Here is a 57,671-nt window from a genome sequence, read left to right as displayed (position 1 = left end):
CCAAGGGCGCGGCGATGAGCGACAAGACCGAGGAGCAGGACGAGGTCCCCACGGAAGTCGCACTCGCCGCGCGCCTGTGGGTGTCCGACAAGAAGATCAGCGAACCCGAGCACGCCGCCTGGTACAGCCACTTCACGTGGATGGTGTTGCGCCGCATCGTGGTGGTGGGGGCCCTCACCGCACTTGGGGTGCTGATGGTGCTGCAGTTGCGGCACCTGCTGGGAATCCTCGTGATCTCGACGTTCTTTGCGCTCGCCATCGTGCCCGGCGTGAACTCGCTGCACCGCAAGTACGGGATGCGGCGCGGGGCCGCGGTGGGGATCGTGTATCTCATGGCCGCGGTGACCGTGATTCTGCTTGTGGCGGTGCTGATCCCCGCCATCGTGGAGTTCGCTGACCAGGTCCAAGAGAGTATGTCCGGGTGGATAGCGGATCTCAACGCCTGGACAACGGACACCTTTGGCGGTGCGGTCATCACCAGCCCCGGCGTGCAAGACAGCGCGGACGAGTTCCTCGCCCACCTTGGCTCGTGGGCTGGCAACGCCTTTGGGCTGGTGACGAGCGGCATCGGCTTCATCTTTGACGTCTTCACCATTGCCGCGTTCACCTTCTACATTGCGGCGGACTTCCCCCGCATTCGCGCAGCGCTCGCGTCTCGCATGACGCCGGAACGCCAGCGCGTGTTCGGCTGGATCACCGACCAATCCATCGAGCAGACCGGCGGCTACTTCTACTCGCGCTTGTTGCTCATGATCGTCAACGGCAGCCTCGGCTTCGTCGTCATGGTGATCCTCGGAATGCCGCTCGTGTATGCGATTCCCATGGCGCTGTTCATGGGCTTCGTGAGCGAGTTCATCCCGTTCATCGGCACCTACATCGGCGCCGCGATCCCCATCTTGTTGATGCTCGCCGTGCAGGGCCTCGTACCCGCGGTGCTGTTCTTGGTATGGGTGCTGATCTACCAGCAGATCGAGAACTACTGGCTCAGCCCGCGCTTCTCCTCACAGACGATGGAGCTCAACGGCGCCGTCGCATTCGGCGGCGCTATGGCCGGCGGCGCGATCGCCGGCCCCATGGGCGCCTTCATGGCGCTCCCCATTGCCGCCCTGATCACGGCTGTCGTCAAGAACGCGGGCCGCACCTACGCGGTGGTCATCGAAGACCTCGACGGGCCGGAGCTTGGCGACGGTCACGACGCCGATGTAGACGTTCGCGAGCACGCTCGCTGGCAGTTCTGGCGCAAGTAGCGCCTGCCCGACGCTGCGGACGGCTTAGGCCCCCAGCACGCCAAACGGCGCCGGTCCCCTGTCGGGGGCCGGCGCCGTTGCGCACTACGGGTTGGTTAGGACGTCGCGAGGATGTCCACCACGAACACCAGGGTGGAGCCACCGGGGATGGTGCCGTCCGAGGAGTCCTCGTCCCCATACGCGAGGTCAGACGGAATCACCAGGAGCACCTGGGAGCCAACGGTCTGGCCGGCGAGCCCCTTGACCCAACCCTCGATGAGGGAGGAGTCGGAGAGCACCGTGGTGAAGGTGCTGCCTCGCTCCCACGAGGAGTCGAACTGGGTGCCGTCCCACAGCCAGCCGCTGTAGTTCACGGTGATGTTGTCGCCCTCTTCCACCACGTCGCCGTCGCCCTTGATGAGAGGCTGCGCAACGAACTCGGTGGGCTGGTCGGTGTCGGGGATCTCGACGGACGGCTTGCCGTCGGCGTCGAGCGTGACCACGGGAAGGCCAGCGGGAGGCGTCACGGCCTCGCCGGTGGCACGGTCGAGCGGGGTGACGACGCCGGATACGGTGACGGCCATGATGACCGTGCTCGCGGGGTCGGTGGAGGCGTCAACGGCTGCGTAGAGGAAGTCGGTGCCCACCTTGGCGCCATCGAGCAGCTCGATGAGCAAGGGGTCAATCTGGCCCTCCACGAGCGACACGGCCTCAGGAGTTCCGTTCGCGTACGTCGAGTACGCGATGCTGCCGTCCTCGCCGGACGTGATCGTGTAGTCGAGCTGCGCGATGTCGCCTTCGGCGATGGGATCGCCGTCGCCCTCGTTGATGAGGCGGACCGCGGTGGTGTCCACGGAGAATGGCTGGTCAAAGGTCAGCGAAGGCACGCCGTCGGCGTCTTCGCTCCACTCGACCTTCTCGAGGGCGGCGTTTGCCTGCGCCTGCGCGGCGTCCCCGGAGGATGCGGTTGCCGAGGGCGACGCGTCGCCGTCAGCGGAGGAGCAGCCTGCGAGCACGAGCGCAGCAACGGCCGCGGCGGCAATGGACACGGACAACTTGGTCTTCACGCGAAAATCTCTCAGATAGTGATGTGTTCAGGCCCTGGCAGGGCCACACGGGGCTAACCGATGAACGTCCCCGAAGGTTCCCACCCCGCCAAAGTCCTTAGGAAACTGTGACCTTTGGCGTGAGGCAACCCCAAAATCCTAGCCGACCTACGCGAAACCGCGCCTCGCCGCCCACGGTGGGTGAGCGTCGGGCCGTGGCGGGAGCGAAAGTTACCGGACCTTTGCCGTGGCCTTGGAGGTCTTTGCCACCGAGGTGTAGCCGCTCTTCTTGCCCGTGACCTTGACCGTGATGGTCTTGCCTTTGTAGGACTTCGAGATCGTGTACGTGGACTTGGTGGCGCCCTTGATGGCCTTGCCGCTCGCGTACCACTGGTACGTCTTGGTGACGCCGGTGTCCCACGTGCCCACCTTGGCGGTGAGCTTGTAGCCCACCTTCGCGGTGCCGGAGATCGTGGGGGTTGGCGCCTTCACCAGCGTGCCGAGCTTGACCGTTGCCGTGCCTGCCGACGTCTTGGCGACCGTGGCGTAACCGGCCTTGGTGCCCGTCACCTTGACCGTGATCACCTTGGCGTAGGCACCCGACGTTGGCGTGTACGTGGCCGCCGTTGCTCCCGAGATCGTGGCGCCGTTCGCGTACCACTGGTACGTGAGTGTGGTGCCCGCGTCCCATGTTCCCGCGCTTGCCGTGAGCACCTTGCCCACCTGGGCGGTGCCGCTGATCGTGGGCACAGGGGTATCCGTGAGGTTGCCAAGTACCGCGGTGGTTGGCTGGGAAAGGGCCGACGCTGTGGCGAAGTTGACCTTGCTGCCCACCACGCGCACGGTGATGAGCGCGCCTTGGTCCGCGAGAGTCAGGGTGTAGGTGGCGGCGGTGGCGCCGTTGATGACCGCGCCGTCGCGAAGCCACTCGAAGGTGACGGTGGTGCCGTCTGTCCAGGTGCCCGCGGTGGCGGTGAGCGTGGAGCCCACCTGGGCGGTGCCCGTGATAGCCGGGGTGCCTGCCACGAGCACGCCGGGAACCGTGGACGTGGGCGCGGACGTGCGCGAGGTAGCAACGCCGCCCGCGGGGGTACCGGTAACGGTCACCGAGATGACCTTGCCGATAGCGGCGTCCGTTGGGACGTACGTGGCGTTCGTGGCGCCCGTGACGGGCGAGCCGTCTACGAGCCACTGGTAGGTGAACGCCGTGTCGTCGGTGGCCCACGTGCCCGTGGACACGCTCAGCGGCGCGCCCACCTGCGCGGAGCCCACGATTGTGGGCGTGGTCGCGACCATGCCCGAGCGCTGCGCGGCCGTGAGGGTCACGGGGATGCGGGCAAGGAGGTTGGAGGCGGTGGGGCTGCCGTGGGCGCTCCACACGATGACCTCGTAGTTGCTGGCCGCTTGGAGCCGCGCGGGAGATGCGGTGAGGCCCGCGACGAAGTCGCCGTCGATGACGCTTGCGAGAGGCACGAACGTGGCGCCGTCTTGGCTGGCGCCGATCGTGACAGCGGAGATGTTGGTGCCCGCGTCGATGAGCACGGCGTAGACGCCGGCGGCGGGCTGGCCGCTGCTCGCGTTGGGAAGGGTGGTGTAGTCCTGCCCAGAGACCAAGAGTGTGAGGCCCTGAGTGGTGTTGAGCACCGCCACCGCGGTCTTGCGGCCAATCGCGGCGGTCTGCGCCGAGGTGCGGGACACGGGGTGGTCACCAATCGAGGTGGCGGTGACGGAGATCTTGGCGCCCAGTTGCGCCTTGGTGGGCACAAAGGTGGAGCCGGTGGCGCCGGAGATCTCTGCGCCGTCGGCGAGCCACTGATACGTGAGCGTCGCCGAGTTGGCCCACGTTCCCGCAGAGGCGGTGAGGGTGCGGCCTACCTGGAGGGTGCCGGTGACCGTTGGCGTGGTGGCGACCATCTGTGCGCGCTGATCTGCGGAGAGCGTCACGGGCATGCGGGTGATGACGGTGGTGGCGGTGGGGTTGCCCCGCGCGGACCAGATGAGGATGTCGTAGTTCGCAGAGGCGCTCAGCAAGGTCGCGGGGGTGGACAACACGGTGGTGAGCGAGGTCGCGTTCTGGGTGTTGGTGCGGTACTCGGCGTCAAGGTTGTTGTTCAGCGAGGTGACCGACGTACTTGGTGTGGTGCTCAGCACCAAGGCAACATAGACGCCGGCCGGGGGCTCGCCGTTGGTGGGGAGCGGGAGGCCGGTGTTGTAGTCGCGGCCCGTCACGGTGAGCGTCAGCCCGTTGGCGGTGTTGGTGACCGCGATCCAGGTGCCGCGGGTGACGAGGCCTGTGGCGGCAGAGGTGCGCGCGACGGCAGCGCCGTCCACGGGGTGCACCGTGGTGGTGACCGTGATGGCCTTGCCCAGTTGCGCGGTGTCGAGGTCGAGGATGTCCTCATCGGCGCCGGCGATGGCGACGCCATCCGCGAACCACTGGTACTCGATCTCAAAGGCTTCGCCCCAGGTGCCACCGGGGGCGGCCGTGAGCTCCTCGCCCGTCATCGCGTTACCTGCGATCGTGGGCAGGCCCGCGAAGAGCTCGGCACGCTGTGCGTCTGTGATCGTCAACGGCACGCGCGCGAGCACGGTGTCCGCGGTGGGGTTGCCGTGAGCGGACCAGATAAGGACGTCGTAGTCGCCGTCCACCTGCAGAGAGCTCGCGGGGATCGCCGCGAGGTTGGAGTTGAGGCCGCCCGCGAGCGCCACGTTGGGAACAAAGATGGTGCCGAGGCCGCCGCTGCCCATGGTGATGTCAGCGAGTTCGGCGTTCGCGTCGATGACCGCCGCGTAGAGGCCGCTTTGGGTGGCGGTGCCCGGGGGAAGCGGGGCAAGGTAATCTGCGCCAGCTACGTGCACCACAAGCCCGCTCGTGACGCTTGCCACCGTGGCAGTGGTTTCACGCGAGACCCTCGCCGTGGGGTTCGAGGTGGCGGTGAACGGGTCGCCCTCCTCCGGGGTGGCCGTGGCGGCGAAGGTGATGGTCTTGTCCAGTTGGGCGGTGGTGAGCGCCAGGGTCAGCTCGTCGGCATCGTCGATCGCCACGCCATTGGCGAACCACTGGTAGGTGAGGTCAAAGAGTTCAGCCCACGCGCCCGTGACCGTGGCGGTGAGGGTCTCGCCGGGCATGGCGATGCCAGCGACCGTTGGTGCGGCGGAGAACAGCTCCGCGCGCTGGGTGTCGGTGATCTCCACGGGCACACGAGCCACCGTGGTGTCGTCGTTGGCCACGCCGTGAGCGGACCACACGAGCACCTCGAAGTCGCTCTCTGCGGGGAGAGTGCTTGCGCTCGCGGTGAGCGTCGCGGAGAGCCCCTCGCTCAAGGCCGCGTTCGCCACGAAGGCCGCGTCGTACGAGGCGCTGCCCATGCCAACGGAGGATGCCTCAGCGCCCTCGTCGATGAGCGCCACGTACACGCCAGCGGCCGGGCCGGTGCTCGAATTGGGAAGGTCTGCCTCGTAGCCCGTGCCCGCGACGTCGACCGTCAGCGTGCCAGGCTCCACACTCGCGGTAGCGGTGGTGGTGCGGTCGTCTGCGTGCGCCGCGGTACCGGTGGCAGCGACCAGCGCCGCGACCACTGCGATGGTGACCGTGCGCGCGAGGATGCGCGGCACGCCTCCCACTCGCGACGTTGCGATTGAGCTGTGCATGTTTCCCTCTTTCCGCCCTGCCCTCAGCGCTACCGCAGGGAGGCGCCAGCGGCGATGCTATGAGAGCACGCAACGTTTCTCAAGGCCCGCGTTGCCTACTTCACACGGGCATGTCCGGCCTGGCAGGTCCCGCACCGGCGAAAGAAAACACCCCGCCCTCCGTGGGGAGAGCGGGGTGTCTTTGGTGGACCTCTCAGAGTGTGACTCGAAGAATTGGCTACCCCTGTTGCAGCCAGCCGCGGCGCCGGCCTGTCCCCCGGTTGAGGCCACCAAGGTGCCTCAGCGCCAGCACCACCTGTCCCCTGAGGCTCAATTGGAGGTCGTTTCGGCCTACGCGTCTGGCAAGACGATGAATGAAGTCGCACGCAGCTTTGGGCTCCACCGCTCAACGGTGGTCGCGATCCTCGAGCGCCATGGCGTCACCCAGCGACCACGGAACATGGCGAAGGATCAGGCGGAGCAGGCAAGGACGCTCTACGAGGCTGGCCACTCGCGAGTAGAAGTAGGTGAGCGTCTCGGGTTCAACGCCCAGACGATTGCGAATCGTCTACGTGCGCTGGGGGTTCGGATTCGGCAGCCGCACGAGCTTTCTCCTGCTCGACCAGATACGTCGCAAGCTGCACGACCGCGCGGGCGAGAAGCCGCACGTCCGGCTCCGCTCGTACTTGGAAACCGAGCGTGAAGTCCGTCGAGTTGCGCCGCTTCACCGGCCCCGCCTGCTGCCTTTTGGCGATCGCGGTTTCTCTGACTTGTTGCCAGCGCCGGAAGGCCTTGCCAGCCTGCTGCGGCAGCGACGGGTTGAGCGCGGTGATCTCCTGGCGGTAGATCAACAGCTCCTCGCGGCCGTGCCGCTCATGGTGCAGATAGAAGTCGAACAGCGCCCACTGCTCCTGAGGCTCGAGCAGAGCGAACGACCGACCACCCCGCAAGTACTCGTCCCGAAGGGCGTCGTAGTTTGATAGGTAGGTCTGATCCGTGAGACGTGGCATTGCTGCGCCTGACTATGCGCCAAGTCGTTCAGCGGGTCAATAGTTACCCCGAGTCGAGATCCGGAACTATTCGGCTGCGGTCTCCGGAATGCCCAGTACGAGCTTCGAGCAAGCATCGCGGACATACTCGGGGACCGAGTCAAACTTCCGCGGGTCGAGTTGCATCAAGTACTCGTTTTCGATGTGATACGACTCATTGATGAACTTCATCAGCGCGTCGTCAGTAGGCACCGACCCAAGCTTTGGCTCAAGTTCAAGCACCATTCGGGTGATCTGTAGCCGCTCGTAGCTGGCGTCTGAGTCAACGAACTGCTGGCGCAAGACCTGCAAATTCCTCCGGTCTTTCACCATGCGGTCGTAGTCATAACCAGGTATGTGTTTCGTAATCAGCGTGCGCGCCTCTTCGAGCACACCGCTCTCGAGGGCTGAGCCCAACTTGTCTGTAGGCACCTCTCTACCGTGGAGAAGATTGGAGAGAACCGCATAGGCGGCGTCCGAGTCACCCGTCACCTCCAGGAGGCGGCGTAGGTAAATGCACTGAATGAGTTCGCTCGTGGAAGTCTCGAGGTTCCGTCGACATATATCCGAGAAGCTCTCAACATCAGACCTTGCGACTGGTTGCTCGGTGACCGTGCCGATCTTGGAGTGCAGAAAGTGGGCGACAGGCTCGGCGCCTTCGAAGTGTCGCTTCGTCCCAGTTACGAGCATGTCGATCACGGGTTCGATGTCGTGAGTGAGGAGGAGGGTGGTTGAGCCCCGTAGCCCTTCGCTGCCCTTAAAGAGGCGATGGAAGATGGCGAACTTCTTGCTCTTGTCGAAGCTGGAGACGGGATCGTCCAGGACAACGAGGTCCGGCTTGTCGTGGCGTACTTGGTGCATGAACAGGACGAGCGCGAATGCGTTTCGCTCTCCGTAGCTCAAGTGAGTGGCCGCGTTGGAGATGTGACCAGTTGCGTCGCGATGCTCAAGGATCATCCGGTAGGAATCTCCGGCGGCCTCGATTCGGACCTTGTAGAGGTACCCAGCGGACTCCAGGAACTCATTGATCGACCGCTGGTTCGCCTCAATGAGCTTCTTCACACGGGCGCGCTGTGTTCCGAGCTCACGCTGGATGTCGTTGATCTTCGTGCGCGTATCAGTCACCTTTGCGTTGACTACGTCTACGACAGTCTGCGTCGCCTCGGAGTCCAGATGAGCCAAGAATTTCAAGTTGATGGTGAGTGTTCCAAGTTGGGCCTCGATATCATCCACATCGCGAAGTGTCGAGAAGGACATCTCGCGAAGCGCCGTGAGCTTACTGAGAAACGTCTCGACCTGGTTGTGCAGCTCCACTAGGAACGCGGACTGCTCAACCGTCGGGTCGTCGAGAGATCCCGTCACTTCTTCAAGGAGCGCGAGGGATGTCGGAGAGAAGTACTTTCCGAGCCGGCTTATTGCACTGCGAAGCGCAGTCATGTTCTTCACCAGCGCAGACTCATAGACCTCCGAGACCTTGCGAGCCTTCTGTTTGTCGACGTTTGGAATCGAGCAGAAGGGGCAGTTGTCTGAGACGTCGAGATATGCCTTGCCGCTTGCTTGCCAGCGAACCCACTCGGCTGGGCTCTCACCCCGGATGAAGCCCGAGTAGCCGACGAGAGGCTCAGGAATGTTGGCGAGGGCACCTCCCACTGCCAGCGCCTTGAAGCCAGTTGACGCCCGGGACAGTGTTCCTGTCTTCGTGACCGCGAAGGCTTTGTGCAGCGTGTAGAGATCACCGATCGCATCAGTGAACTCTGCTTGGTCGTTCAGCGCCTCCTTGAGCTCCTTGAAGAGAGTTTCGATCTCAAGGAGACCGGCCTGGAACTCGTCGGTGTTGATGAAGATCTCAAAACTGTCTTGGACGACTTCATCCGCCTTAAAAGCGAAGCCAGATACGTAAGCCTCATCAAAGGTCAACACGGTGCGAATATTGTCAGCTCCGGTAACCGAAGGCTTAGCGGTTGAAGACTTGTCGCCCCGAAGCTTGAACGGCAGAAGTGTAGTTAAGTCACCCTCACCACCCATGTTGAGGGTGAGCGCTCGGGCGATGGTGCTCTTACCGACCCCGTTGGAGCCGTACTTGATGTTCAGCGCCGACTTTCGGATTGAGAGAGTGGCCTCGTCGATGCTGTTGCAGCTGCGAATCACGATGCTGTACTCAGTGACTGGCTCTGTCATGGTTTGACTAGACCGGTTACCCTGGTCGCCCTCAGCTTCCTCAGCCGCAACTTGCGTGTCGGTCATTTCAGTCTTCCCCCTTTACCTGAGCCTCATTATGACAGCGTCAAGCCACAAAGTCCGTAGTCAAATCGACAACACCATCGGTACACGTCACCCCTGGCACAAACGTCGCACAATAGCTGTACCGACGACGGCACCCGCCAGCTCCAACAGGGAAGCGCTCCTCCTGTTGCGCGCTTGACGCCAACCGCATCACGCCTGCTAGAAACACAAAAAGACTCCCATCGGGAGTCCTTGTAGTCTGTCGATTGCGCTAATAGTAATGATAACCATTAGCATTATGGTGGACCTCTCAGAGTGTGACTCAAAGAATTGGTTACCCCTATTAGCTGTCGGCACGGAGCCAGCCGCTCCCCCGGTTGAGGTCACCATGACGCCCCAACGCCAGCACCACCTCTCACTCGAGGCGCAACTAGAGGTCGTGCGGGCGTACCAGGCAGGAAGCACGATGAACGACGTTGCGCGCACCTTTGGCCTCCACCGATCCACGGTCGTAGCGATCCTTGATCGCCACGGCGTTACCCAGCGCCCTCGGAACATGACGAAGGATCAGGTACAGCAGGCAAGAACCCTCTATGAGGCTGGCCACTCGTTGGTTGAAGTGGGCCAGCGTCTTGGCTTCAACGCCCAGACGATTGCGAATCGACTGCGGACTTTGGGTGTTCGGACTCGGAAGCCCCATGGGGGATCTGCTGAGCGACTTTGATGCGTGCGAGCGAACCACTGGTGCAATGAGACGCCAGCATCCTTGTCCGGGGTCCCGCTTGGCGGCGAACGAGCTGTCCGTCGCTCTTGCCCGCAAACTGGCGTCGCGGATGGCAACCACGCTTCCCGCACTGAGCGTCCATCATCGCTAAACTGGCGCGGCGCGGTGGGGTACAAGTTGGTGTTGCTAGCGACAACGTCAGGAAGGCCAACATTGCCGTTCACACACGGTATCACTATCCTGTCGTGGAACAACGGAGCACGAAACCACGGTTTGGGGGTAGCGGTGATCGAACGCTTACGGAGCGTCTGGAATAGATACCGAGAGTGGGCCGTTGAGCACCCGATCCGCAACCGACTTGCGGTATTTGGTGGTTTCGGCAACCTTATCGCCTTCTTCCTTGCCGTGATCGTGCGGCCCAAGCAGCTTCAGACCCCCGTGATCGTTTCCTGCGCGGTAATCGTGATTGTCGATGCCTTTGCGACGCTTGTCGCGCTCTGGCTTCGCAGCAATGACCTCGCAAGAGAATCTGCACGTTCAGTTCAACGTCTGGCCGACCTCGAATCCGACCTGGAGTCAATGCGTGAATCGACAAGGAAGAGTTCGGTGGCGACGCGATATCTCGCGATGAGTGCTATTGCTCACCAGAAGCGAACCCCTGAACTCTACAGCTTCTTCTCTCATGAAGAAGAGGTCAAGATAGCGGCAAACGGAGATGCCATAGTGACCCGCACTTATGGTATTCAGGTTGGTAATAGCGCACCACTCGATATTTTCTGGGCGCGAACTAGGGCTTCCGGCGGCGAACTAGATGAACGTGCGATTGAGTCCATTCAGGTGACTGCGACTCTCGTAGATGACAGTGGAGAAAATGCCGTTGATATTGGCACCTTCCCGTACATCGACGGCGGCGCGCTCTACACATTCATCCATCTGGGGAGCGAATACGGACCTGCCTCCCGCCTAACGGTGCGGATTGTCTGGAGGTGGCCAGGATTGTTTGCCTCCTTCGCAGGAGGAGAACCCGAACTTCGCAAGAAGACATTCAGTAGAAGTGTCGAGAGGGTTCAGTCGACCGTAATACTCTGCGAAGAGCTTTCGGACCGAAATCCAGTCGTTTACGCTAAAGACCCTCGCCACAAACCGACAGAAACAACATCAAAACACAACGAGAAAATGTATACTGTCGACTTGAGTGGCATCCGACAGGGCGACGTGATTTCCTACCAAATGCAACTAAAAAGTCGCCTCTAGCTCAGTTGCTTTCGGCGACTTCTTAGTTCTCTCTGGGTAAACTAAGATTCATCTTCTTCGAGTCGGGTCATGTCGTCCTTCTTTCATATCGTTACAATTTCCTAACCCCTCATATTACTCCCTTCTCGGCCAAGGGTCAACGTTCGCGGGCTAGTATCAAGATACGTCGGCAAGGCATCAGGCGTGGTGCACCACGCCACGAACGGTCCGTGGCCGCGTCCCGCGGCTTAACGTGCCCGTCAGCGGTCGTGAAACATGGCCACGGCACAGGTAGAGCAGGCAAGAACCCTCTTTGAGGCCGGCCACTCGTTGGTCGAGGTAGGTGAGCGTCTTGGCTTCAACGCCCAGACGATTGCGAATCGTCTGCGGGCGCTGGGGGTTCGGATTCGGCAGCCGCACGAGCCTTCTCCTGCTCGACCAGATACGTCGCAAGCTGCACGACCGCGCGGGCAAGTAGCCGTACGCCCGGCTCCGCTCGAACTTGGAAACCAAGTGTGAAGTCCGTCGAGTTGCGCCGCTTCACGGGCGCGCCCTGCGCCCTCTTGGCTGCCCTCACGTCTCGGAGCTGTTGCCAGTGCCGGAATGCCTTGCCGGCCCGCTGCGGAAGCGACGGGTTAAGCGCGCTGATCTCCTGACGGTAGTTCAGCAGTTCCTCGCGGCTGTGCCGCTCGTGATGCAGACAGAAATCGAACAGCGCCCACTGCTCATGAGGTTCCAGCCCCGCGAACGACCGACCACCCCGCAAGTACTCGTCCCGCAGGGCGTCATAGTTCGATAGGTAGGTCTGGTCCGTGAGGCGTGGCATAGCTGCGCCTGACAGTGCGCCGAGGGTGTGGATGAGTCAAGAGTCGGTTCGCGCGCCCATCACCCACGGTAGAAGGTCGGAAGGCGCATGGTTGGCCCCCGCCCCAGTCGTCCAACTGCGGAGCATTGGGGGCACGACACGTCAGCCCGAGGATCTTCCGGGTGGTACTCGCCAGTGCGAGGATCATGTCTGGTCCATCCGAACTCAACTCGTTCGAGCAGTCCCGTCACAGCCATCAAGAAGCCGTTGCTGGCCATTGCCGCCGATATCGCGTTCATGGTGATCACGCTCGGTGCAGGGACATCGTCCTCATCAACATATCGTTGCCGCCGGCGCGCCTCCGGATCGAGAGCTTCTTCCTGGAGACGGCTGCTGTTGATGAGGCCATTGCAGTAGAGGCATCCCTTACCAGGTATGACGGGCCGATGTACGGCAAAGACATCAAGTATTTCGCCTGTCGTCTTGTCTACTTGAATCTTGACTCCCATTTGTACCCCTGGAATGAGGTATTGGTGAACCATGGCGTTGAAGACGAGTCTCGACTGCATGGAGTCTGCGGCGAGGAAGATGTAGTCGCAGTCCAGGAGGTGTTGCGCTGCTTGTGGTTCCATGACGCTCAAGGCGAGCGGCGTTACAACTGTGGAACTCGCTTCACGCGCGTGACGCTTGGCGATATGCACCTTAGTTTCCCGTAGACGCTCAAAGTACTTGCCAATCCGCCCAAGGCGCCGACTGGTGAGGAGAGGTCGCGTATCGCGAACCTTGCTTCCCACAACACGCGGCAGGTTCGATGATTCGATGAGGTCCGGATCGACAATCACTACCTCGCGAACTCCGAGTCGCGTCAGGTGCTCGATGATGATCGAGCCGGCACCGCCGGCACCGATGACACCGACCTTCATGCGGCCAAGGATCTGTTGTCCGCGATCGCCAAACAGTCGCGCCTGACGGTCAAAGCGTTCATCGACCGACGGAGGTAGCGGTTCAGGGTGCGGCCTCAACACTCGTAGGGTGTCGCCCGCGATGACCATGGTGTCTAGTGGTTCGCGCCGCCCGTCACTAAACCAAACGTCACCCGCGACGGCCTCCCTCGCGAAGACCAGCGCACCGACAGGCGGGCCGTCGACAATGTCTCGAAGTGCGGGATAACCGCGGTCGTGCGAGTTCATGTCGGTCTGCGAGAAGCGAACTGTCGTGGAACCGCCGTGACAATGCACGGCGAGATAGGCCATTTTCAGGTCGGCGCACTCAAGGATGCAATCCATCACGAAGTCAGCGGTCAGCATGCGATAACCAAGTTCCCCTGGCACGTAGTCGATACCGTCGGCCGCAAGGAATAGACGGTGAGCGAGAAGTCGCACACCTCTTTCAGTCTCGAGCACCGAAGCGGCAATCACCGCACCATGCTCATCGCCGTCGCCTGGGAAGAGATGAGCGCGGAGCTCGGCTTCGAGGTCTTCGGAAATGTGTAGTGACACGCTCATGATCGCGTCTCCAACCAGTGCATCACCTTAGCGAGCTTGAGTGCGGCTGTGTCCACCGCGGGGTCAAGGTGGTTCGACCTACGCGAGATTTGGATCGCAAGGATCTCTTCATTGGCAAACCTGAAATTTCCCACCGAGGATCCTTCACCCATCGGGGTGTCGTCGTCATGGGACGATCCGACGATGCGTACTGCAGGGTCGATGAATTGCGGATAGACGTCGGAGACCGGGTAGGTGACCGTGATCTGGAATTTCATCCAGGTCTCTCGCTGGGAGTACTGAGCGCCGAGCGGCACACGGTCAAGCGACACATACGCTCCACCGTCGCCGTCCTCGACGACGGTGATGGTCGCTTCAGGAAATTGGTCTTTGATCTCTGAGATCGCAGCTTCGATTTCAGGTGTCACTGCCATCACGTGCCCCTACGAGTTGTCGTCACCCGACGTCGCGACGAACTCTGAGCCTTCCTTGACTCCGACGGTGTCGCTGTCGCCGATGATCTTGCGCTTCTTGTTCTTGATCTCCGCGAGCTGAAAGCTCAGCTCGATTGCAACGCCAGCGCTGATCGCCGCTTGCTTGATTTCGAGCCCCGTCATGGAGTGGTCCGACACTGGGACGTGCTTCTTGTTGACGATGATGTCGAAGCTCTTCTGGGGCTTCGTTGCGGCTTCCTGGGCCATGGTCTACCTCCTTGTTGATTGCAATTTAGACGATTGCTTGCTACTCTAGTATTGCATACTAGATGAACGATTGCAAGATGGCAATCACTGGAGGTGAGATGGACAAGAAGGCATGGTTTGACGCCGAAGTGTTCTATGAGGCACTGGACTCGGTGCGCGTGGCACGAAAACTGAACTGGAAGCAGGTAGCAGCGGAATCAGGGGTGAGCGCCTCGACATTGACTCGGATGGCGCAAGGACGTCGGCCTGATGTGGACGGGCTCGCTGCTCTCGCTGCTTGGTCTGGCCTGAGCGCGGACGACTACGTACGTAGCGATGAAGACGTACCCGAGGCGGAACCGCTCGCAATGATCTCGACGTACTTGCGCAGTGACAAGAACCTAAGCCCTGAGGCGGCTACTGCCTTGGACGAACTTGTGAGAGCGACTTACCAAAGGCTTCGCATCAAGGACTAGACATGGGGTACCGCTACGGATTCAAGACTGAGGCAAACGCGCTCGCTAACGATGTTCGAGCTGAGCTTGGATTGCGCTCAATGGATCCGCTCGATCCCCGGGAACTCGCGAACCACCTCGAGATCCCCATCTGGGACGTCAGCAGCTTCACCAGCGAAGGTTCCGCGATCCTGGCTCTCCTCAATGGTGAGCGAGCATCATTTTCGGCCGCCACCGTGTTCGCCGGGCATCGCCGCACAATCGTCCACAACGACTCGCACGCTCAAGTGCGGCAACACAGCAATCTCGCACACGAACTTGCCCACAGTCTCCTTCAGCATCCACCGACTCCTGCCCTTGACGACCAAGGCTGCCGCGACTGGAATCAGGATGTCGAAGATGAGGCGGAGTGGCTCGCCGGCGTCCTCCTGATACCAGAGGATGCAACACTCTCGATTGTTCGTCTCGGCTGGAGCAAGGAAGATGCGGCCGCGCATTTTGGGGTCAGCGTCAGCATGGTTCAGCGCCGACTCAATGCGACTGGTGCCGTCAAACGAGTGAACCGTGCACGGAGTGCACGGGGGTAACGGGCTCTCGGACTTCATCACACGGTCAGATTGTCGGTACACGTCACCTTCGACCGGAACGTCGCACAATAGTTGTACCAACGCCGGCCCGTGCCAACTTCAACAAGGAACGGTTACTCCCGCGCCACCTCTGCAACACACGTCATCGCACCTGCTACAAACACAAGAGGACTCCCATCGGGAGACCTTGTAGTCTGTCGATTGCGCTAATGGCAATGACAACCACGCTCGTTCGACCGCGATAAGCACGTCGAACGCATCGCTTTGTATCACAAGACCGGACTCAGAGGCAGTCGCGCGCCACGCCGATGAAGCACACCGAATTACCTACAGGAAGCCCCTGCCACCACCATCGGCCGAAGCCTTGGGACTCGCCGCCCGAGACGGCCAAGTGGAAAGGATCGCGGCGGCCGCAAGGTCGTCTTCAACGTCCTCAGGAGTCGCGCCACGGGTTCCGCGCAATACACGAACCATCGCCAACACCGCCTGTTCGGGCACCTGGCCCTTCTCGGCACATGTTCCGGCGAATCGCGCCCAACTAACTAAATCACTTGGCGTCGCCGCCAGTGACGGCACCAATCTCGCCCAGGGCGCCTCCGGATCATGCTCAGCTGCACGCTCGAGCACGCACAGGTCCACGGTGTCAAGCAAGCTGTCCGGGCCGACATACCAAGCGGTTCGGTCTACACCATTGTCCGCAAGCCCATCGAGTAGAGCGAGCGCCTGTGGGTGCGGCAAGTTCGGCACTCGCGCCGCGATCTCGGCTACGAGCGTCCGAACTCGATCGACGGTGCCGTCGAAATCGTCACCCATCAGCTCCGCGGTCGACCATACGAACGATCCAAACAATCGACCACTGCGTGTTCGAAGCGTGGTGAGTCCTTTGCCGGCTTCGAGACGTACCCCGCTGACCGGATGGTGGGAGAGGCCGCCGTAGACCTCCACCGATTCAATACCCGCCAACCTAAAGCCCGCCCGCACCTCGGCGCTCGCCTCTAGCGCATCGAATGCTGCATCCATAGCGACCACTACGGCCAACGGCAGAAAGTCGCGCGGTCCGGCGATGCGAAGATCCCACTCCGAAATGGAACTAACCATGTTCGCGTTCAAGTCAGGCAACGACAATCCGGACTCATCGCGATACGCCTCACTAAAGGCGTCTACAAACTGGAACCCGCCTTCACCAAGCACCGGCTCAGCCGTCGAAGGAACACGCACTGCTGCCTCAAACGCGGCTCTCCCGCGAAGGACTAACTCGACCGCCTCGCTTGCGAAGCCATCGGTCAGGCACACACCCCGAGCGTCGGCATATTCGCGCACTCGCTCAGTGAGCCACACCCAGAAATCCCGCATTGCCACCTCGCCGCCCGCGCGCAAGGCAACGACGAGATACGCACCGCTTGCGTCCCCACTGCTCGCGTCCGACTCGACAAGGCCCCATTGTTCATCATCATCAGGATGTGGCAAAATCGCTCCTCACATGCAACTGGTCTCTTGTCCAGGCGGGCACTTCCTGTACCTTATGTAGTAGGCGGTGACAAAAGAGGCTTCCCATAGCCTGGCGTTGTAGTATCCCTTAACAGGCTTGCCAGCCAACTCCCAAGCGTAAGTGCATTTCGACTTAAAATACGCAAGACAATTGGGCAATTGACGAGTTGGGCGGGAATTTCCTGCAACGCTTGTAATTCCCCACTTGTAGACTTTGCCTGATGCAATATTGAAGATTCGATAGATCCGATAGTTGACATTCGACCGGTAGGACTTCGAACCGAGCCTCGGCCATGGAATCCTCTTGGCCGCTTCAAATACCTGATACGCAAGCCAAGCAAGGGAGACGATCAGCGCCGTCCATGCCAAGGCGTAGATAAGCGCGTCAATGACGGCGACTCCCACCAAGACTGGTACCGCGAATTTGCCTGTGAGGTCGGAGAGATTGAGCGGATCTTGTGGGTACGCGTAGGCTGCGGTGTTGCCACCCTTGATGGGGTCTCGCGATGTGAACTGCCCGGTAACGGGGTTGTAGAGCCTCGCTCCCATGAGCACGAGACCCGTCCCGTCGGTCGCGCGTTGGTGCGCGCCGAGCCAGCCATACCTAACCGCGCCGGCTTGATTGTCAAACGTGGTTGAGATGGCACGCCCATACTCGTCGTAGTCGGAGTAGCCGCCTACTTCGAGGACGGCACCGTCATTTCCAAGCGCAAGGGACGTGGCCGTGGAACCGTGGGGTCCGGCGATCGACAAACTCACGGTGCCGTCTGTGACTGTTACCCCAAGACGACCACCGATGGACTCGCCATACCAGCTCGTATGCAGGACATTTCCGGGTCCAGTGCTCGCGACCCATGCAGGATTGTCACTTGTATCCGCGTAGTGACGAATTTCGGTCGTGGTGCCTGAACCTGCGACGGTGGTCGCGACGTCGCGGCGCTGAAGTGCATCGAGAACGAACGACGTGCTTGAACCATCTTGCGTCAGCGACTTCACTAGATCGTTGTCAAAGTATGCAACCTGGAGGTTGCCTGCCGCCGCACCCGCGGGAGTGTCCCCGCCCGGCAGCGTAGTCTGGCGTCCCAAGTCGTCGTACACATACGTGCCTGTGTTGTTCGCCCCGGTCTGAATTCGATCAGCACTGTCGTAGGTGTGTAGTTCGGTTGCCACACCACCTGTCCCGCAGGTCCCGTCGGCACCTGACGTCGTAGTGGTGCGCGAAAGTCGATTCCCTCGAGCATCAAAGGCGTACGCTCTCGTTGCGCACGGAGTCATGGAGCCATCCGAGCCGTCCTCGTCCAGAATCCCATCGGGTCCCGCGGTGCGGTCATTCGCTGCGACTAGACGGCCCGCGCGGTCGTACGAATACGTTCGCAAGTACTCGGCCATCGAATCCACGCCCTGGGCGTCGGTCGGGGACGTCTCGTGCACCACACGACTGAAGAGGTCGAAGTCCTGTGTCCAGCCGACAAGTGGGACCGTCTCGTTGTCCTCGTCAACGCCCGTATACATCAAACTTGTTTGGTTCCCACTCATGGAGTATGTCGACTCCTGAGTCACGCCGCCCGGCATCTGCTGCACGACAAGATTGCCGGCCGCATCGTAGGCGCCACTGAAGTTTCCGGTGCCCGAAGGAAGCCCATCAACGACCAGGCCCGTCACAAGGCCACGATGTTCCGAATTGCCGAGGGCATCAGTGCCGTCATAGGTGTAGGAAACCTTGTGCTGATGGTCATCCACGCTCGCCAAGTGTCCCTTCGCGTCATAGACGTAGGTCGCGCCGTCACCATTTGACGCCGAATACGTTACGACGCGACCCCAGAGGTCAGTACTCGTGGTGGCAGAGCCAGTGACGGTATGCCCATCGGGCGCAAGAGTTTGCGAGCCAACAGGTTGCCCGGTAGACGCTCGATACAGAGACTGAGTAGTCGGCAATGCCGTTGTGCTCGTCGCGCCAATACCGACACTCGTCGTATCAAGACGGCCATCTGCTAGATAGGTGGACTTCGTGGTCCGGATCGTTGAGCCGAGCGTTTCAGTAACCTCTGTCGGCGCAAGCAGCATGCTGTATCCAGTGGTACGGGTCACGGCAACGGACGCGTTCGTCTCGGCTGTGCGCGAAACACATTCTAGACCGGCCCATTCAGGGTGGGCCAGACCGCACGCGGGGTCGTCGCCGTTGGCTCCCGCAGTGTAGTAGACAGTTTGGTGCGTAGCGGCATCGTTGCCCGTCGAGCCCGGCGAGCGTGTTTCGATCTCGCGGCCGACCGCGTCATAGCGGACCTTGTAGACAATATTGTCAGTCGGGTTCGCCATTACTGCCGTCCGAGTGGTTGGCGAGCCAAGTGTCCAGCCGGACGGATCGCCAGTTATTACGGGGTCGTAGCCAAACTTCGATTGCGACAGTACGACCTCGCCAATTGCGACCGGCGTCGAGACAACCCATGTACCCGTATCGGCGCGGGCCCTCGTTACCGTAATGGTGGTGGTCAAACCAAATGGATCGCCGGTGTTGGGGTCAAGCCCGCCGTTGGGCGCACCCTCGTCGTATTCGTAGTGCGCATGGGCGCGGCTCGGTCCGGCACCCGCGTCGTCTGCGACCGGCAACCAAACATCGGTCAGCACGGTCCCTGCAGGCAAGATGAGGTCCCCCGTGCCAACCGCCTGAGAGGGATCCGTGCCCCATTGATAGTCTGATGGCGCGAAATAGTCTCCGTTGTAGCGCATGACGGTACCCATCGAGATCACCTGGTCGCCCGCGACCGCGCGGTTCCCATTCAGCTGGGACAGTGCTTGCAACTCCGTAGTAGCCGCGCTGTCAAGGGTCAGAACGGTCTTCCCGGCGTCGTCGTAGCGGGTGGTCTCATAGTTCCAAGCCCCCGCGCCGTACACAGCCTTGTTGACCTGAGCGCCCGACGCGTTGGTGAAGAACCACTGTGCGTCTTTGGCGTCGCTGGTCGAGTCCGACCCCTGCCCGTACACCGCGAAGCCGAGCGATGGTACCGCGTCAAAACCCCATGTGTCCTGTCCCCAAGACTTAATCGCATTCACGATCCCCGGAGCACCGCTGGGCATCGCGGAGGTCGCCACATCGTACTTGAAATGCGCCAGAGTAGATGTGCCAGGAGTTCCATCAGCATTGTCGCGTGTGACGTTCAACAACCGGCCTGTGCCCGCCTCGTACTCGAAATGCCACGGTGCGAGACCCGGCTCTCCGATCGAGGCCAACGGGCGAATGGCTTGTCCCGCGTTGCTGTCCAAATACGCGTACGTCGTCGTCAGGTCGGTGCGAAGATCCTTGACCGTGGCCAGGTCCCCACCGGGCGTGTACGTGTATGCCATCAACTGTTGAGAGTCCATACCAGGTCCGCCCGAGCGGCCTGGGTTCCAAGAGTGAAGGACGATTTGACTGACGCGACCTTCGTACGCGCCAGTCGCGTTGGTCGATCCGTAATACGACAGTTCAAGTGCACTGCATCCGGGCACCAGCGTAGTCTTCGAACACGGAGGGGCGGAACCGTCGGCAGCTTGAATACCCGCGGGGTACGCGGCGATGATCCACCTAAGCTGCCCATTTTCGTAATCGAAGCCGGTGGTGGAGTCGGTCGCTCGGACGCGCACAGACGACGGTTGCCAGGCGCCGGAGTTGAGCTTCCAGATGGTCGCTACCAATGAGTCGTCCGTGAGCACTAGATAGTCGCCAGTCGCGTCGTGGACCCGAGCCACGGTGTATCCCGATGTGACAGCGTCGTCGCCCACAGGCTCGAGGTCGCCGCTCCACACTGCGAGTTGCGCCTGACTCAAGGTGCTTGCCGAAGACGGCAGAGCGAAAACCAACGGTGTCCCGTCCGCCGGCACGAACGTGACGGACTTGTCGACGCTGATGGTGTCTGTCACCTGAAAGTCCGTAGCTCCTGCGCTGCCGAACGACGCCTGCCAGTGCGGTCCGAAGGGTGAGGTCGCATCGCTGTCATAGGACATGTAAGCACGCCCAATCGACAGAACGTCATTGAGCGTTCTGACTTCCACGTCAGTGGAAGCAACCGACAGTTCGCCGGTCGTCAATGCGACGTCGCCCGGCCCTGCTGGAGCCGTCGGGAAGGATCCGTAGAATGCATGCACAACCCGCGTGACAGTACGGTGAGTTGCGGGGTCGTCGTTCCAGGTGCACTTGGTTTCGTACGGAACCGTCGCGGAACCTACGTAGTATGAGTAGCAAACCTGGACGTCGATGTTTTCCGGTGGCCCAGCTTGACCAGCCGGAATTGGGAACGACCTGAGGTGAATGTCTGTTGCCACGGACGGGTCCACGTTCATCGCAACTGAACCTAGGTCCGTCGCCAAGGTCCACCCTTCTGACGACCCGTTGGCAGCGTCGTAACCGCTCTCGGTGGCATCCGACGTTCCCGCGGCGCGCCAATAGACGGCTCGTGCGACCTTGCCCTGATCGCCCGGGCTCGCGCTCGACGCGACGTGAATCAGGTCGATCGATCCTTGGCCGCTTTGCGGTGCAGAAATGGCGAGTGAGCCAATGCCGTACGTAAAGGTTGCAGTTGGTGACGTGTTACCCGCACAGTCCTTGGCGGCGACCGTGATCACGTGCTTTCCGACGGTGCGCGGCAAGTCGTCAAGTGTCGCAGTGTCTGCCGTGGCGCCCTTCGAAGCAGCGGCCCCGTTGTCCACGGTGTATTCGAAGGCGCTGGCGCCTGGGGATTTCAGTGTCAAGGAGACGGAAGGAGGTGCGACGTCTTTCCACTGCCCATTCGTAAACGCCGCGCTGGTGAAGCCCACCGGATCGGGAGCGGTGGTGTCGACAAGGACCGTCCAACTGGGCGCGATCGACGCTTTTGACGTCAAGGTGCCGTCGCTAGCAGCAACGCTCACCGTGGTCGAAGAGCCATTTGCACGAGCGCTCGGGGTGTAGGACGACGCCGAGCCGGATGTCACGCTTGAACCTGCAACTGCCGTGCCCCCGTTGAGCGCGAACATGCCCTTGACACTGCCACCGTCGGAGTCAGACACCGTAGCGGAAAACGTGGGCGTCGTGTCGTTGGTGCAGAACGTGGTCCCCGCTGCGGGAGACACACCGTTAACCTTTACGGCAGTCGGCGTGGACGGGTACGAGTTGTATGTAACCGACAACACGGGCTTGTTTGATGACGAGTTGCCTGAGTAGAACCGCTTCCAGTAAAAGTTGTCCGTCTCGGAGGTCGCCTTAAGGGCGAGGCCGCGGGTCGTGGTGGTCGAATTCGCCCATGCCTGCACCAGGCTAGTCACGTCCTGGGTAACGGTGCCGTCGGCGCAGGACGAGGAGTAGCCCTTGGTTGCTGTCGTCGTTGCGTACTTTGTGCCGAGCGCGGGCATGTTTGACCAGCGCGTCGAAGAGCTGGTGGTGGAGGTCGACCAGACTTCCCATGACTTGGCGGTACACGACCAGGAGTGGAATTCGTACATCTTGAGGGTTGCGGCGGTGATCTTCTTGCCAATAACGGGCGAGACCTTGACGTTCATGAACGCACGGTATTTTCCGTTGCCGGAGTCAGGGGTGCCGATGAGGAGTTCGGTGTCACTTGAGTGGTCGGGGGTGCAGATGCTGCACACGTAGGTGTCGAAGGACAGCGTGAGGTTCACGCTTGGGTCGATAACTACTGGGAACTGTGTCGCTGAGTCCACAGGGACATCGTCGGTGTCGATCGAAAGCGTGCCTGTGTCACCCTTCACCGTGGTGTCGGCGTCGATCGCTGTTGCGTCGGGTGCTGCGTTGAGGTCCGTTGAGGTCGATGGAGGCTCCGCCGGTTGGGGCGACGATGAGGTGGGCGATTCGTCAGACCTGGTGTCCGGTGCCATGCCCGCGACCGGGTTCATCCGGTTTGCGTCGGATTCCGCGTCCCATACCGCCACTCCAGAGACATCAGCGACCGCGGCGCCCGTACCGCCACTTACGACCAGGGTGTCCGACTTCACCTTGAGCGGGGCGTCTGGGCTTGTGAAGGACAACGAGAGTTCGCTCGTGTGATCGAGCGCCTCAGGCGTCTTGGCGACGAAGAACTGTTCGTAGCCCGTTGCGGTCACAAGAAACACCAGGTCAATGTCGGGACGGACGTCCACGTAGCGGATTGCGTCGCCTTCAACGACAGGGGCGGGCAGGTTGCCGTCCCACCACAGTTCGAACGGGCCACCGTCGCTATTGACTCCGGAAACTACCTTCGCTGGGCCGTCGGTGGCTCCTGAGAACACCAATGCAGCGGGATGAGCGCCTGGGCGATACGAACCGTCAGTCCAAGGCACCAGATCGGTATCCAGAGGCTTCCATCCGGCTTCCGTCGTGGGGTCTTCACCCGTCGAAACCCACTCGGGGCCCATCGACATGTCAGAGCGCCACTGTCCATCAGGCAACGCAAATGTCTGTGATGACTCAGTGCGCTGCGAGAGGTCCTCGACCGCTTGGCCCTTCAGGCGAGCAAACATCGAGGCCGAAACTGCATCGGGCGCAGTCAGTCCATTCCACGCACCGGGCTGTGTCCAGTCGATTTCGGCGCCCTTGGAGGGTGTCCCTGCGGCAGCGGCGGGGCCCGCGGAAATCGCCGCTATCACCACAAGTGCCGAAGCGGCGGTGAGCGAGGCCAGCCGCGTGGGCCACGTCCAAGAAATCGTTATCGGCGAATATTCACGGAATATGGACACAGGAATCAGCACCCCTCGAGACGTGTAGCAGCGACAGCGGTACTGGCCACCCCGGCCAACCGCCACCCCGATACCACCGGCGACAAACCCCCCGCACGCTCGTGGGCTGGTTGATGTCTACTCCTTGGTTCATCGGTTTGCAAGTCGGCGTGGATTTTGGCACAGCCAATCGGCAGATATCGGCGTGTCGTCCTAAGCGAGCCGCGGCGGGTGGTACATGCGCGCCCGATCTTCTTTACTCTCGGCAAGCCCGCGCGCGTGATTGAAGTCACAGCTCGATCGGACTTGGCGCAACGTTCCCGCGAGGGATACTTCCAGCGTCCACGTCCGAACTAACTCTTCCTCGAGTCCACTGAGAGAACTAAGACATGCCATCCAACAAGCTGATCAACGTATCCGTTGCACGCGTCATCTCAATCGCAGCTATTGCCGGAGCCGCCGCGCTCATCGGCGCAGCTCCGTCGCTAGCCGATGGTGAATCCGATGACAATCCAGTTTGCTGGCTCAACACTGATGATGGCTCGTTCGCTTGCTTTGACTCGTACGCGGACTTTGCCGAGGCCAGCGGCGTGGCGCCGACGGGAGCTGCGCGCGGATCCGCCTCCATCGAGCCTTATGCGACGTATATCCTCGCAGTCTTCTACGAAGATGCGGCGTACGGCGGCGCGAGCTACAACATCACAACCTCGAACTCGAGCTTGTGCAGCGGGTTCCACTACTACGGGTCGTCGATGCCGTCTGGTTGGAACGATCGCGTGTCGTCGTTCGATGCCTATGGGACGTGTCGCGTGAAAATCTGGGCCGACGCCGGCTACAGCGGATCCACGTACGGACCCTCAACGGGTGCGAGTTCGATGGGGTCGATGAACGACCAGGCCTCTTCGTACCAGATTTACGTTCCCTGAGTTCCGTGCTTTGGCGTTGCGGCTCACGCCTAAGGCTTCGCATTGCCAAGGGATTTGATACCGGTTGTCACGATTTCACGGTTCGCGACATCTCCTAGTGAAGGAGACACAACGTGACGTCCGAAGCCGACCTTATCGGTCACCGCGGGAGTGGTGAGTCCGATGCCTTCGGCGTGCTCGTTGAGCGTCACGGTAACGCGGTGTTCAGGTATGCCTACACACTGACCGGGAATGCGGATGACGCCCAGGACCTAGTCCAAGACGTGTTCATGACGGCGTGGCGCAAACGCCGCGAGGTGCGCCTCGTCGACGGTTCCGTGTTGCCCTGGCTGCTCGTCACCGCAAGAAACCACGCAGCCAATCTCGCGCGCAAGCACCTCAGGCGCGGGGACGTGCCGCTCGATGGCATGGACGTCGTCGACGGCGCCCGCGGTCCTCAAGACGCGGTTCTGGATCGGGAACAAGTCGAGTGGATCTGGGCAGCCATTTCCGACCTCACACCGGATCTGGGCACAGTGGTCGTCTCGTGCCTCGTCGACGAAAAGCCGTACGCCGACGTCGCAACGGAGCTCGGTCTTGAGGTCACCGCGGTGAAGAAGCGCATCAGCAGGGCGCGCGCCCGCATCCGGGCTCAACGCGAACGTGGAGAGGAGGGGGTGAAGGCATGAGCGATCTACTGAGTGACGAGGAAGTCATCCGACGCGTACGCGCCATCCGATCCGACCTCGCCGCAGCCATACCTCGAGCGCGAACGCGACGCCGCCGAAAGATCGCGATCGCGGCCGCCATCGGCGCCGCAGTTGCGCTAACTGGCGCCGCTCTCGTAGTCCATGCAACGTCCGAACAGGTCCACTACGAGGTCACCTGCTACGAACATGCAAGCCTTGACTCGCACTACACCCAGGCAGGGTCGGCTCCGTGGGTTGATGACAACGGGGTCTCTGGCCGAGCGGAGGTAGACCCAGTGGCCACGTGCGGAGACATGTGGCGAATGGGAGTCATCGGTCAAGCAGCGCGGCCGGAAGACCCAAACAACGCGAACTTCGACGTGCCTGCACTCGTGGGCTGCACGTTGCCCAACGGAGCCTCTGCAGGCTTCCCGCGCGAGGGATCAACCGCAACTGATCACGACTTCTGCAACAAGCTTGGGCTGGCGCCGTGGCCGCCACCCACATAGAAGGGGAGCCTGGGGCCGTCGGGGGGCCCAGGCTCCTTACGGGGGGAAGGGAGCCCGGCGGTAATGCCGCCGGGCTCCCCGCATCATGCGGCCCATTTCGACACGTCAGCACGGTTCGCTAGTTGCCGAGGCACCCAAGGGTTGTCAGCGAGGCGCTTTCACGGATTGGTCACCCCCGGAATGAGCGAACGTTTCATCGCGGATTCCACAGGGCGACATCGGTGACATTCGCTGTTACGCCGAGCTATCTGACCTTCGCCATGAACGTATGCGTTGAGCCGCTCACGATATCGAGGAGCGTTCGCGAGCGCCGCCACCACATGTGCCGACTGCGGGCCTGCTACCGTCCGGGCAACGTCATCTCCACCCACACCATCGATCCCAACCACGGCTGCCGGCGCAACACAAAAAGAGAGCCCGACCGATGGCCGGGCTCTCTTCTGTGACTGTCACCTATGTCGCGACTCATCACATTGGTGGAGCTAAGGGGATTCGAACCCCTGACCTTCTCATTGCGAACGAGACGCGCTACCAACTGCGCCATAGCCCCAAAGTGCTAAAGAAGATTACCACCGCGCACGGCCCGGCAAGAAACTCACATCGACGCGCGCAGCATCGCCACCGCCGTTGACGGGGCAACGCCAAGGGCGGCGGCGCGCCTGCCAAGCTCCGCGATGTCACGCTGCAACTGCGCCACGGCGCCCGCGGCATCCGTCACCACGGCACCCCGCCCTCGCCGCAACTCGATGAGGCCCTCATCGCGAAGGTCCTGGTAGGCGTGCAACACAGTGTGCAGGTTCACGCCAAGGCCCTGCGCCACGTCCCTCGCGGGCGGCAGGCGGTCCCCAGGGCGCACGTCTCCTTGCGCTATTTGGGCGCGCACCGCCGCTGCCACCTGCTCGAAGAGCGGGGCCGGGGACTCGGGATTGATGCGCAACAGCATGGCTAAGCCCTCTGCTCAGCGAGGGTCGTGAGCAACGCCGCCGCGGTGGCGGCGTCGTCTACCGTGACCACGAGAGCGTGGCCCTCTTTGCGCTCCACACGCAGGGCCTCGCCGCTGCGAAGGATTACGCCCATCGCACCCGGGACGCGTCGCCAGCCCCAGCCGCCAAACGATCCAAGCGCCTCCACGGTGATGGCCGTGGCGCTCGCCACGTTGTCGAGGGCAACGGAACTACGTGGCCATCCTGCGGGCCCGCGCACCTCGATGCCGTTCGCGTCCACGCGCACGTCCGCCTCCATCATGGTGAGACCAGCCGCCGTGACCAGCAGCGCGACCCCAAGCAGGATCCACATCACGGGGAAGGCCCCACCTAACCACGCCGCAACGGCTCCGAGGAACAGCAGTGCGGCGGCGGACGTGATCGCCGCGACCGATCCCTTGCCCGCCTTCGCCACTCCAAGCCACACCACGCGCTCCCCCGCGGCAACGCTGACATGTGCTGCGGGTATCTGTTCAAAGACGGTGACGAGCTTGGGCTGGACGGCGTAGCCCACGAGCCCGGCACCGAGTCCCACGAGCGCGCCGGTGATGATCGCTGGATCGATGTCCGGCGCCTGAGTCCACGAGTCGAGGCCCACCTGCATGGCCACCGCCCACGTCATCGCGATGGCCCCAAAGACCGAGAAGCCGAGCGCAATTGCGGAGAGGAAACGGAACGACCATCCGCGCGAGCCCGCCTTGAGCCGCGGCCGTGCGCTGAGGCCAAGCCACAAGGGAAGGCCCGCGCCCATCGCCGCCGTGATCACCACGTACGTCCAGCCCGGCCCGGAGCCGTCCACGCCACCAGATCCCCAGTGAATGGCGAGGGGATCGGGAGTGTGGGGCAACAGCATCAACTGGGCCGCGATCGCGAGCACCGTGAGCGCAAGCGGCACCACCACCCCCACGATCGTGAAGCGGCGAGCGATACGTGCGTCGTTCATCATTACCTCTCTTGTTCTACTATAACTATAACAACTGAACGCAAGAGCGCAAGCCGCTGTAGCGTCGGGCCTATGGCACGAACTTTGCGGCAGGGCCAGCGCGCCCAACTGTTCATCGCGGACGCGGACACCGGCGAGACCACGCTCCTGGCGGAGTCCCGCGACCTTCTCTTTGAGGCGCCCAACTGGACGCCGGACGGGCGCCACCTCATCGTCAACGGCGACGGTCGCCTGTTTCGCGTACACGTGGCCAGCGGCGAGTTCGCGGAGATTGACCTTGGCAACGTCGCCGAACTCAACAACGACCACGTGCTCGCGCCGGACGGCGCCACTGTCTATGTGAGCAGCGATGATGGCCACCTCTACGCTGTCTCGTTGGTGGGCGCGCACGAGCCGCGCCGCGTGAGCAACGACCGCGGCCCATCCTTCCGTTACTACCTGCACGGGATCAGCCCCGATGGCGCTCAGCTCGCGTACATCGGGCTTGAAATCCTGCCCCACGGGGTGCGCACCAATGTCTTCACCATCCCCTCTGCGGGTGGCCCGGATATGCAGCTCACGGACGAGGACGCGCCGCACGACGGCAGCGAGTTCTCCCCTGACGGCCAGTGGATCTACTTCAACTCCGAGCGCGGATCATCCATGCCGGGGCACGCACAACTGTTCCGCATGAGCCCAGATGGCGAGGACGTCACACAGCTCACCTTTGACGACCGCGTGAACTGGTTCCCGCACCTGACTCCTGGCGGCGAGCGGATGGCGTACATCTCCTACCCGCCCGGCACACTCGGGCATCCGGCGGACCTGAACGTGATCATCCGCACCGCGTCGCCGCTTGGCGAGGAGGTGCGTGACCTCGTGCACCTCTTCGGCGGCCAGGGCACGCTCAATGTGAACTCGTGGGACCCCACCGGAACCCAGTTGGCCTACGTGGCGTACCCCATCGACTAGCGGCTTATGTGTGTGTCAGCACCACATTCGCGCCCCTGACCTCTGCTGTGTGTGCGTGAGCGCGTGGGCGGCGACCGCCGCCACGCTCACGCACACACAGGGAGGTTCGGGCGCGAAAAAGTGGTGCTGACACACACATACGGCGGTGGCGCGTTAGGCCGTGGCGCGTTTGGCGGTGGCGCGTTAGGCCGTGGAGGGTTACGCAGTGGCGCGGCGGCGGCGCGCGAGGATCGCGTCAAGGTTGTCCGACGCTGCGGTCACCTCTTCTACGAGCTCGGCGGGGCGCTCGGCGCGTGCGGGCGCGGACACGGCGTACGACGCGCCCGCGTAGTCGGACTCGTCCAGCGGACGCGCAGATTGTGGCCGCACCGCGGGCTTGAGCGTGTAGGCAGGGGCGGGAAGTTCACGCGGTGCCCAGTTCGCGTCATCGTCCTGCCACGCGGGATGCACGGCGGGTGTCGCCGACGTGTGGGGTGGCTCTTCAACGGACGGGAGTACCGGGCTGGGGATGGGCGCCGGCACCGCGAGCGGCGCGAGGTCCGCAGCGGTGACCACGCGGATCGCCTGCGTCTCAAGGTCTGACGGCTCGGCGTCAACGCCAGCAGCACGCTCGGCGGCGACGCGGCGCAGCGCCTGGGTTGCCGTGGCCGCAGCCTCAACCTCACGCGCAACAAGGTGCAGGTGCGCGTCGGCTGCGCGCTGCGCAGACGCGGCACGCGCCCCCGCAACGAGCACGCCACCAAACAGCGCGGTCAGCACTGCGGCGAGAACAGCGGGGAACGGAGTAACAGCCGCGAGCACCCAACCCGTCACCGCGACAAAGCCAGCGATAGAGGCCACCCGGGCACGGCGTCGGGCAGTGGCCTTGCGATCCGCGATCACGGCCGCACGATCGCCGCGAAGCGCGATGGCCTCGCGCTGGGCGGACACGGCCGCGCGCTCAAGCGGGCCTGCCGGGCGGGACATGCGCTCCTCACCAAGCGCCGCAATCTGCGCGCGGGCGGCCCCAGTGACAAGCAGCGGCACCTCGCCGGAATCGGAAGAGGGCCGGGAGTGCGCGGTCTCGACGCGGCGGGCGCTCGCCTTAACAACGCGCATCTGAGCGGAGTAGCGATCCTCGGTGCGGACCAGCGCGTAATCGGACCTCTCCTTGATTCGCTGCGGGATGACGAACGCGAGAACCAAGCCGAGTCCGACAATCGCGAGGAGCGCTGCTGGGACCATGAGATGACGGTACGGGCGCCGCGCACCTAAGCCGCGGATATTCGCGGCGTGTCAGTCAGCAGTGCGCGCAAAGACGCGATGATCGCGCCAATCGCCGTCAATAAAGAGGTACGAGCGGCGCATCCCCTCGTCCGCGAAACCCAGCTTCCGCACCACCGCGAGGCTCGACTCGTTCTCTGGCCGCACCGCGATCTCGAGCCGGTGCAGCCCTTGCGCGAAGCCGTAGTCGACGAGTAGTTGCACCGCCCGCGGTGTGTACCCGTGGCCGGCATAGTCCTGCGAAATCCAGTAGCCAACGGAACCCCCACGCTCCGCGCCCCACCGGATCCCGCCGATGCTCGCCCTGCCAACGAGCAGCCCGTCCACCAGCACAACGGCACCGAACGCCTCGCCCTTTCGCCATGCCCGACGCTCCTGCCGCACAAAGGCGGGAAAGGTCACCGGCTCTTGGGGGACGCCGGTGGGGATGGTCGCCTCCCACGGCTTGAGCCATCCCCGGTTGGCCGCGCGGACGTCGAGCCAGGCCAGCTCGTCGGTGCGGCGCAGCGGCCGCACCTCAACGATACCGTCGCGCAGCACGGGAAGCGGGAAGCGCACGGCGCGTGCCTACCGATCCCAGACGGTGCAGCGCACCTCGTCGCCAACGGCGGCGTTGGTGACGTCGGCGCCAATCCAGGCGATGCCGTCGGACCTCGCAAGCGCCCCAAGCGACACGCCGCCCCTGCCGTCACCAAGCGGAGTGGCGCGCACGATGCCGTCGCCGTCGAGCTCGAGAGTGACGGGCACGGCCTCCATCGCGCCGCGAGTGGACGGCCACGGCTTGGACAGTTCCGCGCGAATGGTGACGCGCTGCACCTCGGTGAAGCCGCTCATGGCGCGCAACGCGGGCCGCGCGTACGCCTCGAAGGCGATGAGGGCGCTCGCGGGGTGACCCGGCAGGGCGATGACGGGCGTGTTGCCTTCCGCGATGCGGCCAATGCCGTGACGCGAGCGCGGCAACAGGTTGAGATCGACGAGTTCGCCGGTGCCGATGGTGCTGAGGACGTCGACGAGCGCATCGGAGCCACTCGCGGACAGGCCGCCGGTGGTGATGATCGCGTCGGCGCGCACCACTTGGTCCTCGAGGGCGGCGGCGATAGCAGCCGGATCATCCGGAAGCGCGCCCACGCGATAGGCACGCGCGCCCGCGTCCTGGACCAGCGCGCTGAGCATGTGGGTGTTGGCCTCTGGCACGCCCTCGACGCCCGCCTTGGCGTCCACCAGTTCGGAGCCGATCGCCACCACCACTACGCGCGGCACCGGACGCACCTTGATGCGGGCTCGGCCAATCGCGGCAATGAGGCCCAGTTCGCGAGGGCCAATGCGGCGCCCGGCCGGCACGATGATCTCGCCCGCGGTTGCATCGAAGCCCGCTCGACGCACGTTCTCTCCGCGCAGGATGGAGCGGGACAACTGAACCGTTCCAACCCCGCCGTCCGTGTCAGCGGTAGCTGCCACAGCGTCGGCCCCTCGCGGCATGGGGGAACCCGACGTGATGCGCACGGCCGTTCCCCGCACCAAGACGCGAGGTGTGCGCTCGCTCGAGTCCACGTCATAGGCCACGGGAAGGGCCACGGGGTGGAGAGCGTCGTTGGAGGCGATCGCGTAGCCATCCGCGGCGGCCTGGGGGATCGCGGGGTACGGCTGTGGCGAGGACACATCCTCTGCCGTGACCGCGCCCAGCGCGTCGCCGAGCGCCAGATCAATCGCCTCAACGGTGCCAAGAAGTTCGGTGAGTGCGGCCCTGTGCTGCGCGACCGTCGTCATGTCGCCGAGCCTAGCGACTCACCGGAATGCAGACGAAAGATTTACTTTCCTTTGGCACAATGGCGGCATGACGGTTCACACCGCCCCGATGCAACCCGACGAAGCCAAAGTGGCGCTGCGGGCCTCCATCCGGCGCCAACGCCAACAACGCGCGGAGCGGCGCCTCGCGGAACACGCGGACGCACTGTGCAGCCAAGTGTTGGAGTTGGACGCGATCAAGGAGGCGCGGTGCGTCTCGGTCTATGCGTCTAGGCCCCACGAGCCCGGCACGATCCCCCTCATCGAGGCGCTCCACGCTCGCGGTGTGCGCGTGCTGATTCCTCTGCTTGGGGACGGATTGCAGCGCGGCTGGGGCGTCTATGCGGGGGCGGCGGATCTCATTGAGCGCGCGCCCGGCCGCCCCCCAGAGCCGTCCACCGAGTTCCTCGCGGCCGACGCCCTCGACGAGGCCGACGTGGTGATTGTGCCCGCGCTCGCCGTGGACTCAACGGGCACGCGCCTTGGTCAAGGCGGCGGGTGGTACGACCGCGCGCTCGCGGACGTGCGGCCTGGCGTTCCGATCATCGCGCTCACGTTCGCCGGCGAGGTTCGCGATGACGCCGAAGAGCCGCTCCCTCGCGAGGAGCACGACGTCCGCGTGCACGGCGTCATCACCCCTGAGGGCTACACGCCGCTTCCCAGGTAGAATCCTCCGGTGCCCACGTACTCTTTCGCCTGCACCTCCTGCGGACACCGCTTTGATGCGGTGATGTCGATCCACGACTCCGCCACCCCCGTGTGCCCCGAGTGCGGCAGCGAGGTCCGCAAGGTCTTTGGTTCGGTTGGCGTGACGTTCAAGGGGTCCGGCTTCTATCGCACGGACTCGCGCGAGAAGCCCGCGAAGGCGTCCTCGTCCTCGAGCGGCTCGTCGGGCTCTTCCGACTAGTGAGTCACCCTGCGCGTAGTCGCAGGGCCGGCCGGCGGCACCAGACATAACGGCCCGACGCTGTGGTAGCGTCCCGTTTGTCGGCTTTGGTCGGCCCGGGGGATCCAATGGAGGGTTCCGCGGATAGCCACGATAGGGGGCGTGGTGTTCGTGAAGCACTCGCGCATGTGTGCGACAGGGGGGGCGTGCTAACTAGCGCGGCTCTCGTGTCATTCATTGGGCTGACGCCAGCGTCAGCTGACGAGGTAGATCCGCTCACCGTGGTGGCGGACGTTGTGCCGTCGGTGCTTGCGGAGGCAGCACCGATTGAGGTGGACCAGTCGCAAGGCGTGGGGCAGGTGGATGTCACGGTGGCGTCGGACGCTGCAGAAGGCATCAGGCTTAGCGGTGCTGGCGCTGAGAACCTCAGCATCGGCTTGCCGTTCGCGGATGACGCTCAGTTTGTGGCCAACAGTGGTGAACCGTTCTTCGACAACGGCAACGGCAGTTCCACTGTCCCGCTGGTCAAGGACGACGGCAGCGTGCAGATCCTCACCACGATCGACAACGCGGACGCACCGAGCACGTGCGCGTACGACCTCGATCTCGCGGCGGGTGCATCGCTGTCGCTCACTGCCACCGGCGGCGCCGTAGTTACTGAAGAGGATGGCAGGATCACCCTCGCCATCGCCGAACCACGGGCCCTGGACGCGAACGGCGACGCGGTGCCCACTCACTACACCGTGAACGGCACCACCCTCACCCAAGTCATCGAGTTCACCGACACCACCGCGTTCCCGGTGGTCGCGGATCCCAGTTTCAGCCTCGGCTGGGCCGTTTACGTCAAGTACAGCAAGGCAGAGGTGAAGAGGCTGGCTCCCTCTAGCGTTGGTGCCACCACAGCTAAGGCCATAAGTGCGGCCGTCTGCGGGATAATTGGGGCCGCGCTCACAAGTACTGCGAGCCCCTTCATTGGCGTGCCCGTTGGCATGGTGTGCGGCGCGCTGTCGTCGGCATACGTAACGTCAGTCGCGAACACCTTCAACTCCGCAAAGGCGAACGGCAAATGTGTCGAGATGCAGTTCGCCTACATATCGGGTGTACCCGTCTCATGGAAGCCGTACTCATGTTGAGGACCAACGGCATGAGAGTGCTCGTAGAGTCGGTCGTCCTCGGGGCACTACTGACCGCCACTAACCTGCTTCCAGATTCGCTCTCGGCCTTTCGAGTTGACTGGTGGCTGATTGCGATTGCGACGGGCACTTACGTGATCGTCCGGCTTGCCGTATTGGCATCGGGCGAACGGCGCCAGCGCGGCGACTCAGCCACTTAGGGCCGAGCTCGAACCGAGCGATTCTGCTCCGGCTCGTGGACGTCATTCCAGATCGGGTCAAGTGTTGCGCTCCTAACCGCCGCGCCACACTCCTCGCGCTGAATCTCACCCCATTCTGTGAGGCACACCGAGTCGCATGCACCTTTGGCAAACGTGCAGCTCGTGACTAGTCCTGGCCCCAGTGCGGCGGACGGTCGCGCTTCAGCTCGTCGTCTCGTCCGCCTGATTCGCGCCCGCCCCAGCTCGCGTCCTCGTCCTCCCACGCGCGCGTGGGGATGAGCGGACGGTCCACACCCTTGTGAGGGGTTTGCGACACGGCCCGGCGCTGTGGCTGAGCGAGTTTTGGAACCCCAAATCCCATCGTGGGCGGCTTGGGTTTGGTTGAGGCGGGTTCGGGTTCTGGCTCCGGCTCTGGCTCTGGCTCTGGCTCAGGCTCTGGATCTGACTCAGGCTCTGGATCCGTAGGTCCTGCGATCGGCTCCGCCGCCGCAGGATGACCCTCTTCAGGCTCCGGCTGAGGCTCTAGTTCCGTGGGTCCTGCGATCGGCTCGGCCGCGGCAGGATGACCCTCGTCGAGCTCCGGCCCAGGCTCAGTGTCCTCGACAATCATCGGCTCGTCAGCGGGGTCTTCAATGTCGAAAACCTCTTCGGCCTCAATATCCTCCGCAGACCCCTTCACCAACGGGATCGCGATGGTGGGCAGCGCCGCGGTCAGCGCCGCGATCTCGGCATCGAGCGCGCCGCGGATCGCATCGAGCGCCGCCTCGGGATCGGTGAACACGTCGAGCGTCCATAGCGGCACCACGATCCACCCAAGGCGCTCGAGCCGCGAGACTTGCCAGCGCAGCCGATCGCGAAGGCTCACGGCCACTCCTGGCTGCGCCTCGTCGGTGACAACCGCCACGCGATAGCCGCGGTCGCGCGGACCACCCACCGCGAGGGCGATGGTGTCCGCCCCAGCGCCGTAGCGCAGCCTCACCGCGTAACCCTCCGCGCGCAAACGCGTGGCGATGTCCGTGAGCAACCAGTCGCTCGGGCCAGGCTCTGGCCGCTCGGCCTCGGCGGGGTTGGTCTCGCCGCGCGCAACAAGGTCGCGCAGCGCATCGATGGCCTCGGGATCCGTGAGCCCGTCTGCGATGTCACTCAGGTGATCGGCATCGAGGGCGGTGACGATCGTGACTCGAGCGTGTGAAGCCACGAGCGCTTGGGCGAGCGCTTGCTTGCCCCAATCCGATTCGAGAACCCCAAGCCCACCGGGCAAACCGCCACGCTGATCACGCGCGAACCCTAGCGAAATGATCACTTCGTCAACATCGATACCGCCAGCCTCGCCCATGGCGACCACGGCAACCCGCTCAGCCGTAGCGTCGTCCCGTTCCTGGATGGCGGTGCGCAAACGGTTAGCGTGCACGTCATTACCAGCAACGATGGCGAGCGAGCGGCGGGGAATCGTGCGTGCGTTGGCGTCCACAAGTTCAAGCACGGCCATGACCTCGGCGCGCGTGGACTCGACGGCGTCGTGACCTGCGGCGGGCGATCCCACGGCGTCGAGCACCGTGACCGCAAGCCGCGAACCGGACCCCGCCGTGGGCAACGGCTGCAGCACGCGGCCATATGCCATGGTGCCGAGCACCATCGTCACGCGAGGATCGCGCGGCTGCGGAGCCACGGGCATGGTGACGCGCGGCAGCAGCGCGGCAAGCACCGAGACCGCAGACCGGGTGGCGGCCTCCGCGTCGCCAATCACAATGACCTGCCGCGCTCGAGCGATTGCGGGAATGGTCTCAGCGAGCGCGAGCGACTCCGCACCCGCGATGATCACGGTGTCGATGACGCGCTGCGCGGGCACGATCCGCGCCACTTGCTCCGCCGTGGCGAGCACCACGGGCCGCAACGAGCCAACCACGGGCCCAAACGCGGTCCACAGCCCGCGATACGAGGAGTTCGCGCCCTCCATGAGCGCGGCAAACAGGTCTCGCGCCTCATTGGGGTGGCGAGCGATCGCGCCCCGCCGGCGCTCGGCCACCGCGCGCATGAGCGGCCCAACGCGAAGCTCGGCGAAGCCTTCGTCGGCGTCGATGAACTCAGCCACCGCACGCCCAAGCGCACCCGGGGAGGCGAGCCGGTCGTCGGCCGCAAGGATGGCCTCATAGGCGGACGCCCACCAGGCAAACTCAAGATCGCGCCGCACCTGGTCAGGGCCGGCGTTGCGGGACCGCAGATCCTCGAGCAGGCCGCCAAGGCCAACGTCCTCGATGTCGCGGTCAAGGGGGCGGGCGCGCGCGGCCTCGAGGGTGCCGGGGATGCCCTCGGCGAGCTCAGTGAGGATGCGCGTCATGTCATCCCACGGAAGGTCTGGGAGGTCATCGCGGCCCGTGACGCGCCGTACCGGGTCCCCGATGCGCGCCCACAGCCGCAGCACCTGCTCCACGCGGTCGCCAAAGATGTCGAAGTCATCCGGAACCACGGGCCAGCCGCCCGACGAGGCCATGGCCCGCCAGCGCAACGCCTGGTCGTTCGCGGCCACCAGCTCGGCGTGCAGGTTGGCCTTTGACCGCCCTGGCCGCAGTAGCTCAACGGCCCGGCGCACGAGCGCCCGGCGGTCTCTACGCGCGAGCGCCGTCTCGCGCTCCCCCGCCGGCGCTGTGGCGTCGACGATGTCGTGGAGCGAGCGATGGAACACGGCGGGCGAGAAAATCTCGAGGGTGGAGCGAAGGTCGGTGAACAGCGTCACCTGGTCCGCCCAATGCGCGAGCGACGTTGCCTCGTCCACGCCCGTCTCGTGGGACGCGAGCGCGGCCTCGGTGCGCATCTTGGGGATGTGCCTCACCAAGAGCGTCGCGAGCGCCTCGTCGAGCGCCGCGCCTTCCTCTGGGTTATCGGTGATGGGTGACCACCACGGCACCAGTTCAATGCCCGACGTTGTGATCGGGGCGGTCTCGGTGGTCACCTCGTCTGGCTCACCAAGGCGCTTGACGATCGCGTCTGCCACGGACGCGAAGCCGTGCTCCGCGATGACAGAGCCAGCGGCGCCGTCGAGTCTCACGAGAGTCTGTGGAGCGGGCTCCGTCGAGGTGAGACGCACGATCGCCTGCACGGCATCGAATGCGCTCACGTCCCACGGGCGGTGGGTGCGGTGCAGCGCATCGAAGCGCGATTGCGCCACCCTGCGCGCCTGCAGCAGGCGCTCGCCGGCAAAGCGAATCTGGGCGTCGTCGACATCGACTCCGCCCATCGTGATGGAGTTCAGCAGGCGCGAGCGGGCGGTCGAGTCCGCCGCGCCATCCACGGCGATGTCACCTGCTCCCGAGTGGTCGAGCCGCGTGGTGATCTGGCGCAGCAGCGACTGCTTGCCTGCGACCACGAGCACGCACCGGCCGGACGCGGCGCCATCGGCGCTGATCGCGGCAACCATGCCCGCGGTGTCGAAGCCAGGGCCGCCTTGGATGAACATCGAGCGCCCCGTGGCAACGGCGTCGAGCGCCGCAAACTGAGCATCGTCGAGGTCGCCGATGCCGCGCTCCGCAAACGGGTCCCTGTCTCCCGTGGCGAACGCGGGCACGGGAACGGCAAGACGGCCGATCGCCTCTTGGTCGCCGGCAACGGCGGCGATGATGTCGGACTTGCGAAGCTCCGTGCCCAGATCGTCAAGATCGTCGACGAGGCGCTGCTCGGGGTCGTCGAAGGCGCCGAGCAACAGTCGCTCCCGCACCTCAAAGCCGGGCCCAAACGCGTCACCAAGAGCGCGCACCGCGTTCCACACGGGCCGCGGGTCAAACGCGGAGCCACCGGCGGCCTTGGGTACCAGGTCAACCACAGCGTCGGCCCTTTGGGGGGCGCGCTCACGCAACTCCGAAACGAAAACCGGGTTGAGCGAGACCTCGTCGAGCATCGTCACGAACGCGTCGTTGCCGCGCGCGTCGTCCCACATGACAGGGCGCATTACGAGCGGCAGTTCGCGCGCGTGGCCGTCCTCGCTCCAGACGACGGTGCCTACGACGAGGGCGGCGGTCCACACACCGGTGGCGGCCCTCACTGCATCTGCGGCGGCGCGGATCACGGTGGCCCTGTGCTCGGCGGCGACGCGGGCCTCGTCGTCCCTGATAAGGGAGCTCAGCAGCGTGGGGCGGTTGGCGAAAAAGGGGGCGAGGCCGCCGGGGTGGGCGCCAGCCAGGTCGATGAGGTCGGCGCGCGAGTAGGTGAGGTCGCGCAGCGCGGATACGGTGGCGCTGGCGCGCAACTGATCGCGCCATTCCTGCAACGCTTCCGCCACGAGCGCGCGACCGATGTAGTCCACCACTCCCCTACGGTATCGAGGCGGTTGCGGACCACACGGTCACCACGCCGCCGCGGGCGGGAGAAGGAAGGGACGCGACGGCTCGTAGTGCTGGGCTCGGTCCCCGCAACAGCCCTGACCAATAAGGGGCACGTTGACCGGTCTCAATCGCCTCAAAGTGGCTCTGAGTGGTCAGGGGTGTTGGTGGGTGGGCGTAACGGCGCGCAAGGGCGCCGGGGCCGCGCTGGCGCCGGGAAAAAGAAGACAGTGCGCGCCGACTTAGTCAGACGACACGCACTGCTGGACTGATTGTGCTGCCGCTCGCGATGGGCGTCAATTCTTGGGCGTGTCGCGCCGCACCACGTCCCTTATCCGGGGCACCACCACGCCCTCGGCGGCCATAACCTCCCTGGTCTTGCGGCGGTTTCGCAGTACCCCCACCACGCCAGCAACCCACACCAGCAGCAGCGAGGCGAACGCCACGCGGTACTGGTTCAGCGTGTACTCGGTTGCCCCAGGAGGCGAGACCACCTGCAACACCACGCCCACCAGCAGCACGCCGATGATCGTCGACGTGAAGCCACCGATGTTCACGAAGCCGGTGGCCGTTCCCAGCCGCTCCGAAGACGAAAACGAGCGGGCAAAGTCGATGCCAACCAAAGAGATGGGCCCGCCCATCCCGATCACAGCGCAGAACACCGCCAGCTGCCACCAGGGCCGCGGCGTGCTGAAGCTCAAGAGCACGATCCATGCGGCAAGGGACGCGATCGCGGAGCCCAGCACAATCCACGTGCGCCGCAACGGGTGGCGAGCGGTGAGAACTCCCGCGATGGGGCCGGTGATCATCGCCGCAATCGTCAGCACGATGAGCAGGCCACTCGCTTGCGCGGGCGTGAGACCCTGCGCGGTCACGAAGAACGGCACCCCCCACAACAGCGCAATCACGTTCGCCGAGAACGGCGGCAAGAAGTGGCTCCAGAAGCCGAGCCGCGTGCCCACATGCTCCGTGGCAAGGCGAATGGACGCCCAGAAACGATCGCGCTCGTGCTCAATCGACCCGGGCACCGGCCGCGGCATGCGCACCCACGTGAAGGCGATCGCAGCAGCGCCCACGCCCACCACCGCGAGCGTGCTGAACGTCACCTCCCACCCGTGCGCGTGGAGCAGCCACGCCACCGGAATGGCGGTGGCAAGCTGACCCGCCTGGCCGATGAGTCCCGTCACTTGCATCAGCACCGGCACCCTGCGGGCAGGGAACCAGTGGGCGATGAGGCGGCCCGCGCTAATGAAGATGGGCGCATCGCCCGCGCCAATCAGGATGCGCGCGGCGATCGCGAGCGCCAGGTGATCGCTGAAAGCGAGCAGCAACTGCCCCGCGGCCATCACGAGCGATCCCGCCGTCATCATGGTGCGCGGCCCAAAGCGGTCAAGCAGATGACCGGAAGGGATCTGCATCGCCGCATAGGTGGCCACCTGGGTCACGGACAAGATCGCGAGTCCCGTGGCCTCCACGTTGAATCTCTCGAGGGCCTCAACGCCGGCGACTCCGAGCGCCGTGCGGTGCGTGACGGCGACGAAGTAGACCACCACGGCCGCCACGTAGATGCCCCAGACCCTGCGCTGGGTGGCGAGGGCGGAGGTCACGGCTTCAAGGGTATGCCCGACGCTGGGGCTGGCTTACGCGCCTCCGTCGCCCGGGTGTACGCCCGCGTCCGCGTCGCGAGCGTGCGCCTCGAGAAAGGCATACAGCTCCCGGTCGTCGACGCCCGGGTACGTGCCCTGCGGCAGCGGCGAGAAGATGTGCGCGTGCACTCGGGGACTGGCCCAAGCCTTGCCGTCCCAGCGAGAGGCGACCGCAGCGTCGGGCCTGCGGCAGCAACTGGCGTCAGGGCAGCGCGAAACTGCCCGCTCGCGTGACTCGCGCCCGCGGAAGTACTTGGATTCGTCGAACGGCACGCCGATGGTGATCGAGAACTCACCCGCGTCGGTGGCGCCGGTTTGGGTGGACTCGAAGAAGGTGCCCGCGGGGGTGTCCGTGTATTGGTAGTACTCGGTGGTGCGGGCGCGGCGAGCGAAGGCGCGCCGGGCGCTCCAGTGGCGGCACACGAGCTGGCCCTCCGTGGAGCCAGTGACGTCAACGGGAAGGGGCAGGCCGTCGTTCTCGTACGCCTTGATCACCGAGCCGTCGCCGTCCACACGCAGCACATGCAGGCGCATCCCCAAGTGCGCGGTGGCGAGGTTGCTGAAGCGCAGCGCGGCCGCCTCGTGGGTCACGCCAAAGGCGTCGCGGAGGTCCTCGATGGCGATGTCGCGCTCGTCGCGCGCCTTGGTGAGGAACGCGACCGTTGCGGTGCGCGGCATGAGGCATGCGGCGGCGTAGTAGCTCGCGTCTTGCCGCTGGCGCAGGAAGTCCTCGTAGTCCGCTGGCGCCTCGTGGCCAAGGCGCACGTGGGCCATCGCTTGAAGCGCGAGCGAGCGCAGGCCGTGGCCACCAGGGATCGACGCCGGCGGAATGAAGATGCGGCCGTTCGCGAGGTCTAGGACGCAACGTGCGCTGTGTGGGAGGTCGTCGACGTGCACAATCTCCAGACCGAGCGACTCCGCCATCACACCAACGGTGCGGTGGGTGAGCGCCCCCGAGACGTGGCCGGCGGCGGTGACGTCCGCCTCGCCAATCTCCTCGATGTCCGGCAGGTAGTCGTTGAGTTCTTGCATGCGCAGGCGCTGACGCGTGTTGGCGCGGCGAGCCTCCTCTGGCGTGGCGATCGCTTGGCGTGATCGGCGGTCGAGTTCGCGGTGCAGGCCCACCAGCGCAGTGAGCGCGTCGTCGGGGAGCGAGCGGCTTGGCCGCAGTTCCGGGAGGCCAAGTTCGCGATAGGTGGTGCCGCGCTGGGCACGCTCCAGTTCCACCTCAAGCGCGTCCCTGCCCGACGGCGGGGTTTGCTCAATGAGGTCGGCAACAGTGACGTTAAGCGCACGTGCGATGGCGGAGAGCAGGGTGAGTCGTGGCTCACGGCGCCCGTTCTCGATGAGCGAGAGCTGGCTTGGCACCACGCCAACGGTCTCGCCGAGCTCCGCGAGCGTGAGGTCCGCTCCGTTACGGAAGTGCCGAATGCGCCTGCCGACGTAGCTGAGATCCTCCACGGATTCACGCTAGCGAAATTTCGGCCAAATTTCTCTGCGAGATTGTGCGTGTCGCTGCTGTTGAGGCTCTTACGGTGAAGAAGTAGCCAGATTTTCCCGCGAACGCCCCCGGAGTCAGCGATGACCGTCACCGCCCCACCCGTCACTAGTTCCTTCGCCGTGCCCCGCGATGTTGCCGAATGGGTGGACCGCATTGCGGACCTCGCCCAGCCGCGAGACATCGTGTGGTGCTCCGGATCTCTCCCGGAGCGCCGTCACCTCATCGAGGAGCTCGTGGAGGCCGGGACGCTGATCCCGCTCAACCCCGACCTCCGCCCCAACAGCTACCTCGCGCGCTCCAACCCGCAAGACGTGGCGCGAGTCGAGTCCCGCACGTTCGTATGCACGCCGCGCGAGGAAGACGCGGGCCCCACCAACAACTGGCGCGAGCCTCTCGCGATGCGCGAAGAGCTGCGGTCACTGTTTGAAGGGGCGATGCGCGGCCGCACGATGTACGTGGTGCCATTCGCGATGGGCCCCGTCGGCGGCCCGCTCACGCGCTACGGCGTGCAAGTCACGGATTCGCCTTACGTGGTGGTGTCGATGGGCATCATGACGCGCATGGGCGCGCCCGCGCTCTCTCGTATCGCGGAAGGTGCGGCGTGGGTGCCCGCCGTGCACAGCGTCGGCGCTCCCCTTGGGTATGGGGAGACGGACGTGCCGTGGCCCTGCAACCCCACCAAATACATCGTGCAGTTCCCGGCAACGCGGGAGATCTGGTCGTTTGGCTCTGCCTACGGCGGCAACGCGATCCTCGCGAAGAAGGCGTTCGCGTTGCGCATCGCGAGCGCGCTTGGCCACGACGAGGGCTGGCTTGCCGCGCACATGCTGCTGCTCAAGGTGACGTCGCCTCAGGGCACGGCGCGGCACATTGCGGCGGCGTTCCCCAGCGCGTGCGGAAAGACCAACTTCGCGATGCTGCGGCCCACGCTTCCCGGCTGGAAGGTGGAGACGCTCGGCGACGACATCGTGTGGATTGGGCCGGGCTCCGACGGTCGGCTGAGGGCGATCAACCCGGAGGCAGGCTTCTTCGGGGTAGCGCCCGGGACGTCTCGCGAGACCAACCCGGTGGCTATCGACATGCTGGCCAGGGACACGATCTTCACCAACGTGGCGCTTACCGACGACGGCGACGTGTGGTGGGAGGGGCTCACGCCGTCGGCCCCTGACCACCTCATCGATTGGCAGGGCCGCGACTGGACGCCGTCCTCCCCGGAGCCCGCGGCGCACCCCAACTCGCGCTTCACGGTGGCCGCGCAGAACTGCCCCACGATCGCCGACGACTGGGACGCTCCAGAGGGCGTGCCTCTCGATGCAGTGGTGTTTGGTGGGCGCCGCGCCTCGAACGTGCCGCTCGTGGCGCAGGCGAACTCGTGGGAGCACGGGATGCTCATCGGCGCCACGCTGTCGTCGGAGCAGACGGCGGCGGCCGAGGGAACCGTGGGCGCGCTGCGCCGCGATCCCTTCGCGATGCTCCCCTTCTGCGGCCTCCACATGGCGGATCATTGGGCGGATTGGCTGGCGGTTGGCTCGTCGGTTGCGAACCCGCCGGCGGTGTTCCAGGTCAACTGGTTCCGCAAGGGTCGCGGTGGCCGGTTCCTGTGGCCGGGCTTCGGCGAGAACATCCGGGTTCTCGCGTGGATGCTTGGCCGCCTTGATGGCACCGCGCCAGGAGTCGACTCGCCCCTCGGCACCCTTCCGGCCGAGGGCGAGCTCGACTACCTATCGGCGGGTGTGTCTGGCGAGGAGTGGGGCGAGCTCATGTCCGTTGATCGACGGGCGTTGTTCGCCGAGTCCGACGACACCGAGCGCTACCTCTCGACGTTCTCTCCGCGCGTGCCCGTGGCGATCTACGCGCAACTGCGGCAGTTGCGGGTGCGGCTCGCGTCTGGCGAGTAGGGCCGAGTCAGCCTGCGGCCGGGTTGTCTACCTGCGGCCGCGCCGTCATCCGGCGCGAAGACGCAGGATATCGCTCCGCTCACGTGCGTCCCCTGAGTACGTGGGTGCCGTCCTCGGCAGTTTTCCGACCCTCATGTCCTCAGGGAAGACTCGCGCGGACCCACCCGGGTGCCGCTTGCTAGCCGAGACTCCGCAGCGGGTCAGCCCACTCGGCGGGTGCGATCGCGATGATCCCCTCACGCAATTCCGGACGGTCGTAGCACACGTCCTCAAATGCTCCGGTGAGCACGTGATCCTCCTCCCAGTCGTTCTGCGCGACGCGGCGGAGGCGCGCCAGGAGCGGTACGGGATCGATCTTCCGGTAATGGAGCGCGCGGTAGAGCGGATCAGTCACGAGAAAGCTGTAGCGATGCTCGCGGGTCTCCCCCGGTTCCAGTTCACCACCCATCCACACGTACGCCTCGATGGCCTGCGCAAGATTGATCTGCGGGTCCGCCCATCCCGCCTCATCCTGCCCCTCGGCGCATTGCCCCGGGCCAAACATGTGCAGGCTTAACGTGGCCCAGGGCTCCTCCTCGGACCGTTCGAAGATCGCGTGGATAGTCGCTGGGTGGCGCTCCTCAATACCGTCCTTGATGACCGCACAGGTCACGGCCAGCGATTGTTCATCGGTCGCTGAGTTCAGCAGCACCTCGACGAAGTCGATCGGTTCGGCACCCTCCCGCAACCTGCGGAGGACAGCCACACGCCCGGGCCGCGCCTCCCATATCTGCTCTGGCGACGCGTCGGCCGGCAGGTCGATCCACGCACGGAACGCCATCGCGATCTCTCGGTCCTCGGCCTCGCTCATGGCCCGAGCGTAGCCACGACCCGCGGAAACTGACGGATCATCGCGGGATCGGACCGTCAGATGAGCCGTCGGCGCGGATTCTGACGGACCAGCGCGCGATCCGACCGTCACATTCCGCGCGCGGGCCACGAACTCCATGCCCGCGAGCCACGAGCTCCGCGCAAGCGTTCCAACAACAGTGCGCCTGGGCAGATTCGAACTGCCGACACCCGCTTTAGGAGAGCGGTGCTCTATCCCCTGAGCTACAGGCGCCGGGGCCTTACAAGGTTACCGGCTACCACGCGTCGTGAACGTGCGCCCTGATCTCGCGGTCGTAGATCCCCTCAAGCTCGTCCAGGGTGCCCGACGCTATGGCTGGCAATTCTGCCGCCGCGGCATTGGCGTGGGCTTGCTCGGGCGTGCGGGCGCCTGGGATCACCGTGGAAATGCCGGGCTGTTGCGTGAGCCAGCCGAGCGCGAACTGCGCGGTGCTCCAGCCGGACGGGGTGTACGACGCGACCTCGCGCGCCGCGGCCACGCCAACGTCGTACGGCACGCCACTGAACGTCTCGCCCACGGAGAAGGCCGCACCATCCCTATTGAAGTTCCGGTGGTCGTTCGCGGCGAACTGGGTGTGCTCGTCGTACTTGCCGCTCAGCAGGCCGGAGGCCAAGGGAACGCGCGCGATGATGGCGACCCCAGCGTCGGCCGCTGCCTGGGTGACGAGCTCCAGAGGCTTGCGGCGGAAGAGGTTGACGATGATCTGAATCGAGGCCAGCCCGGGGTGACGAAGCGCCTCGAGCGCCTCGTCGCAGGTTTCCACAGAGACACCCCAGCGCGCTATCCGACCCTCGTCCACCAGCACGGCTAGCGCGTCATACGTGGCGGGGTCGCTGTAGACGGAGGTGGGAGGGCAATGCAGCTGCACCAGGTCCAGCGTGTCCATCCCCAGGTTGGTGCGCGAGCGGTCCGTCCATGCGCGGAAGTTGTCGAGCGTGTACTCCGACGCCTCATGCGGCGAGGCGCGGCGGCCCATCTTGGTGGCCACGAACACCTCGGGGTGGCGCGCGCGGAACTCGCCAACGGAACGCTCTGAGCGCCCATCGCCATAGACGTCCGCGGTGTCGAAGAACGTCACCCCGGCGTCATAGGCCGCGTCGAGGATTGCGGTGGCCGTGTCGTCGGCGACGTCGCCCCAGTCGGCACCCAGTTGCCAGCAGCCAAGGCCGATCGCGGAGATGTCGCGGCCAAGCCGCGGAACGTGGTTGGTGTGCATGCCACCAGCCTAAACACGAAACGAGGGGTCCGACCCCAACGGTCGGACCCCTCGTGTTCGTTATAAGGCTATTAGTCCGTCACTCGAATGTAAGTGGGGTTGTTCTGCCAGATCGCACGGAACTGAATTGTCTTGCCGGGAACCGGCGCGTCGATCTGCAGGTTGCTGCCCGCATACAGGGCCACGTGACCGGACGTGACGATGATGTCTCCGGGCTTGGGGGACGACACGCGCGTGCCCACACCCCAGTACGCGCCGGAAGAGCGCGGCAACGAGATGCCGAAGTGGGCATACACGTACGAGACGAAGCCGGAGCAGTCGAAGCCAGCGGGCGTGCTACCACCGGAGCGGTAGGGGGTACCAACGAACTTCGAGGCGTACTCGATAACCGCAGAGCCCGCGATCGCCTGCTGCACACTGGCCGAGGCCACGACAGGGCGGGAGTTGCCCACCGCAGTGCCGGACGAGGTCCGCACCACCGGCTTGGGAACCGGGTTCTTCTTCACCTTGACGGTTGGCGTGTCCACGTCGAAGTCGGCGTCTGCATCAGCCGCGATCTGCGTGGGCGCGTCAGCCTGGGCTTCCGCCTGGCCAAGGTTCGCTGCCATGACGTTTGCCGTGTCAGGGGTGACCGGCTCCGTCGTGACCAGTGCAGCCGCCGCGGCGCCGGTCAGGGGTACCACTATCAGTGCGGCGGAGGCCGCAGCCGCCACCGCGCGCGTCCTGGCGCGCATGTATCCGTAAGTCAAATTTTCGTTCCTTCCGCGCCCTGTGCGCGTCGATGTTTCCGGAGCCTCAACGTGTTGCCGCCGCAACGCGTTCCCTCTTGTTTGGGCTCCCTAAGAGGATGGTCCTCAAGTAGTTACTAGTCGACGATGGTACCCAAGATTCGCCCGAATGTTCAGTCGAGCGCCACAAAAACGTGCCGTCCGTCGTCCTCGGTGATGGTCATCGAGCCACCAGGCCCGGTGATCTCAATGCCTCGAGTCGCAGCACGCACGGATACAGAATTGCCTGGTAGAACCCCCAAATTGGCGAGTTCCGCCAAGAACTCCGGCTCCGCTTGAGGCGTCTCCCCAATCCGTGTGACCACCCCCACAGTGCCTTCTCCAAAAAAAACTTCAGAGATAGGTACTTCGTCCCGGTTTTGGGCCGTTTCGCGTGCCACCCCCAGGTCGTCAAGACCGGGTACGGGATTGCCGTACGGGGACACCAGAGGGCCCTCGATCATCTCGACGACGCGGCGCTCAACGCGCTCGCTCATGACGTGCTCCCAGCGGCACGCTTCCTCATGCACAAAGGCGAGCTCGAGCCCGATGACGTCGGTCAACAACCGCTCCGCGAGACGGTGCTTGCGCATCACCCGCGTCGCGATCAACTCGCCCTCTGCAGTGAGCTCCAAGTGGCGGTCCGTAGGGTCAACAACCACCAGCCCGTCGCGCTCCATGCGCGCCACGGTTTGAGACACCGTGGGGCCGGCGTGGCCAAGGTGCTCGCTGATGCGCGCTCTCATGGGCACCACCCCGTCCTCGCGCAGCTCATAGATGGTGCGCAAGTACATCTCGGTGGTGTCGATGAGGTCCGTCATCCCGCGTGCCTCCCCATGCCCGTGTACTCCCAGCCGGCGTCTCGCCACGCGTCAACTGGCAAGCAGTTTCGTCCGTCAATAACCCGACGCTTGCTCACCAGAGCTCCGAGCGCCCCTGGGTCTGCGGTACGGAACTCGTTCCACTCCGTGGCCACGATGACGAGGTCGGCGTCCTTCACAGCACTGTCGATCGACTCCGCGTAGGTCAACGTGGGCCACAGCGCCGCCGCGTTGGCCATGCCCTGCGGGTCATAGACCCGCACATCGGCCCCGCCAAGGTGCAAGCGCCCCGCTACGTCGAGCGCCGGCGAATCACGAACATCGTCAGAGTTGGGCTTGAACGCCGCTCCCAACACAGCGATGCGGGCACCAAGCAGGGAACCGCCAACGCTCTGCGCGGCGAGCTGCACCACGTGGTCACGCCTGCGCATGTTCACCGCGTCAACCTCGCGCAAGAACGTCAGCGCCTGGTCAACGCCCAACTCGCCCGCGCGCGCCATGAACGCGCGAATGTCCTTGGGAAGGCACCCGCCGCCAAAGCCGAGGCCCGCGCCAAGGAACTTGCGCCCAATGCGCTCGTCGTAACCAATCGCATCCGCGAGCTGCACCACGTCGGCGCCCGTGGCGTCGCACACCTCGGCGATCGCATTAATAAAGGAGATCTTGGTGGCGAGGAAGGCGTTGGCGCTGACCTTCACGAGCTCCGCCGTCGCGAGGTCGGTTACCAGGAACGGCGTGTCCCTCGCGAGGATTCCTGCGTACACGTCGCGCGCAACCTCTTCCGCCCTGCCTGGGCGCTCTGGGTCCACGCCAAGCACAAGGCGATCGGGGCGCAACGTGTCTTCCACCGCGAAGCCTTCTCGCAAGAACTCGGGGTTCCACGCGAGCTCGGCCTGGTCGCCAACGGGAGCAAGCTCACGAACCCGCGCGGCGAGCCGCGCCGCGGTACCCACCGGAACGGTCGACTTCCCAAAGATCACGGACGGTCGCGTCAGCAGCGGCGCGATCGTGTCGATCACCGCGTCCACAAACCGCATGTCCGCGCCGTAGTCACCCTTCTTCTGCGGGGTACCTACCCCAATGAAGTGGATGTCAGCCGCGTCAACGGCCTCGCGCGCATCCGTGGTGAAGCGCAGCCGCCCCGATTCGACATGCTTGCGCAGCAACTCCGGCAACTCGGGCTCAAAGAACGGCACTTCGCCGCGCGAAAGCCGCTCGATTTTCGCCTCGTCAACATCCACGCCAATGACGTCGTGACCGAGTTCTGCCATACCGGCAGCGTGCGTGGCGCCCAGATATCCGGTGCCAAAAACTGAGACGGAAGCCATGCCACGAGCCTAGCGTTCGACGAGCATCGCCCCCCCGCCGGGAAGTGCCACAAAAGCCGCACCGTCCGTACGCACCTCAGCCACGCCGTCGGACAGGGGGACGAACGCCGCCGTACCGCCATCGAGCTGAATACTGTCCGACGCTGTGGTCACCGTGGTGGGATCCAAGGCAAGGACGATGCGGGGGACGGCGGGGAGGTGGGCGGCTCCGCGCTCGAGCCTCACCAAGGCAAAGTCCTCGACGGGCACCGCATACGTGGTGGCGCAGCCCACGCGGGCGACCACGGGGCGCAGCGGGGCGGCGGGCTGGGCGTCGAGAATCGCCTCGAGCCGCGCGACGTCAATCATCTTGGGCGTGAGGCCGCCGCGCACCACATTGTCCGAGTTCGCCATAATCTCTACGCCGATTCCGGACTGGTACGAGTGGATCACCCGCGGAGGCACGTAACAGCCCTCGCCCGGTTGCAGCACCACGGGGTTCATCGCAAGCGCGACGAGCGCACCGGGGTCACCGGGGAAGGCCCTGGCGGCTCGTCCCGCGAGCGCGAGGGCACTATCGCCCTCCGGCTGGTGAGCAAGGCGATCGAGGACCTCGGTCTTCGCCTCGCCGCCAAGCACGGCCATCACATAAGTAAGGAGTGACTCGCGGCCATCCACGAGGGCGACGAGATCGTCCGCACCAAGCTTGCGCAGGTCAGCGGCAAGTTCGCGGACGTCGCGTAGGCCCACGAGCAGCCGCATCGGCGTGAGGGCGACAATGAGCTCCGGCTTGTGGCGCGGATCTCTGAAGGTGCGATCAGGGGCGTCGATTGCGACCCCGCGCTCCTCCTCCGCTTCGAAGCCGACGTGGGCCTGGTCCAAGGTGGGGTGTACCTGAATAGACAGTGGAGAGGCGATCGCAAGAATCTTCAAGAGATAAGGAAGGCGCTCACCGCCAACGGTGCGCTCCGGATCCGCGGCGATGAAGGCCGCCAGGTCGGAACCGTCTGGGAGCGCTGAGGGATCTGTCTCGTGAGCGCCAAACCACGCCTCTGCCACGGGACCCGCAAGGTCTTCAAGCGCCAGGATCCGCGCCATCGATCCATGCTGACCCCACGAAAAGGCCTTGAGTCGCGGGTCGATGCGGATCACCCAGCAATCATGCCAGGGCCGCGCCCGTACGATGTCAGGCATGTCCGATCTGATTGAGATCCCCGCGCACCTGCTGCCCCAAGACGGCCGGTTTGGCTCCGGCCCGTCCAAGGTGAGCGACCACCAGCTGGCCGCGCTCATGGCGGCTCAGCCTGGGGTGCTTGGAACATCGCACCGGCAGGCGCCCGTGAAAAACATTGTCGGCGAGATTCGCGCGATGCTCGCCGAGTTCTTCCAGGTGCCCGACGGCCACGAGGTCATCCTCGGCAACGGCGGCTCCACGCTGTTTTGGGATGCGGCCGCGTTCTCGCTCGTCGACGAACGCGCGCAGCACTGTGCGTTTGGCGAGTTCGGCAACAAGTTCGCGACCGCCACGTCGCGCGCGCCGCACTTGGCACCGTCGTCGGTGTTGACGGCGGAGGCTGGCTCTGTCGTCACTCCCAAGGCCGAGGACGGCATCGACACCTACGCCTGGCCGCAGAACGAGACCTCCACTGGAGCGATCGCGGACATCTCACGGCCAACCGGGATCGGCGATGCGCTCGCCGTAGTGGACGGCACCTCTGCTGCAGGCGGCACCCTCGTGGACCTGAGCCAGATCGACACCTATTACTTTGCGCCGCAAAAGAACTTCGCGTCCGACGGCGGGCTGTACTTCGCGATCCTGTCGCCTGCCGCGGTGGAGCGGGTGGAGCGCGTGGCCGCGAGCGGTCGCTACATTCCGGACACCCTGTCGCTCGCGATCGCCCTGGAGAACTCGCGCGCGAACCAGACGCTCAACACCCCAGCCGTCGCCACGCTCGTACTCATGCACGCGCAGCTGAAGTGGCTGCTAGAGCAGGGTGGAATGGCGTGGGCGGCGGCCCGCACGGCCGAGTCATCGGGCCGACTTTACGCGTGGGCGAGTGACTTTCCTCACACTGAGGCATACATCACAAACCCTATAAATCGGTCACCTGTCGTCGCTACTTTGGATCTGCTTTCAGGGGTCGACGCAGCTGAGATGCGCCGACACCTGAGGGCCAATGGGATTGTGGACATTGATCCGTATCGCAAGCTCGGCAGGAACCAGATTCGTGTAGGTGTGTTTCCCGCTGTTGATCCGGACGATGTCTCCGCTCTCATCGATTGCCTCGAATTCGTAGTGGAGAGATTGGTGACATGACCGAACAGCAGGATGTCCTGGACCCGCGCCGGCCACGCCGTCGCATTCCGGTAATCCTGCTGGGAATCCTCCCCGCGGCCATCGCCGCAACCATGCTCGTCGCGGGCCCCCACTATGTGGACCCTGCCCAAGCAACAACCGACGCCGCTGGCGCCGGAGCACCAGTTGCCAGCACCCCAGACATCACCCCTGGCGTGATCGCCCCTGTCACCGACGTGGACCTCGACGCCGCGGTGCAGCAGATCACGGTGACCGTGCCCAAGCCAAAGGTCGCCCCCGCCGCCAAGATCGTGACAGTGAAGTCCACCGCGAAGACCGCGAAGACGTCGTCGAAGGCCACCGTCACCAAGGCAAAGGCCGTGAAGAGCGTCAAGAAGGCGTCGACGAAGACCTACAAGCAGTTCTGCGCCAACCCAAGCAACCCCGTCAACGCCTCTGGCTCCACGGGCAAGGCCCTGCTCTCCGCTGTGAACAAGGAGCGCGCCAAGTTGGGCATCGCTCCCCTGTCGTGGTCCTCCTCGATGGCCTCCGTCGCCACCTCGTGGTCCAAGAGCATGGTGAAGAAGGACGCGAAGACCGGCAAGCTCATCGACGGTCTGGCCCACAACCCCAACCGCCCCGGCTCCGAAAACGTCGCCGTGGTGTACAGCTCGGCCGGCTACTCCGCGAGCACCGCGATCGCGAAGATGCACAAGAACCTTGTGTACTCGAACGGGCACTGCCTCAACCTCATGAACCCCAGCCACTCTTCGATGGGTGCGGGGGTCGCGAGCTCTTCCGATGGCACCACCTGGTACGCCACGGAGAACTTCCGCTAAGCGAGCACTTGCTCCTGCGGCTGCTCGGCGAGCTGCGCCTCTGACTCAACCGGGGCGTCTTCCTGAACCACAGCGTCTGACTCAACCACAGCGTCGGGCTCAACCACAGCGTCGGGCGTGCCGAGGTCAAAGCCAACCACAACGTCGGACGCAAAAACGGGGTCTGCGGCGGGCCACTGCGTTGGCCCGTGCTCCACGGTGGTCTGCGAGTGCGCGCCACAGCCGTGGTCAACGCTCACAACCTTGCCGTCTGAGGGCGACCACTCGTTGGTGCACGCGCCAAAGACGAGGCGCATGGCTCCGCTGAGCGGCACGTAGAACGCGCACGTCTGGCACGGCTCGGCCGAGGCGACCGCTTGGGCGGCCGTTGGGCCGTGCGAGCCGCGATACCAGCGCGACGCCACGTCATCGCGGCCCTCCGCGCCAAGCACACGCTCGCGCCCAAGGCCAAGCTCCCAGATCTGCATCGCGTCCTCGTCCTTGCTCACCTCATAGGTGGGGACAAGGCGGGGATCGTTCTCGATGAGTGGCAGCACCATCGACGGCTCGAGATCGCCGGGGCGCACGCGCTCCGCCCACGGAATCCACGCGGGGGCGAGGAGCGCATCCGCGGCGGGCAGCAGCTCCGTCTCGTCGACGCTCACATCCTTGCCTCGCGGCGCGCGCGACAACGTGACCGTCCACACCCAGCCGCGATAACCGGGGAGCAGGCACGCAAACGTGTGCGAGACGACGCGCTCGCCCTCCTCAACGGAGCCGAGGTGCTCGCCAACCGCGGCGGCATCCTCGGCGAGCTCGATCGCCGCATCCCTGGCGACGTCGATCGCCCCGGTGAGCACGGCGTCGGCCATCACGCCTCCAGCTGCTCGGCCACCGCGCGCAACACGGCGGCGACCTTCTTGCCCTTGTCGCCGTCTGGGTAGCGGCCCTTGCGGAGCGAGTTGGAGACGCCGTCAAGCATCTTGATGAGGTCTTCGACGATGACCGTCATGTCCTCGGTGGGCTTGCGCATGGTCTGCGAAAGCGTCTGCACGGGCTCGAGGAGCGTCACGGTGAGCGCGGAGGGGCCACGGCGGCCATCGGCGATCGAGTACTCGACCTTGGCGCCCTGTCGCGGCGCGGTCACGCCGTCGGGTAGGGCGCTCGCGTGCAGGAACACCTCACCGCCGTCGTCGCCTGCGATGAAGCCGAACCCCTTGTCGGAGTCGAACCACTTCACTTTTCCGGTGGGCACATCAACCTCGTTTACTCGTCGCACCGCGTGTTCGGCGCGTGCCTAGTCTACCCGGCGCCACACCTGCGTCCCCAGGCCGGCAGGTATGGCGCGTTGTCCACAGTTTGGCCCTCCTGCCCGACGCTGTGGCTGAGTTCGCGCGTACGGTCGCCGTACCTATTTGGAAGGGGACAACATGCTGTATCACGTGGACTCGGATGAGGTTGCGGCGGCGGCAGGGCGGGCGCGCCAGTCGGGAGAGACCATTCGCGCGGAGGTTGCGGGGCTCGTAGCGACGCTCCAGGCGTTGGAGGGAAGTTGGCAGGGCCAGGCGTCGGCGGCGTTTGCCGGGGTGCTTGGGCAGTGGAGGGGCGCGCAGGCGCAGGTGGAGACGGCACTCGTGTCGCTCACCGAGGCGCTGTCCGTGGCCGCCACTGGGTACGCGGAGGCGGAGGCGACTGCCGCGCGCATGTTTGCGCGGTAGTCCCGCTTTGAGTTCAGGTGCGCTTTGATGGGACGGTGACCGTACTCATCGATCCCCCACTGTGGCCCGCGCACGGGCGCGTGTGGGGGCACCTGGTCTCGGACACGTCGCTCGACGAGTTGCACGCGTTCGCCGCCGCGGCGGGGATACCGTCGCGCGGCTTTGATCGCGATCACTACGACGTTCCCGCAGAGCGCTACGAGTCTTTGCTGGAGCAGGGAGCGGTGCTTGTGGACTCGCGCGAGTTGGTTCGGCGGCTGCGGGCGTCTGGGTTGCGGGTCACGGCTGCGCAGCGGCGCGGCCGAGCCGGAGCACCCTGATCGCCACGCCAACGGCAATGGTGACCGCCGCTGCGCCGATCGACCATAGGGGGAGTGTCACGGCAAGGGTCACGCATCCGACGACACCAAGCACAGCCAGGGCGCGCGGGTAGCGCCGGTTCTCACGGTCCTGGCGCAACGCCGCAAGATTTGCGACAAGGTAGTAGAGCAAGACGCCGAATGACGAGAAGCCGATTGCGGTCCGCAAATCCGCTATGAGAACTAACAGCACCACGGCGCCGCCAACCCAGAGCGTCGCAACGCGTGGAACATGGGCCGTGGGGTGAACAATCGAGAGCCCTCGTGGCAGATCGCCCGTTCGGGCCATCGCAAGGCCGGTTCGCGTGATCCCTGCAAGGAGGGCGAGGAGTGCGCCGATGGCGGCCACGCCCGCACCCACGCTCACGACAGGCGCCGCCCAGCTCCAACCCCCAGCCGTTGCCACATCAACAAGTGGCGCGCGAGATGCACCAAGCGCAGCGGGGCCTAGCGTGGCGAGTGCGGCAAGTGCCACCGCGAGATAGATGAGGAGGGCAGATGCCAGCGCAATGAGAATGGCGCGCGGAATGGTCCGGCCCGGGTTGCGCACCTCCTCACCCATGGTCGCGATACGCGCGTAGCCGGCGAAGGCGAAGAACAGCAGACCGGCGCTTTGGAGCACTCCGTAGGCGCCCTGCGGTGCGCCGCCTAAGAGCGGAGCGTCGACATGCGGCGAAAGGGCGCCCGCAACCAGCACGAGCGCGAGAACCACGAGCACGATGCCGACGATGATCCTCGTGGCCGCAGCTGTGCGATTGACCCCGAGGCTGGTCACGATAGTGACGGCCATCACGAGAGCGACCGCGAGCGGCCGGGACCAGCCGGATGGCGCAAGGTACGCAGCCGCGGTGAGCGCCATCGCCGCACAGCTCGCGGTCTTGCCGACCACGAAGCACCATCCCGCGACAAAGCCCGGCCACTCGCCGAGCAAGCGTCGGCCGTAGACGTAAGTGCCGCCAGACTCGGGGAACTGGGCGGCGAGCTGCGCGGACGACGTGGCATTGCACAGAGCCACCACCGCCGCGATGGCGAGACCACAGAGGAGCCACGCTCCAGCGACGGCTGCCGCGGGCGCGAAGGCGGAGAACACGCCAGCCCCAAGCATCGAGCCGAGACCGATCGCGACGGCATCACCGAGGCCAAGCCGACGCGCGAGCCCTGACACATCGCAAACCTAGCGACACGCGCCGGAGGTGACAACAGCGTCGGGCGGAAACAAAGGCCCCCTCCCACGAATGGGAGGGGGCCTTCGCCGTGAAGCAGAGTGGACCTAGAAGCCCATGCCACCCATGTCGCCACCGCCGGCAGGCATGGCGGGCTCGGGCTCTGGCTTGTCGGCAACGACGGCCTCGGTAGTGAGGAACAGGCCCGCGATGGACGCGGCGTTCTGCAGCGCGGAGCGCGTCACCTTGACCGGGTCGTTGACGCCAGCAGCGAGCAGGTCAACGTACTCGCCGGTCGCGGCGTTCAGGCCGTGACCAACTGGAAGCGTCTTGACCTTCTCCACCACGACGCCGCCCTCAAGGCCGGCGTTGATGGCGATCTGGCGCAGAGGTGCGTTGATGGCAACCTCGACGATGCGAGCGCCCGTGGCCTCGTCACCCTCGAGCTCAAGCTTCCCAAACGCCTTGGCGCCCGCCTGAATGAGGGCCACGCCACCACCGGCGACGATGCCCTCCTCGACGGCAGCCTTCGCGTTGCGAACGGCGTCCTCGATGCGGTGCTTGCGCTCCTTGAGCTCAACCTCGGTGGCCGCGCCCGCCTTGATGACGGCAACGCCGCCAGCGAGCTTGGCGAGGCGCTCCTGGAGCTTCTCGCGGTCGTAGTCGGAGTCAGAGTTCTCGATCTCGGCACGGATCTGGCGAACGCGTCCCTCGATCTGCTCCGCGGCGCCTGCGCCCTCGACGAGAGTCGTCTCGTCCTTGGTCACGACGACCTTGCGCGCCTGACCAAGAAGGTCAAGCGTGGCGTTGTCGAGCGAAAGGCCTACGGACTCGGAGATGACCGTACCGCCGGTGAGGATCGCCATGTCCTGGAGCATCGCCTTGCGACGGTCACCAAAGCCGGGGGCCTTGACGGCGACCGCGCGGAACGTGCCGCGGATCTTGTTGACCACGAGGGTCGCGAGGGCCTCGGACTCGACGTCCTCCGCGATGATCGCGAGGGGCTTGCCGGTCTGCATGACCTTCTCGAGCACGGGGACGAGGTCCTTGACGGACGACACCTTGGACTCGATGAGCAGCACGTAGGCGTCTTCGAGGACGGCCTCCTGGCGCTCGGGGTCGGTCACGAAGTAGGCGGACAGGAAGCCCTTGTCGAAGCGCATGCCCTCGGTGAGCTCAAGCTCGAGGCCAAGCGCGGACGACTCCTCGACCGTGATGACGCCTTCCTTGCCGACCTTGTCCATCGCCTCGGCGATGAGGTCGCCAATGGCGGGGTCACCCGCGGAGATGCCAGCCGTAGCAGCGATCTCTTCCTTGGTCTCGACCTCTTTGGCGGCGTCGAGCAGCTCGGCGGTGACGGCCTCAACGGCCTTGTCGATGCCCTTCTTGAGGGCGATGGGGTTGGCGCCAGCGGCGACGTTGCGCAGACCCTGCTGCACGAGCGCCTGGGCCAGCACGGTAGCCGTCGTGGTGCCGTCACCGGCAACATCGTCGGTCTTCTTCGCAACTTCCTTGACGAGCTCGGCGCCGATCTTCTCGAACGGCTCCTCCAGCTCGATCTCCTTAGCGATGGACACGCCGTCGTTGGTGATGGTGGGGGCGCCCCACTTCTTCTCCAGGACGACGTTGCGGCCCTTGGGGCCAAGCGTGACCTTGACCGCGTCGGCGAGGGCGTTCATGCCCCGCTCCATACCGCGGCGGGCCTCCTCATCAAAGGCAATGATCTTTGCCATGGGGGTGGTTCCTCTTTCAAGGTGGTGGCTTCGCTGGTGCCCGCGACGGACGGTGGTGACGACCGGCGTTCACGTCACGCCGGAGCCCACACCTCACCCACAAAGCCGAGGTCTGGTTAGCACTCTCGAGGTGAGAGTGCTAATGCGATTCTGGCACTCTCCCGGTGAGAGTGCAAACGCGACCGGGCGCCGTTCGCGGGCCGCGGAACCGGCTACTTCGAGGGGTCGCTGACGAGGTGAACCTCGACGTCCACATCCTGTTGCGGCACGTCGAGGGAGATGTCGTCGATTCCCAGGGCCTTCGCCACTTCCTGCGCCGTTGCCTTGAGTTCCTCGTTCGAGTACACGACGACGTTGTCGTCCGGCTTGGAGCCGCTGAGGTTCGCCGCGGTGACCTTCGTGAATCCGGCGTCTTCGAGCACCTGCTGCTGTTCCGCGGCAAGGCCGTTAATGCCGGCGCCGTTCAGCACGGCGATCTTGGCGTCGAACTGCACTGACTGTGTCTCAGTGGGCGTTGGCGACGGCGTCACGGAGGGAGAAGGAGTGGCCGTCGGCGACGGCGTCACCGTTTCCTCAACGCTCTCCGTGATGGTGGGCGTTGGCTCTTCGGGATCCTTGACCTCTTGGTTCCACAGGTAAGACGCGATGAGGTACGCGACCGCGCCCGCAATGAGGAAGACGAGCACGGGGGCTACGAGGCGCGACCACCACGGACGCGGCGCACGGTGCACTCCAACGGGGCCACCGTGGGCTGCGATCTCGTCGAATTCGTCGGGCGCGTACTGGTCACTCACGGGTGAAGCGTACCCCGCGTTAGTCGGCCCATTGCCGAGCGCGGCCGTGCGTGCGCGCCGTGCGCATGCGACGCAGTCGCTTCACGAGCAGCGGATCGTGCGCGAGCGCGGCCTCGGTGTCGATGAGGGCGTTGAGCACTTGGTAGTACTGGGTGGCGCTCATGGAGAAGTGTTCGCGGATCGAGTCTTCCTTGGCTCCCGCGTACCGCCACCACTGGCGTTCGAAGGTGAGGATGTCAGCGTCGCGCTCGCTCAAAGCGGGCAGGTGCGGCGCGAGGGCGCGTGCGGCGTTGTCCATGGTCCTCCCTTCTGTGCGCCAGCGTACTCGGGAATCACATCCGTGTCATTTAGGCGACGACCCCTCCCCCCCGCGCGCCCCTCCACACACGCCGATCACCTCTCCACACGCCGGAAATGCCCCTCCACACAATCCGCCGCCGTCGGGCCCCCCGCGAAGGCACTCCCCGCATGAACTCGCCGGGAAAGAGTCGCTCGTGTGTGGAGAGGTGATCGCCGTGTGTGGAGAGGTGATCGGTGTGTGTGGAGGGGTGATCGGTGTGGGGCGTCGCTAGGGTTGCCGCATGGCTTCGTGGCGTGATCAGGTGGCCCCCGATTGGGCCGACGCTCTGGCCGGCCAGGAGGCAACGCTCACTTCGCTTGGGCTCTTCCTGCGCGAGGAGATCGCGGCTGGCCGCGGCTACTTGCCCGCCTCGGACGCGATCCTGCGCGCCTTCACCACCCCGCTCGCGGAGGTGCGCGTGCTGATCGTTGGCCAAGACCCCTACCCCACCCCCGGGGATCCGGTGGGCCTTAGCTTCTCGGTTCCTCCCGGACACCCCATGCCACGCTCGTTGCTCAACATGGCGAAGGAGCTCCGTGACGACACCGGAGAAGCCCTCGCCACCGGCGATCT

The 57,671-nt window shown here is 64.7% G+C and carries 49 protein-coding genes and 2 tRNA genes (1 of these 51 only partly in view); 18 read left to right on the top strand and 33 right to left on the bottom strand.

Going from position 1 to position 57,671, the window contains the following annotated elements; genetic code table 11:
• Window positions 1-14 precede the first annotated feature (14 nt).
• A complete protein-coding gene (locus tag QM618_RS04070) occupies window positions 15-1,247 on the top strand; it encodes an AI-2E family transporter (protein ID WP_428095181.1) in 1,233 nt (410 codons plus the stop codon).
• A 95-nt stretch (window positions 1,248-1,342) separates the two neighbouring features.
• On the opposite strand, the gene QM618_RS04065 is transcribed toward QM618_RS04070, so the two are convergent.
• From QM618_RS04065 to QM618_RS04045, 5 genes are all read right to left on the bottom strand, one after another.
• On the bottom strand, window positions 1,343-2,293 hold the full coding sequence (locus QM618_RS04065; RefSeq protein ID WP_428095180.1) for an FKBP-type peptidyl-prolyl cis-trans isomerase: 951 nt from the start codon (window positions 2,291-2,293) through the stop codon (window positions 1,343-1,345).
• A gap of 210 nt (window positions 2,294-2,503) precedes the next feature.
• Window positions 2,504-5,923 (bottom strand): beta strand repeat-containing protein, encoded by a 3,420-nt coding sequence (locus QM618_RS04060; RefSeq protein WP_428095179.1) that lies wholly within the window; start codon window positions 5,921-5,923, stop codon window positions 2,504-2,506.
• Between the two features lie 521 nt (window positions 5,924-6,444).
• The gene (locus tag QM618_RS04055) at window positions 6,445-6,912 is read right to left on the bottom strand and encodes a hypothetical protein (protein WP_428095178.1); all 468 of its coding nucleotides are present in this window, start codon (window positions 6,910-6,912) and stop codon (window positions 6,445-6,447) included.
• 66 nt (window positions 6,913-6,978) lie between these two features.
• The gene (locus QM618_RS04050) at window positions 6,979-9,174 is read right to left on the bottom strand and encodes an AAA family ATPase (RefSeq protein ID WP_428095177.1); all 2,196 of its coding nucleotides are present in this window, start codon (window positions 9,172-9,174) and stop codon (window positions 6,979-6,981) included.
• Between the two features lie 409 nt (window positions 9,175-9,583).
• A complete protein-coding gene (locus QM618_RS04045) occupies window positions 9,584-9,853 on the bottom strand; it encodes a hypothetical protein (protein ID WP_428095176.1) in 270 nt (89 codons plus the stop codon).
• Window positions 9,854-10,162: 309 nt separating this feature from the next.
• Between QM618_RS04045 and QM618_RS04040 the strand changes: the two genes are divergently transcribed.
• Complete coding sequence (locus QM618_RS04040; protein ID WP_428095175.1) at window positions 10,163-11,131, top strand: hypothetical protein; 969 nt, start codon at window positions 10,163-10,165, stop codon at window positions 11,129-11,131.
• Window positions 11,132-11,468: 337 nt separating this feature from the next.
• Here the strand turns inward: QM618_RS04040 and QM618_RS04035 are convergent, their stop codons facing one another.
• Window positions 11,469-11,936: a hypothetical protein gene (locus tag QM618_RS04035; protein WP_428095174.1), complete on the bottom strand. Its 468-nt coding sequence runs from the start codon at window positions 11,934-11,936 to the stop codon at window positions 11,469-11,471.
• A gap of 59 nt (window positions 11,937-11,995) precedes the next feature.
• Window positions 11,996-13,222 (bottom strand): ThiF family adenylyltransferase, encoded by a 1,227-nt coding sequence (locus QM618_RS04030; RefSeq protein WP_428095173.1) that lies wholly within the window; start codon window positions 13,220-13,222, stop codon window positions 11,996-11,998.
• Window positions 13,223-13,279: 57 nt separating this feature from the next.
• Between QM618_RS04030 and QM618_RS04025 the strand changes: the two genes are divergently transcribed.
• Window positions 13,280-13,408: a hypothetical protein gene (locus QM618_RS04025; protein WP_428095172.1), complete on the top strand. Its 129-nt coding sequence runs from the start codon at window positions 13,280-13,282 to the stop codon at window positions 13,406-13,408.
• An 8-nt stretch (window positions 13,409-13,416) separates the two neighbouring features.
• Here the strand turns inward: QM618_RS04025 and QM618_RS04020 are convergent, their stop codons facing one another.
• Together QM618_RS04020 and QM618_RS04015 are read right to left on the bottom strand one after the other, a co-directional pair.
• Window positions 13,417-13,833, bottom strand: a complete 417-nt coding sequence (locus QM618_RS04020; protein WP_428095171.1) for a hypothetical protein — start codon at window positions 13,831-13,833, stop codon at window positions 13,417-13,419.
• Between the two features lie 9 nt (window positions 13,834-13,842).
• Window positions 13,843-14,100, bottom strand: a complete 258-nt coding sequence (locus QM618_RS04015) for a multiubiquitin domain-containing protein (RefSeq protein WP_428095170.1) — start codon at window positions 14,098-14,100, stop codon at window positions 13,843-13,845.
• Window positions 14,101-14,177: 77 nt separating this feature from the next.
• On the opposite strand from QM618_RS04015, the gene QM618_RS04010 reads away from it, so the two are divergent.
• Both QM618_RS04010 and QM618_RS04005 read left to right on the top strand, forming a co-directional pair.
• Window positions 14,178-14,555: a helix-turn-helix domain-containing protein gene (locus tag QM618_RS04010; protein WP_428095169.1), complete on the top strand. Its 378-nt coding sequence runs from the start codon at window positions 14,178-14,180 to the stop codon at window positions 14,553-14,555.
• Between the two features lie 2 nt (window positions 14,556-14,557).
• Window positions 14,558-15,121 (top strand): ImmA/IrrE family metallo-endopeptidase, encoded by a 564-nt coding sequence (locus tag QM618_RS04005; protein WP_428095168.1) that lies wholly within the window; start codon window positions 14,558-14,560, stop codon window positions 15,119-15,121.
• A gap of 327 nt (window positions 15,122-15,448) precedes the next feature.
• Here the strand turns inward: QM618_RS04005 and QM618_RS04000 are convergent, their stop codons facing one another.
• Window positions 15,449-16,441: a hypothetical protein gene (locus QM618_RS04000; protein WP_428095167.1), complete on the bottom strand. Its 993-nt coding sequence runs from the start codon at window positions 16,439-16,441 to the stop codon at window positions 15,449-15,451.
• A 156-nt stretch (window positions 16,442-16,597) separates the two neighbouring features.
• Window positions 16,598-23,305, bottom strand: coding sequence for a DNRLRE domain-containing protein (locus tag QM618_RS03995; RefSeq protein WP_428095166.1), 6,708 nt, complete (start codon window positions 23,303-23,305; stop codon window positions 16,598-16,600).
• A 356-nt stretch (window positions 23,306-23,661) separates the two neighbouring features.
• On the opposite strand from QM618_RS03995, the gene QM618_RS03990 reads away from it, so the two are divergent.
• From QM618_RS03990 to QM618_RS03980, 3 genes are all read left to right on the top strand, one after another.
• Complete coding sequence (locus QM618_RS03990; RefSeq protein WP_428095165.1) at window positions 23,662-24,198, top strand: hypothetical protein; 537 nt, start codon at window positions 23,662-23,664, stop codon at window positions 24,196-24,198.
• Window positions 24,199-24,311: 113 nt separating this feature from the next.
• Entirely contained in the window at window positions 24,312-24,866 is a 555-nt protein-coding gene (locus QM618_RS03985) for an RNA polymerase sigma factor (protein WP_428095164.1), read from the top strand.
• Complete coding sequence (locus tag QM618_RS03980) at window positions 24,863-25,375, top strand: hypothetical protein (RefSeq protein ID WP_428095163.1); 513 nt, start codon at window positions 24,863-24,865, stop codon at window positions 25,373-25,375. Before QM618_RS03985 ends, QM618_RS03980 begins: the two co-directional genes overlap by 4 nt.
• A 474-nt stretch (window positions 25,376-25,849) precedes the next feature.
• On the opposite strand, the gene QM618_RS03975 is transcribed toward QM618_RS03980, so the two are convergent.
• The 3 genes from QM618_RS03975 to QM618_RS03965 form a co-directional block, all read right to left on the bottom strand.
• Window positions 25,850-25,925, bottom strand: a tRNA-Ala gene (locus tag QM618_RS03975).
• Window positions 25,926-25,970: 45 nt separating this feature from the next.
• Window positions 25,971-26,318: a GntR family transcriptional regulator gene (locus tag QM618_RS03970; protein WP_428095162.1), complete on the bottom strand. Its 348-nt coding sequence runs from the start codon at window positions 26,316-26,318 to the stop codon at window positions 25,971-25,973.
• A 2-nt stretch (window positions 26,319-26,320) separates the two neighbouring features.
• Window positions 26,321-27,304: a hypothetical protein gene (locus tag QM618_RS03965; RefSeq protein WP_428095161.1), complete on the bottom strand. Its 984-nt coding sequence runs from the start codon at window positions 27,302-27,304 to the stop codon at window positions 26,321-26,323.
• A gap of 69 nt (window positions 27,305-27,373) precedes the next feature.
• Between QM618_RS03965 and QM618_RS03960 the strand changes: the two genes are divergently transcribed.
• Entirely contained in the window at window positions 27,374-28,252 is an 879-nt protein-coding gene (locus QM618_RS03960; protein ID WP_428095160.1) for a TolB family protein, read from the top strand.
• 198 nt (window positions 28,253-28,450) lie between these two features.
• On the opposite strand, the gene QM618_RS03955 is transcribed toward QM618_RS03960, so the two are convergent.
• The 3 genes from QM618_RS03955 to QM618_RS03945 are packed head-to-tail and all read right to left on the bottom strand — an operon-like array spanning window position 28,451 to window position 31,282.
• Window positions 28,451-29,476, bottom strand: a complete 1,026-nt coding sequence (locus tag QM618_RS03955; RefSeq protein ID WP_428095159.1) for a hypothetical protein — start codon at window positions 29,474-29,476, stop codon at window positions 28,451-28,453.
• A 51-nt stretch (window positions 29,477-29,527) separates the two neighbouring features.
• On the bottom strand, window positions 29,528-30,073 hold the full coding sequence (locus tag QM618_RS03950) for a GNAT family N-acetyltransferase (protein WP_428095158.1): 546 nt from the start codon (window positions 30,071-30,073) through the stop codon (window positions 29,528-29,530).
• A 9-nt stretch (window positions 30,074-30,082) separates the two neighbouring features.
• Window positions 30,083-31,282, bottom strand: a complete 1,200-nt coding sequence (locus QM618_RS03945; RefSeq protein ID WP_428095157.1) for a molybdopterin molybdotransferase MoeA — start codon at window positions 31,280-31,282, stop codon at window positions 30,083-30,085.
• 67 nt (window positions 31,283-31,349) lie between these two features.
• Between QM618_RS03945 and QM618_RS03940 the strand changes: the two genes are divergently transcribed.
• From QM618_RS03940 to QM618_RS03930, 3 genes are all read left to right on the top strand, one after another.
• Window positions 31,350-31,967 carry a 5-formyltetrahydrofolate cyclo-ligase gene (locus QM618_RS03940; RefSeq protein ID WP_428095156.1) on the top strand — a complete coding sequence of 206 codons (618 nt, stop codon included), beginning with the start codon at window positions 31,350-31,352 and terminating at the stop codon, window positions 31,965-31,967.
• 9 nt (window positions 31,968-31,976) lie between these two features.
• Entirely contained in the window at window positions 31,977-32,207 is a 231-nt protein-coding gene (locus tag QM618_RS03935; RefSeq protein ID WP_428095155.1) for an FmdB family zinc ribbon protein, read from the top strand.
• A 206-nt stretch (window positions 32,208-32,413) separates the two neighbouring features.
• Entirely contained in the window at window positions 32,414-33,319 is a 906-nt protein-coding gene (locus tag QM618_RS03930) for a hypothetical protein (protein ID WP_428095154.1), read from the top strand.
• A 366-nt stretch (window positions 33,320-33,685) separates the two neighbouring features.
• Here the strand turns inward: QM618_RS03930 and QM618_RS03925 are convergent, their stop codons facing one another.
• The 3 genes from QM618_RS03925 to QM618_RS03915 form a co-directional block, all read right to left on the bottom strand.
• The gene (locus QM618_RS03925) at window positions 33,686-37,819 is read right to left on the bottom strand and encodes a hypothetical protein (protein ID WP_428095153.1); all 4,134 of its coding nucleotides are present in this window, start codon (window positions 37,817-37,819) and stop codon (window positions 33,686-33,688) included.
• Between the two features lie 309 nt (window positions 37,820-38,128).
• The gene (locus tag QM618_RS03920) at window positions 38,129-39,439 is read right to left on the bottom strand and encodes an MFS transporter (RefSeq protein ID WP_428095152.1); all 1,311 of its coding nucleotides are present in this window, start codon (window positions 39,437-39,439) and stop codon (window positions 38,129-38,131) included.
• Window positions 39,440-39,472: 33 nt separating this feature from the next.
• Window positions 39,473-40,939: a helix-turn-helix domain-containing protein gene (locus QM618_RS03915; protein ID WP_428095151.1), complete on the bottom strand. Its 1,467-nt coding sequence runs from the start codon at window positions 40,937-40,939 to the stop codon at window positions 39,473-39,475.
• A gap of 120 nt (window positions 40,940-41,059) precedes the next feature.
• Here QM618_RS03915 and QM618_RS03910 point away from each other — a divergent pair, with 120 nt between their 5' ends.
• Window positions 41,060-42,877 (top strand): phosphoenolpyruvate carboxykinase (GTP), encoded by a 1,818-nt coding sequence (locus QM618_RS03910; RefSeq protein ID WP_428095150.1) that lies wholly within the window; start codon window positions 41,060-41,062, stop codon window positions 42,875-42,877.
• A 178-nt stretch (window positions 42,878-43,055) separates the two neighbouring features.
• Here the strand turns inward: QM618_RS03910 and QM618_RS03905 are convergent, their stop codons facing one another.
• From QM618_RS03905 to manA, 7 genes are all read right to left on the bottom strand, one after another.
• Window positions 43,056-43,727, bottom strand: coding sequence for a hypothetical protein (locus QM618_RS03905; protein ID WP_428095149.1), 672 nt, complete (start codon window positions 43,725-43,727; stop codon window positions 43,056-43,058).
• A 179-nt stretch (window positions 43,728-43,906) separates the two neighbouring features.
• Window positions 43,907-43,979 (bottom strand) — tRNA-Arg (locus tag QM618_RS03900).
• A 22-nt stretch (window positions 43,980-44,001) separates the two neighbouring features.
• On the bottom strand, window positions 44,002-44,982 hold the full coding sequence (locus tag QM618_RS03895; RefSeq protein ID WP_428095148.1) for an aldo/keto reductase: 981 nt from the start codon (window positions 44,980-44,982) through the stop codon (window positions 44,002-44,004).
• A gap of 71 nt (window positions 44,983-45,053) precedes the next feature.
• The gene (locus QM618_RS03890) at window positions 45,054-45,716 is read right to left on the bottom strand and encodes a C40 family peptidase (protein ID WP_428095147.1); all 663 of its coding nucleotides are present in this window, start codon (window positions 45,714-45,716) and stop codon (window positions 45,054-45,056) included.
• Window positions 45,717-45,883: 167 nt separating this feature from the next.
• The gene (locus QM618_RS03885) at window positions 45,884-46,570 is read right to left on the bottom strand and encodes a metal-dependent transcriptional regulator (RefSeq protein WP_428095146.1); all 687 of its coding nucleotides are present in this window, start codon (window positions 46,568-46,570) and stop codon (window positions 45,884-45,886) included.
• Window positions 46,567-47,898, bottom strand: coding sequence for a UDP-glucose dehydrogenase family protein (locus QM618_RS03880; RefSeq protein ID WP_428095145.1), 1,332 nt, complete (start codon window positions 47,896-47,898; stop codon window positions 46,567-46,569). The genes QM618_RS03885 and QM618_RS03880 overlap by 4 nt, the downstream gene beginning before the upstream one ends.
• Window positions 47,899-47,907: 9 nt before the next feature.
• Window positions 47,908-49,029, bottom strand: a complete 1,122-nt coding sequence (gene manA, locus QM618_RS03875; protein WP_428095144.1) for a mannose-6-phosphate isomerase, class I — start codon at window positions 49,027-49,029, stop codon at window positions 47,908-47,910.
• A gap of 40 nt (window positions 49,030-49,069) precedes the next feature.
• Here manA and serC point away from each other — a divergent pair, with 40 nt between their 5' ends.
• Window positions 49,070-50,194, top strand: a complete 1,125-nt coding sequence (gene serC, locus QM618_RS03870; protein WP_428095142.1) for a phosphoserine transaminase — start codon at window positions 49,070-49,072, stop codon at window positions 50,192-50,194.
• Entirely contained in the window at window positions 50,191-51,012 is an 822-nt protein-coding gene (locus QM618_RS03865) for a CAP domain-containing protein (RefSeq protein ID WP_428095140.1), read from the top strand. The genes serC and QM618_RS03865 overlap by 4 nt, the downstream gene beginning before the upstream one ends.
• Here QM618_RS03865 and QM618_RS03860 read toward each other — a convergent pair.
• Window positions 51,009-51,863, bottom strand: coding sequence for a DUF3027 domain-containing protein (locus QM618_RS03860; protein ID WP_428095138.1), 855 nt, complete (start codon window positions 51,861-51,863; stop codon window positions 51,009-51,011). The two genes, QM618_RS03865 and QM618_RS03860, sit on opposite strands and share 4 nt — an antisense overlap.
• The gene (locus QM618_RS03855) at window positions 51,863-52,246 is read right to left on the bottom strand and encodes a cold-shock protein (RefSeq protein ID WP_428095136.1); all 384 of its coding nucleotides are present in this window, start codon (window positions 52,244-52,246) and stop codon (window positions 51,863-51,865) included. Before QM618_RS03855 ends, QM618_RS03860 begins: the two co-directional genes overlap by 1 nt.
• A 175-nt stretch (window positions 52,247-52,421) precedes the next feature.
• Here QM618_RS03855 and QM618_RS03850 point away from each other — a divergent pair, with 175 nt between their 5' ends.
• On the top strand, window positions 52,422-52,709 hold the full coding sequence (locus QM618_RS03850; protein WP_428095134.1) for a WXG100 family type VII secretion target: 288 nt from the start codon (window positions 52,422-52,424) through the stop codon (window positions 52,707-52,709).
• Between the two features lie 35 nt (window positions 52,710-52,744).
• Window positions 52,745-53,029, top strand: coding sequence for a DUF4031 domain-containing protein (locus tag QM618_RS03845; protein ID WP_428095132.1), 285 nt, complete (start codon window positions 52,745-52,747; stop codon window positions 53,027-53,029).
• Here the strand turns inward: QM618_RS03845 and QM618_RS03840 are convergent.
• From QM618_RS03840 to QM618_RS03825, 4 genes are all read right to left on the bottom strand, one after another.
• Window positions 52,989-54,233, bottom strand: a complete 1,245-nt coding sequence (locus tag QM618_RS03840; protein WP_428095130.1) for an APC family permease — start codon at window positions 54,231-54,233, stop codon at window positions 52,989-52,991. The two genes, QM618_RS03845 and QM618_RS03840, sit on opposite strands and share 41 nt — an antisense overlap.
• A gap of 105 nt (window positions 54,234-54,338) precedes the next feature.
• On the bottom strand, window positions 54,339-55,964 hold the full coding sequence (groL, locus tag QM618_RS03835) for a chaperonin GroEL (protein ID WP_428095128.1): 1,626 nt from the start codon (window positions 55,962-55,964) through the stop codon (window positions 54,339-54,341).
• 212 nt (window positions 55,965-56,176) lie between these two features.
• A complete protein-coding gene (locus QM618_RS03830) occupies window positions 56,177-56,758 on the bottom strand; it encodes a LytR C-terminal domain-containing protein (protein WP_428095126.1) in 582 nt (193 codons plus the stop codon).
• Window positions 56,759-56,777: 19 nt separating this feature from the next.
• Window positions 56,778-57,056: a DUF3263 domain-containing protein gene (locus tag QM618_RS03825; RefSeq protein ID WP_428095124.1), complete on the bottom strand. Its 279-nt coding sequence runs from the start codon at window positions 57,054-57,056 to the stop codon at window positions 56,778-56,780.
• A gap of 283 nt (window positions 57,057-57,339) precedes the next feature.
• Between QM618_RS03825 and QM618_RS03820 the strand changes: the two genes are divergently transcribed.
• Window positions 57,340-57,671, top strand: partial view of a uracil-DNA glycosylase gene (locus QM618_RS03820; RefSeq protein ID WP_428095122.1) — the start only. It continues 334 nt past the right edge of the window; 332 of the gene's 666 nt are visible here — the first part of the coding sequence; the start codon lies at window positions 57,340-57,342; its stop codon lies beyond the right edge, outside the window.

Origin of the sequence: Demequina sp., assembly GCF_049841215.1 — a bacterium.
Taxonomy (GTDB): Bacteria; Actinomycetota; Actinomycetes; order Actinomycetales; family Demequinaceae; genus Demequina.
Note: the sequence above shows the minus strand (reverse complement) of the source record. Positions and strands in the feature narration are given on the sequence as shown.

Excerpts from the sequence above, each read along its gene's own strand:
- QM618_RS03895 (WP_428095148.1), bottom strand. The coding sequence starts at position 44,982 with ATGCACACCAACCACGTTCCGCGGCTTGGCCGCGACATCTCCGCGATC.
- QM618_RS03880 (WP_428095145.1), bottom strand. The coding sequence starts at position 47,898 with ATGGCTTCCGTCTCAGTTTTTGGCACCGGATATCTGGGCGCCACGCAC.
- QM618_RS03885 (WP_428095146.1), bottom strand. The coding sequence starts at position 46,570 with ATGACGGACCTCATCGACACCACCGAGATGTACTTGCGCACCATCTAT.
- QM618_RS03890 (WP_428095147.1), bottom strand. The coding sequence starts at position 45,716 with ATGCGCGCCAGGACGCGCGCGGTGGCGGCTGCGGCCTCCGCCGCACTG.
- QM618_RS04030 (WP_428095173.1), bottom strand. The coding sequence starts at position 13,222 with ATGCTGACCGCTGACTTCGTGATGGATTGCATCCTTGAGTGCGCCGAC.
- groL (WP_428095128.1), bottom strand. The coding sequence starts at position 55,964 with ATGGCAAAGATCATTGCCTTTGATGAGGAGGCCCGCCGCGGTATGGAG.
- serC (WP_428095142.1), top strand. The coding sequence starts at position 49,070 with ATGTCCGATCTGATTGAGATCCCCGCGCACCTGCTGCCCCAAGACGGC.
- QM618_RS03905 (WP_428095149.1), bottom strand. The coding sequence starts at position 43,727 with ATGAGCGAGGCCGAGGACCGAGAGATCGCGATGGCGTTCCGTGCGTGG.
- QM618_RS03960 (WP_428095160.1), top strand. The coding sequence starts at position 27,374 with ATGGCACGAACTTTGCGGCAGGGCCAGCGCGCCCAACTGTTCATCGCG.
- QM618_RS03965 (WP_428095161.1), bottom strand. The coding sequence starts at position 27,304 with ATGATGAACGACGCACGTATCGCTCGCCGCTTCACGATCGTGGGGGTG.
- QM618_RS03990 (WP_428095165.1), top strand. The coding sequence starts at position 23,662 with ATGCCATCCAACAAGCTGATCAACGTATCCGTTGCACGCGTCATCTCA.
- QM618_RS04020 (WP_428095171.1), bottom strand. The coding sequence starts at position 13,833 with ATGGCAGTGACACCTGAAATCGAAGCTGCGATCTCAGAGATCAAAGAC.
- QM618_RS04055 (WP_428095178.1), bottom strand. The coding sequence starts at position 6,912 with ATGCCACGTCTCACGGATCAGACCTACCTATCAAACTACGACGCCCTT.
- QM618_RS03910 (WP_428095150.1), top strand. The coding sequence starts at position 41,060 with ATGACCGTCACCGCCCCACCCGTCACTAGTTCCTTCGCCGTGCCCCGC.
- QM618_RS04060 (WP_428095179.1), bottom strand. The coding sequence starts at position 5,923 with ATGCACAGCTCAATCGCAACGTCGCGAGTGGGAGGCGTGCCGCGCATC.
- QM618_RS04015 (WP_428095170.1), bottom strand. The coding sequence starts at position 14,100 with ATGGCCCAGGAAGCCGCAACGAAGCCCCAGAAGAGCTTCGACATCATC.
- QM618_RS03970 (WP_428095162.1), bottom strand. The coding sequence starts at position 26,318 with ATGCTGTTGCGCATCAATCCCGAGTCCCCGGCCCCGCTCTTCGAGCAG.
- QM618_RS04050 (WP_428095177.1), bottom strand. The coding sequence starts at position 9,174 with ATGACCGACACGCAAGTTGCGGCTGAGGAAGCTGAGGGCGACCAGGGT.
- QM618_RS03940 (WP_428095156.1), top strand. The coding sequence starts at position 31,350 with ATGACGGTTCACACCGCCCCGATGCAACCCGACGAAGCCAAAGTGGCG.
- QM618_RS03955 (WP_428095159.1), bottom strand. The coding sequence starts at position 29,476 with ATGGTCCCAGCAGCGCTCCTCGCGATTGTCGGACTCGGCTTGGTTCTC.
- QM618_RS04070 (WP_428095181.1), top strand. The coding sequence starts at position 15 with ATGAGCGACAAGACCGAGGAGCAGGACGAGGTCCCCACGGAAGTCGCA.
- QM618_RS04005 (WP_428095168.1), top strand. The coding sequence starts at position 14,558 with ATGGGGTACCGCTACGGATTCAAGACTGAGGCAAACGCGCTCGCTAAC.
- QM618_RS04035 (WP_428095174.1), bottom strand. The coding sequence starts at position 11,936 with ATGCCACGCCTCACGGACCAGACCTACCTATCGAACTATGACGCCCTG.
- QM618_RS03945 (WP_428095157.1), bottom strand. The coding sequence starts at position 31,282 with ATGACGACGGTCGCGCAGCACAGGGCCGCACTCACCGAACTTCTTGGC.
- QM618_RS03825 (WP_428095124.1), bottom strand. The coding sequence starts at position 57,056 with ATGGACAACGCCGCACGCGCCCTCGCGCCGCACCTGCCCGCTTTGAGC.
- QM618_RS03850 (WP_428095134.1), top strand. The coding sequence starts at position 52,422 with ATGCTGTATCACGTGGACTCGGATGAGGTTGCGGCGGCGGCAGGGCGG.
- QM618_RS03860 (WP_428095138.1), bottom strand. The coding sequence starts at position 51,863 with ATGGCCGACGCCGTGCTCACCGGGGCGATCGACGTCGCCAGGGATGCG.
- QM618_RS04045 (WP_428095176.1), bottom strand. The coding sequence starts at position 9,853 with ATGGGGCTTCCGAGTCCGAACACCCAAAGTCCGCAGTCGATTCGCAAT.
- QM618_RS03980 (WP_428095163.1), top strand. The coding sequence starts at position 24,863 with ATGAGCGATCTACTGAGTGACGAGGAAGTCATCCGACGCGTACGCGCC.
- QM618_RS04010 (WP_428095169.1), top strand. The coding sequence starts at position 14,178 with ATGGCAATCACTGGAGGTGAGATGGACAAGAAGGCATGGTTTGACGCC.
- QM618_RS03865 (WP_428095140.1), top strand. The coding sequence starts at position 50,191 with ATGACCGAACAGCAGGATGTCCTGGACCCGCGCCGGCCACGCCGTCGC.